The organism is Saprospiraceae bacterium (assembly GCA_016713025.1).
In the GTDB taxonomy this organism is placed as follows: domain Bacteria; phylum Bacteroidota; class Bacteroidia; order Chitinophagales; family Saprospiraceae; genus OLB9.
Genome location: JADJPZ010000004.1, coordinates 2,076,172 through 2,133,842 on the forward strand (window position 1 = coordinate 2,076,172; position 57,671 = coordinate 2,133,842).

General features: G+C 36.9%; 52 protein-coding genes and 1 pseudogene (2 of these 53 only partly in view). 37 read left to right on the forward strand and 16 right to left on the reverse strand.

The genetic code is table 11. The features are described from left to right. The 5 genes from IPK35_15150 to IPK35_15170 all read right to left on the reverse strand — a co-directional run. Positions 1-1,384, reverse strand: partial view of a DEAD/DEAH box helicase gene (locus IPK35_15150; protein MBK8054555.1) — the 5' portion only. It extends 548 nt beyond the left edge of the window; only the first 1,384 of its 1,932 coding nucleotides appear in the window; it begins with the start codon at positions 1,382-1,384; its stop codon lies beyond the left edge, outside the window. A 65-nt stretch (positions 1,385-1,449) separates the two neighbouring features. Next, entirely contained in the window at positions 1,450-2,322 is an 873-nt protein-coding gene (locus tag IPK35_15155) for a hypothetical protein (protein ID MBK8054556.1), read from the reverse strand. Positions 2,323-2,423: 101 nt separating this feature from the next. Continuing rightward, positions 2,424-2,561: a hypothetical protein gene (locus IPK35_15160; protein MBK8054557.1), complete on the reverse strand. Its 138-nt coding sequence runs from the start codon at positions 2,559-2,561 to the stop codon at positions 2,424-2,426. Between the two features lie 142 nt (positions 2,562-2,703). Beyond that, positions 2,704-3,858 (reverse strand): O-succinylhomoserine sulfhydrylase, encoded by a 1,155-nt coding sequence (locus IPK35_15165; protein MBK8054558.1) that lies wholly within the window; start codon positions 3,856-3,858, stop codon positions 2,704-2,706. Between the two features lie 9 nt (positions 3,859-3,867). Beyond that, the gene (locus IPK35_15170; GenBank protein MBK8054559.1) at positions 3,868-4,284 is read right to left on the reverse strand and encodes an OsmC family protein; all 417 of its coding nucleotides are present in this window, start codon (positions 4,282-4,284) and stop codon (positions 3,868-3,870) included. A 145-nt stretch (positions 4,285-4,429) separates the two neighbouring features. Between IPK35_15170 and IPK35_15175 the strand changes: the two genes are divergently transcribed. The 7 genes from IPK35_15175 to IPK35_15205 all read left to right on the forward strand — a co-directional run bounded on the left by IPK35_15175 (position 4,430) and on the right by IPK35_15205 (position 11,008). Continuing rightward, a complete protein-coding gene (locus IPK35_15175; GenBank protein MBK8054560.1) occupies positions 4,430-5,041 on the forward strand; it encodes a hypothetical protein in 612 nt (203 codons plus the stop codon). 190 nt (positions 5,042-5,231) lie between these two features. Further along, positions 5,232-6,458: a pyridoxal phosphate-dependent aminotransferase family protein gene (locus tag IPK35_15180; protein MBK8054561.1), complete on the forward strand. Its 1,227-nt coding sequence runs from the start codon at positions 5,232-5,234 to the stop codon at positions 6,456-6,458. Between the two features lie 624 nt (positions 6,459-7,082). After that, positions 7,083-8,213 (forward strand): hypothetical protein, encoded by a 1,131-nt coding sequence (locus IPK35_15185; GenBank protein MBK8054562.1) that lies wholly within the window; start codon positions 7,083-7,085, stop codon positions 8,211-8,213. A gap of 29 nt (positions 8,214-8,242) precedes the next feature. Beyond that, entirely contained in the window at positions 8,243-8,476 is a 234-nt protein-coding gene (locus IPK35_15190) for an NAD(P)H-binding protein (protein MBK8054563.1), read from the forward strand. Beyond that, entirely contained in the window at positions 8,473-9,234 is a 762-nt protein-coding gene (locus tag IPK35_15195) for an NAD(P)-dependent oxidoreductase (GenBank protein ID MBK8054564.1), read from the forward strand. The genes IPK35_15190 and IPK35_15195 overlap by 4 nt, the downstream gene beginning before the upstream one ends. A 9-nt stretch (positions 9,235-9,243) precedes the next feature. After that, on the forward strand, positions 9,244-10,128 hold the full coding sequence (locus IPK35_15200) for a diacylglycerol kinase family lipid kinase (protein MBK8054565.1): 885 nt from the start codon (positions 9,244-9,246) through the stop codon (positions 10,126-10,128). 7 nt (positions 10,129-10,135) lie between these two features. After that, positions 10,136-11,008, forward strand: a complete 873-nt coding sequence (locus IPK35_15205; GenBank protein ID MBK8054566.1) for a DMT family transporter — start codon at positions 10,136-10,138, stop codon at positions 11,006-11,008. Positions 11,009-11,152: 144 nt separating this feature from the next. On the opposite strand, the gene IPK35_15210 is transcribed toward IPK35_15205, so the two are convergent. Both IPK35_15210 and fabG read right to left on the reverse strand, forming a co-directional pair. Next, positions 11,153-12,562, reverse strand: coding sequence for a hypothetical protein (locus IPK35_15210; protein ID MBK8054567.1), 1,410 nt, complete (start codon positions 12,560-12,562; stop codon positions 11,153-11,155). A gap of 13 nt (positions 12,563-12,575) precedes the next feature. Then, positions 12,576-13,319 (reverse strand): 3-oxoacyl-[acyl-carrier-protein] reductase, encoded by a 744-nt coding sequence (gene fabG, locus IPK35_15215; GenBank protein MBK8054568.1) that lies wholly within the window; start codon positions 13,317-13,319, stop codon positions 12,576-12,578. Between the two features lie 260 nt (positions 13,320-13,579). Between fabG and IPK35_15220 the strand changes: the two genes are divergently transcribed. The 7 genes from IPK35_15220 (at position 13,580) to IPK35_15250 (ending at position 23,283) form a co-directional block, all read left to right on the forward strand. Continuing rightward, the gene (locus IPK35_15220) at positions 13,580-15,070 is read left to right on the forward strand and encodes a sodium:solute symporter (protein MBK8054569.1); all 1,491 of its coding nucleotides are present in this window, start codon (positions 13,580-13,582) and stop codon (positions 15,068-15,070) included. Beyond that, positions 15,067-16,086 (forward strand): ketoacyl-ACP synthase III, encoded by a 1,020-nt coding sequence (locus IPK35_15225; GenBank protein MBK8054570.1) that lies wholly within the window; start codon positions 15,067-15,069, stop codon positions 16,084-16,086. Before IPK35_15220 ends, IPK35_15225 begins: the two co-directional genes overlap by 4 nt. Positions 16,087-16,104: 18 nt before the next feature. Then, positions 16,105-17,574 (forward strand): AMP-binding protein, encoded by a 1,470-nt coding sequence (locus IPK35_15230; protein MBK8054571.1) that lies wholly within the window; start codon positions 16,105-16,107, stop codon positions 17,572-17,574. A 30-nt stretch (positions 17,575-17,604) separates the two neighbouring features. Further along, on the forward strand, positions 17,605-18,156 hold the full coding sequence (locus tag IPK35_15235) for a hypothetical protein (protein MBK8054572.1): 552 nt from the start codon (positions 17,605-17,607) through the stop codon (positions 18,154-18,156). A 253-nt stretch (positions 18,157-18,409) separates the two neighbouring features. Beyond that, positions 18,410-19,984: a hypothetical protein gene (locus tag IPK35_15240; protein MBK8054573.1), complete on the forward strand. Its 1,575-nt coding sequence runs from the start codon at positions 18,410-18,412 to the stop codon at positions 19,982-19,984. Between the two features lie 14 nt (positions 19,985-19,998). Then, positions 19,999-20,928: an alpha/beta hydrolase gene (locus IPK35_15245; GenBank protein ID MBK8054574.1), complete on the forward strand. Its 930-nt coding sequence runs from the start codon at positions 19,999-20,001 to the stop codon at positions 20,926-20,928. A gap of 504 nt (positions 20,929-21,432) precedes the next feature. Continuing rightward, complete coding sequence (locus tag IPK35_15250; GenBank protein ID MBK8054575.1) at positions 21,433-23,283, forward strand: phosphoenolpyruvate carboxykinase (GTP); 1,851 nt, start codon at positions 21,433-21,435, stop codon at positions 23,281-23,283. A gap of 122 nt (positions 23,284-23,405) precedes the next feature. On the opposite strand, the gene IPK35_15255 is transcribed toward IPK35_15250, so the two are convergent. Continuing rightward, positions 23,406-24,365, reverse strand: coding sequence for a hypothetical protein (locus tag IPK35_15255; GenBank protein MBK8054576.1), 960 nt, complete (start codon positions 24,363-24,365; stop codon positions 23,406-23,408). A 126-nt stretch (positions 24,366-24,491) separates the two neighbouring features. Here IPK35_15255 and IPK35_15260 point away from each other — a divergent pair, with 126 nt between their 5' ends. The 7 genes from IPK35_15260 (at position 24,492) to IPK35_15290 (ending at position 31,426) form a co-directional block, all read left to right on the forward strand. Further along, a complete protein-coding gene (locus IPK35_15260; GenBank protein MBK8054577.1) occupies positions 24,492-25,253 on the forward strand; it encodes a ribonuclease H-like domain-containing protein in 762 nt (253 codons plus the stop codon). A gap of 183 nt (positions 25,254-25,436) precedes the next feature. Then, positions 25,437-27,230, forward strand: a complete 1,794-nt coding sequence (gene lepA, locus IPK35_15265; GenBank protein ID MBK8054578.1) for an elongation factor 4 — start codon at positions 25,437-25,439, stop codon at positions 27,228-27,230. 30 nt (positions 27,231-27,260) lie between these two features. Next, positions 27,261-27,878 (forward strand): hypothetical protein, encoded by a 618-nt coding sequence (locus IPK35_15270; protein ID MBK8054579.1) that lies wholly within the window; start codon positions 27,261-27,263, stop codon positions 27,876-27,878. 85 nt (positions 27,879-27,963) lie between these two features. Further along, entirely contained in the window at positions 27,964-29,322 is a 1,359-nt protein-coding gene (gene nhaD / locus IPK35_15275; GenBank protein MBK8054580.1) for a sodium:proton antiporter NhaD, read from the forward strand. A gap of 273 nt (positions 29,323-29,595) precedes the next feature. Next, the gene (locus IPK35_15280; protein ID MBK8054581.1) at positions 29,596-29,994 is read left to right on the forward strand and encodes a DUF983 domain-containing protein; all 399 of its coding nucleotides are present in this window, start codon (positions 29,596-29,598) and stop codon (positions 29,992-29,994) included. A gap of 11 nt (positions 29,995-30,005) precedes the next feature. Continuing rightward, the gene (locus tag IPK35_15285) at positions 30,006-30,965 is read left to right on the forward strand and encodes a site-specific DNA-methyltransferase (protein MBK8054582.1); all 960 of its coding nucleotides are present in this window, start codon (positions 30,006-30,008) and stop codon (positions 30,963-30,965) included. After that, positions 30,914-31,426, forward strand: a complete 513-nt coding sequence (locus tag IPK35_15290) for a hypothetical protein (protein MBK8054583.1) — start codon at positions 30,914-30,916, stop codon at positions 31,424-31,426. Before IPK35_15285 ends, IPK35_15290 begins: the two co-directional genes overlap by 52 nt. Positions 31,427-32,707: 1,281 nt before the next feature. On the opposite strand, the gene IPK35_15295 is transcribed toward IPK35_15290, so the two are convergent. Continuing rightward, positions 32,708-33,646: an alpha/beta hydrolase gene (locus tag IPK35_15295; protein ID MBK8054584.1), complete on the reverse strand. Its 939-nt coding sequence runs from the start codon at positions 33,644-33,646 to the stop codon at positions 32,708-32,710. A gap of 98 nt (positions 33,647-33,744) precedes the next feature. On the opposite strand from IPK35_15295, the gene purU reads away from it, so the two are divergent. The 6 genes from purU (at position 33,745) to IPK35_15325 (ending at position 39,752) form a co-directional block, all read left to right on the forward strand. Continuing rightward, positions 33,745-34,587, forward strand: a complete 843-nt coding sequence (purU, locus tag IPK35_15300; GenBank protein ID MBK8054585.1) for a formyltetrahydrofolate deformylase — start codon at positions 33,745-33,747, stop codon at positions 34,585-34,587. Between the two features lie 142 nt (positions 34,588-34,729). After that, positions 34,730-35,257 (forward strand): hypothetical protein, encoded by a 528-nt coding sequence (locus IPK35_15305; GenBank protein ID MBK8054586.1) that lies wholly within the window; start codon positions 34,730-34,732, stop codon positions 35,255-35,257. A 207-nt stretch (positions 35,258-35,464) separates the two neighbouring features. Next, positions 35,465-36,760 carry a TlpA family protein disulfide reductase gene (locus IPK35_15310; protein MBK8054587.1) on the forward strand — a complete coding sequence of 432 codons (1,296 nt, stop codon included), beginning with the start codon at positions 35,465-35,467 and terminating at the stop codon, positions 36,758-36,760. 6 nt (positions 36,761-36,766) lie between these two features. Then, positions 36,767-37,549: an SDR family NAD(P)-dependent oxidoreductase gene (locus IPK35_15315; GenBank protein MBK8054588.1), complete on the forward strand. Its 783-nt coding sequence runs from the start codon at positions 36,767-36,769 to the stop codon at positions 37,547-37,549. Positions 37,550-37,611: 62 nt separating this feature from the next. Further along, positions 37,612-38,940, forward strand: coding sequence for a DASH family cryptochrome (locus IPK35_15320; GenBank protein MBK8054589.1), 1,329 nt, complete (start codon positions 37,612-37,614; stop codon positions 38,938-38,940). 110 nt (positions 38,941-39,050) lie between these two features. Further along, positions 39,051-39,752 carry a hypothetical protein gene (locus IPK35_15325; protein MBK8054590.1) on the forward strand — a complete coding sequence of 234 codons (702 nt, stop codon included), beginning with the start codon at positions 39,051-39,053 and terminating at the stop codon, positions 39,750-39,752. Between the two features lie 224 nt (positions 39,753-39,976). On the opposite strand, the gene IPK35_15330 is transcribed toward IPK35_15325, so the two are convergent. Beyond that, a complete protein-coding gene (locus IPK35_15330) occupies positions 39,977-41,047 on the reverse strand; it encodes an OmpA family protein (GenBank protein MBK8054591.1) in 1,071 nt (356 codons plus the stop codon). Positions 41,048-41,311: 264 nt separating this feature from the next. Here IPK35_15330 and IPK35_15335 point away from each other — a divergent pair, with 264 nt between their 5' ends. Together IPK35_15335 and IPK35_15340 are read left to right on the forward strand one after the other, a co-directional pair. Next, on the forward strand, positions 41,312-42,325 hold the full coding sequence (locus IPK35_15335) for an aminotransferase class I/II-fold pyridoxal phosphate-dependent enzyme (protein MBK8054592.1): 1,014 nt from the start codon (positions 41,312-41,314) through the stop codon (positions 42,323-42,325). Between the two features lie 12 nt (positions 42,326-42,337). Next, positions 42,338-43,516 (forward strand): aminotransferase class V-fold PLP-dependent enzyme, encoded by a 1,179-nt coding sequence (locus IPK35_15340; GenBank protein ID MBK8054593.1) that lies wholly within the window; start codon positions 42,338-42,340, stop codon positions 43,514-43,516. 137 nt (positions 43,517-43,653) lie between these two features. Here IPK35_15340 and IPK35_15345 read toward each other — a convergent pair whose 3' ends face one another. The 4 genes from IPK35_15345 to IPK35_15360 all read right to left on the reverse strand — a co-directional run bounded on the left by IPK35_15345 (position 43,654) and on the right by IPK35_15360 (position 46,631). Then, positions 43,654-43,935 carry a hypothetical protein gene (locus IPK35_15345; protein MBK8054594.1) on the reverse strand — a complete coding sequence of 94 codons (282 nt, stop codon included), beginning with the start codon at positions 43,933-43,935 and terminating at the stop codon, positions 43,654-43,656. A gap of 182 nt (positions 43,936-44,117) precedes the next feature. Then, the gene (locus tag IPK35_15350; GenBank protein ID MBK8054595.1) at positions 44,118-44,927 is read right to left on the reverse strand and encodes an Rpn family recombination-promoting nuclease/putative transposase; all 810 of its coding nucleotides are present in this window, start codon (positions 44,925-44,927) and stop codon (positions 44,118-44,120) included. Positions 44,928-45,495: 568 nt separating this feature from the next. Beyond that, on the reverse strand, positions 45,496-45,726 hold the full coding sequence (locus IPK35_15355) for a DUF2905 domain-containing protein (protein MBK8054596.1): 231 nt from the start codon (positions 45,724-45,726) through the stop codon (positions 45,496-45,498). Then, on the reverse strand, positions 45,723-46,631 hold the full coding sequence (locus IPK35_15360) for a nucleotidyltransferase (GenBank protein MBK8054597.1): 909 nt from the start codon (positions 46,629-46,631) through the stop codon (positions 45,723-45,725). Before IPK35_15360 ends, IPK35_15355 begins: the two co-directional genes overlap by 4 nt. 467 nt (positions 46,632-47,098) lie before the next feature. On the opposite strand from IPK35_15360, the gene IPK35_15365 reads away from it, so the two are divergent. Further along, positions 47,099-47,641, forward strand: a complete 543-nt coding sequence (locus tag IPK35_15365) for a hypothetical protein (protein ID MBK8054598.1) — start codon at positions 47,099-47,101, stop codon at positions 47,639-47,641. Between the two features lie 423 nt (positions 47,642-48,064). On the opposite strand, the gene IPK35_15370 is transcribed toward IPK35_15365, so the two are convergent. Together IPK35_15370 and IPK35_15375 are read right to left on the reverse strand one after the other, a co-directional pair. After that, positions 48,065-48,442 (reverse strand): methylglyoxal synthase, encoded by a 378-nt coding sequence (locus tag IPK35_15370; protein MBK8054599.1) that lies wholly within the window; start codon positions 48,440-48,442, stop codon positions 48,065-48,067. An 81-nt stretch (positions 48,443-48,523) separates the two neighbouring features. Then, positions 48,524-49,957: a trypsin-like peptidase domain-containing protein gene (locus IPK35_15375; GenBank protein MBK8054600.1), complete on the reverse strand. Its 1,434-nt coding sequence runs from the start codon at positions 49,955-49,957 to the stop codon at positions 48,524-48,526. A 139-nt stretch (positions 49,958-50,096) separates the two neighbouring features. Between IPK35_15375 and IPK35_15380 the strand changes: the two genes are divergently transcribed. The 7 genes and pseudogenes from IPK35_15380 to IPK35_15410 form a co-directional block, all read left to right on the forward strand. Further along, entirely contained in the window at positions 50,097-50,885 is a 789-nt protein-coding gene (locus IPK35_15380; protein ID MBK8054601.1) for a diaminopimelate epimerase, read from the forward strand. A gap of 665 nt (positions 50,886-51,550) precedes the next feature. Continuing rightward, positions 51,551-52,645, forward strand: coding sequence for a VWA domain-containing protein (locus tag IPK35_15385; GenBank protein ID MBK8054602.1), 1,095 nt, complete (start codon positions 51,551-51,553; stop codon positions 52,643-52,645). Between the two features lie 111 nt (positions 52,646-52,756). Then, positions 52,757-53,800, forward strand: a complete 1,044-nt coding sequence (locus IPK35_15390; protein MBK8054603.1) for an endonuclease/exonuclease/phosphatase family protein — start codon at positions 52,757-52,759, stop codon at positions 53,798-53,800. Positions 53,801-53,975: 175 nt separating this feature from the next. Next, the gene (locus IPK35_15395; protein MBK8054604.1) at positions 53,976-55,079 is read left to right on the forward strand and encodes a hypothetical protein; all 1,104 of its coding nucleotides are present in this window, start codon (positions 53,976-53,978) and stop codon (positions 55,077-55,079) included. Positions 55,080-55,086: 7 nt separating this feature from the next. Next, positions 55,087-55,752 (forward strand): OmpA family protein, encoded by a 666-nt coding sequence (locus IPK35_15400; protein MBK8054605.1) that lies wholly within the window; start codon positions 55,087-55,089, stop codon positions 55,750-55,752. 11 nt (positions 55,753-55,763) lie between these two features. Next, positions 55,764-56,968: pseudogene (locus IPK35_15405) on the forward strand (porin). Between the two features lie 101 nt (positions 56,969-57,069). Then, a protein-coding gene (locus IPK35_15410; protein ID MBK8054606.1) for a family 10 glycosylhydrolase crosses the window boundary here: on the forward strand, positions 57,070-57,671 show its start. The gene runs 1,198 nt beyond the window's last position; 602 of the gene's 1,800 nt are visible here — the first part of the coding sequence; it begins with the start codon at positions 57,070-57,072; its stop codon lies off the right edge, out of view.

Here is a 57,671-nt window from a genome sequence, read left to right on the forward strand (position 1 = left end):
GTTGGCGCAACTTCATAAGGCTCGTCAAAACATGAAATCTATATTGCCCGCTTTCTTTATCCAATCCTGATAAATAATTTCTTGCTGCTGACTTTTCTCTTTCATACAGTTTAGCCTGAATTTCAGACATTTCAGTGTAATGTACCACTTCGATAAGCTCGGGAAGATCTTTAGCCACCTGCTCTTTTGTCCTTCGCAAAATATATGGCTCAACAAGTTTTTTAAGCTCACTTAAGGCCGCTTTATCTTTCTTTTTTTCAATCGGAATCAAAAAGTGTTTGTTAAAAAATGAAAAACTTCCAAGCACCGAAGGATTTATAAATTCCATTTGCGACCATAAATCAGACAATGAATTTTCAATGGGTGTTCCACTAAGAGAAATTCTGTGATCGCCTGACAACTGATGAACAGCCTGAAATGTAAGTGAATTTTTGTTTCTGATTTGTTGTGCTTCATCGAGGACAATATAGTGAAATTGCATTGATTTGAATATCTCTATATCAGAAACCAATGTCTGGTAAGTAGTCAAAACTATATCAAAAGTCAGTAACGTCTTATTGATTTTTTTCCTATTTGCGCCGATATATTGGACTACTTGCAGAGAGGGTGCAAAAGTTCTGAGTTCTTTATACCAATTGAAGACCAGGGATGCAGGTAATACGATCAGTGCCCCAAGTGATTTCCTTCCTGTAGAATGCAGCTCACCAAACAAGTCTAATTGGATGACCTGACCTGAGTCTGCATCATCACTTATTTTATTGTCTTTGGCATCCAAAAGTGCCGCTATGGTTTGAAGTGTTTTTCCCAAGCCCATATCATCGGCGAGACATGCACCCAAACCGTTTTTCCTGTGGCGAACAAGCCATTTCACACCATCGACCTGATATGGTCTCAGAGTAGCTTTCATTTCCGGAGATACCACAAAGTCATCATCTTCAGTATGCATAACTTTGGAACTAAATGCTTTCATACCAGCATCATCAAGTAGCATATAGTGAGACTTCGACAGTTTCCATTTTCCGGTGACTTCTACAGCAAATTTTGCTATTTGGCTATATTTGGTCATTATTTCTTCAGGTATAATAGCAAAATGACCATTTTTGAGCCTAAAAAACCTGTCGTCGTTCCTGATATTCTTAAATAAAACGAAAAACGGAAATTCATCGTCTCCAAAACGAATCACTCCTTTAAGATCAAACCAATCGTGTACCAATCTGACATCCGGAAGGACTTCCCATCTGTTGAATTGTATCAGTTTGCCATCTATTTCCGGCAGTTGAAGGTCAAAATGATGGCAAATAAATTCTTGATGCTCATTGATCTTTTCAAATATAGCGTACACATTTTCAGAACTAAAAAATCTCTTATTGTGAAATTGTGTCAATCCTATCGATTGTAATAAATCAAAAGCCTGATTTTCTTTCTGAAAGTCCCGGGTGCACTCATATACTACAATGTCACCTTCATCTCCGAAATGCAGTTTTGTTTTTCTCTTTCCTGGATCCGAAGCATTAAAAGTAAAAATTTCATATTGAAACTCAACATCACCAAACCATTTGTTTTCAAAAATATCAAATAGAAAAAAAGCTTTTGTTTTATGATTTTCGAATATTTGACAATTTCAAATCCATCGGCATTGATTTCAACCTTCCCTATCACGTCTGTAACAAACTGAGAAAAATAAGTTTTGACTAGTTTTTCAGGGACAAATACTGATTCTTGTTTGAGAAAAGGTTTAATTTTTGCAGAGTTGACTGAAGCCAAAGGCATGATAACATTTCCAATACAGATCGTAGCAGGCAAATTGGTAATAATAGAAATATTGGTTTTACAGGGTATTATTGTCTCCTCTCCTACTGAGATTTTCAATTCATATCTCACCCCAGTCTGTGTTTTTGTAAATTGAAGCTGAGGTATCGCAGTACCATCATAGAAAGTATGCAAAAGGTCATTTGCTTTGATATTGCGTTGTAGATGATAGCAGATATAACAATAATGCTCTTTGACACAATCGAGGAGCCTTAGTAGTTTTTTGTCTACTATAGATTGTAATAAATTACGGGTAGTAATATCAGAAAACAAGACAGACAACCTTTCCGGTTTCTTTTTATTTTTATTGATTCTCTTTTCAAGCTGAACGGGGTTCAAGTCATGACAAATTTCCAATAATTCCTTATGTATTGTATTTTCAACATTAATACCGTAAGAAGAGACAGTATCCATCGATGCATTGGCCTGAATATAACCCGGTCTCCCGTGATCATCCACATCACAGATAAAAGCTGCAGGAATGATAATTTCAAGCCCTTCTAATTTTTGCAAGCTATATACAATGATGTTTTTCTCAGACACTTTTCTATAAAAATAAATTGAACCTAAAAATCTAAAATGATAATCTATTACGACCTCCAAATACTTCAAAATCAGTCTCCGCCGCGGCGGATCACTTTTAGCTTCGCACCATAGTGGTGACTACAGCATAGCTGTACACAGTATGATTTGTCGCTAAAAGCGCTTCCGCCGGGGCGGATTGTATTTGAAGCTCTCACTACTAATCTCATTTTAGATATTTAGGTTGAAGTAAATGACTGTCAAAAAAATGGAGTTTGATATATTTTATTTGATGTCAGGGCTACGCCCCTTTATAATTTTGCAAAATTTACATTCGAATTTTAAAGATTTATTTTTTCCCGGTAATAGATTCTAATCGTTCAAAACAATATCCCGAATGATATCATCCACATGTTCCAAACCAACGGAGAGTCTTACCAATCCATCAGAAATACCAGCTGATGCCCGATCTTCAGGAGTCAATTTAGAGTGTGTTGACGAAGCAGGATGAGTGATTATGGTCCTGACATCACCGAGGTTGGCACTCAAAGACATCATTTTTCTGGAATCAATCATTTTTTTGCCAGCATCCATGCCACCTCTTAGTTCGAAGCTGATCAAGCCGCCTCCTGCTTTCATCTGACTTCGTGCCACATCGAATCCAGAATTGGACAGAAGAAAAGGATATTTCACTTTAAGCACTTCAGGTCTGGATTCCAGCCATTGAGCGATATGCATGGCATTAGAACTATGTCGATCCATTCTGATAGCAAGAGTTTCCAGACTTTTTGACAACACCCAAGCGTTGAAGGGAGAAAGGGACGGACCTGCATTTTTCATAAACGGATATATCTGTTCTATTATCTTTTTTCTTGAAACTATCACACCGCCGAGTACCCTACCCTGACCATCAATGTATTTTGTTGCTGAATGAATAACGACATCGGCACCCAATGTCAGCGGTTGTTGCAGATATGGTGTGGCAAAACAATTGTCAACAACAAATAAAATATTATGAACTTTACAAAAATCGGATGCCCTACGGATATCTATAATGTCCAAGCCAGGGTTGGAAGGTGTCTCGATGTATAGTATTTTGGTATTTTTGAGTACTTCTGAATCCCACGAATCCATGTTCAGATGGTCGATGTATGTATGCTGAATGCCCCATTTATTGAGATAGTCTTCTGCCACTCGGTAAGTAGATCCAAAAACAGCTTTAGAAATTAAGATGTGGTCGCCATAGGACAACAGAGACGCAAATGTAGCAAATATCGCTGCCATACCAGTTGCTGTAGCTATGGCGTCTTCGCCTTCTTCAAGTATGGCCATCTTGGCTTCAAACTCTCTGACAGTGGGATTTGTAAATCTGGAATAGATATTTCCTTCGGCTTCATTGGCAAACAACGCCCTCATATGATCAGCATCATCAAATACAAAACTGGATGTAGCATAAATCGGTGTACTATGCTCATGATGCTGGCTTCGTTCTGTCTGAATTCTTATGGCTTTTGTTTCGAAATGCATATAAGTTGATTAAGATTGTTCATGAAGACCGGGAACGATTACTTCCACTGAGTGACTTATCTCGACAGATTTTGCCAACATCAGAGAAACAGAACAATATTGCTCCATGGACATTTCCACAGCTTTTGATGCTTTGTCTTCTTTGATCTTGCCGGTGATAATATAGTGCAGATGCATCTTTGTAAAAACCGCAGGCACAGCATCAGCTCTGGTCCCATCCACGGTTACTACAATGGATTCTACTTCATGACGCATTTTCTTAAGAATCATCTCTACATCAATCGAGCTGCATGCTGCAGCAGCCATCAATACTGATTCCATTGGACTTACTGCTTCCTTATTGCCGGAAAGCTGAATGCTTTGCCCCCTTTCATTTGTACCTTTAAAGTTCAGGTCACCATGTGTAGACTCAAGAACTATCTTCATCTTTTTAGATTTTGAAATTTCAGGCAGCAAAAGTAATCAATGAGTAAGTTTTCAGACTAAATTTTTGAATTTAATGTGAATATTAACATAACTTAATGTAAAAGACTGTAATTTTGCGTGCTTTTTCAAAATCATTTCAACTCATATGTTCACAATAAATATTTACTTAAAATTTGCAATAATTGCTATCTGCTTAGCTGGAGGAATTATTCTTTCATTTATATTGGGAATCGGTTACACCTGGATATTCATTATTATAGGACTTATATTTCTTGCAAGTTATTTACTTTTGGGTACTGTACAGTCTGCATCTGAATTATTGCAGAAAATGGATTTTGATGGTGCAGAAAAAAGAATAAATCTGACACTTTTTCCAAAACTTCTTTACGTCACCAACAGAGCATTTTATTTTATACTCAAAGGTAGTCTTGCAGCTCAAAAAAAAGACAATACTGCTGCTGAAGATTTTTTTACTCAGGCACTTGCCCTTAATCTTCCATCCGATAATGAAAAAGGTATGGTGCTCCTGCAAATGGCTGGTATCCAAGCTCAAAAGAACAACTGGAACGGGGCTAAAAATTACTTTTATCAAGCCAAAAATCTTAAAATCACAGAATCAGCACTTAAAGAACAGTTTAAACAGTTTGAAACAGCTATCAACAACAGAGGGCAGATGAAACTGGCACAAAGCATGGGAATGAAATCCGGTCAAATGGGCATGATGGGAGGAAAAAGGCGAAGACCAAAAATGAGATAATTGAATTTTTGAATTATACCTAAAAATAAATAGGCTTTGTAAAATATGATAACAAACAATGAATAGTTCGTTACTAAAAGTTAAAATTTTGGCTAATCAATTCTTTCAAGTTTAAAATTCAGAATTAATTAATAAATTTGCGTTAAGTATTTACTAAATAGCTTTAATCAACAACAATATATTGCATATGATGTCCCCGTTAAAATCCAAAATGAAATCTTATACCCTTCCGCAACAAATCCAGGAAATGGGGCTATATCCATTTTTCAGGACTATAGAATCCGAACAGGACACTGTTGTAAAGATCGGCGGTAAAGATGTCCTGATGTTTGGATCAAACAGTTATCTTGGACTGACCAATCATCCAAAACTGAAAGAAGCTTCCATCAAAGCTATACAAAAGTATGGTTCAGGGTGTGCCGGTTCCAGGTTTCTGAATGGTACACTGGACATCCATCTCGAACTTGAAGATAAACTTGCCAAATATGTGGGGAAAGAAGGTGCTTTGGTGTTCAGTACAGGATATCAGGTCAATTTAGGTGTGATATCCTCTATACCCGGCAGACATGATTATCTGATACTTGATGAACTGGATCATGCTTGTATTCTTGATGGTTCCAGGCTTTCATTTGCAAAGGTGATGAAATATAGTCACAATGATATGGAGTCATTAGAGAAAGTACTCAGCCGATGTGAATCAGACAAAATCAAACTAATCGTAATAGATGGAGTATTCAGCATGGAAGGAGATATCGCCAAGCTTCCGGAGATAGTACAGCTTGCTGAAAAATACAATGCCAGTATCATGGTAGATGACGCCCACGGTCTCGGTGTACTCGGAAAGAATGGTGCCGGTACTGCTGACCATTTTGGCTTGACGGACAAGGTAGACCTTATTATGGGCACTTTCAGTAAGTCACTTGCGAGCATTGGAGGATTTATTGCAGCAGACTTAGATACAATTAATTACCTGAAACACAATGCCAGATCACTCATATTCAGCGCTAGTATAGCTCCGGCAAACGCAGCTTCTGTGATAGCGGCAGTAGATCTGATACAGCAAGAGCCTGAGAGATTACAACAGTTGTGGGACAATACTCATTATGCTAAAAAGGCTTTGAATGATGTTGGTTTTGACACTGGGCACTCGGTCACTCCTATCATACCAATTTTGATCAGAGATGATTTCAAAACGTTCCAGCTTACAAAAATGGCTCTTGACAATGGTGTATTTGTAAACCCTGTGGTTTCACCTGCGGTTCCGAGTACTTCTTCACTTATCAGGTATTCATTGATGGCAACACACACCAAAGACCAAATAGACAGATCTATTGATGTTCTTTACAGTTTATCCAAGCAAATAGGAGTTTTTGATCAAAAAGGTGAAGCTGTGAGTTTATATGATATTCAAAGTTAATTAAGGTTATACTCGCATTATAAGCTAAAATCTTATTGTTAGAATGAGTTGTAACTACCAGAAGTTGAATGGTTTTACTGCAGATTCTTCTGGACCTTTAGTTCGGGTTTTAGAGTATGTTTAAATTTTTATGTTTGAGCGAAAGTGAGAAAATTTAATTTTGGACAAGATGACTGAATGGTCTCGTCTATTGATGAGAATTGAGTAAAATATTTTACTCAATACAGCATCGCCCTGAGCGAAGTCGAAGTGTGAAGGCACTGCGATAGCTGCCCATCCAATCAAATGTGAATAGCGTGGGTCGTCTCAAGCAAAGCTTGACAGGCTCTTTAGGGAATGAGGGTAGCGGGTTTGATTGGTTCCTTTCATTAAATCATGATTTCTATCACGATTTTGCTTTGCATCATTCAGTCAGGCACGCAGCGAATAATAAATATAGCCGGTCAAGACGATTTTTTAAAAAATGTCTTGATCGGGACAGAAACGTCCCGAAAGTTCAAGCGTAGCTTGACACGGTACGGCGAAAAATATAACACTGGTCAAAATTAAATTTGCCGCTTGGAGCCAAATGATGAAATTTTAAACACACTCTTAGTCAGTTTATTTATTTAAATACAAAACATTATGCCAGTCATCATCAAGGAGGTAACTTTTGAAAAAGGAATATCCGACTTTATAAACTTTCCTCACGACCTTTATGAAGGTGATCCTTGCTATGTACCTGAGATATATATGGGTCAGAAAGATATGATGAATCCTAAAAAATATCCCTTTTACAAATATGGAAAAGCAAAATTTTATCTGGCTCTAAAAGAAGGTAAAGTTGTAGGTAGAATTGCAGCAATAGATAATACCAATTACAACAGACACCACAAAAGCAGCGTTGGATTTTTTGGTTTTATGGATTTCATTGAAGATCAGGAAGTCGTCGATGCCTTACTTGATCAGGCCAAATCATTTGCCAAATCAAATGGGTATGATTATCTGATGGGACCAACCAATTATACTACCAATGAAACAGCAGGAACGCTTGTGGAAGGTTTTCATGAGCCACCAAAAATAATGATGACCTATAACAAACCTTATTATGGTCAACTTTTGGAAAATTATGGTCTCACTAAAGAGATGGACCTGTACGCATATATGATTCCTACTAAAAATGCTTCTGAAAAGTCATTAAGGATAGCCGAAGCAGTAGAGGCCAGACTCAAAACTAAAGGTATCACTATCCGAAATGTCAATCTTAAGGACATCAACAATGAAGCAAAAAAAATCCAAAAGGTATATAATGACGCTTGGGAAGAAAACTGGGGATTTGTGCCATTCACAAATGATGAATTTGACTACCTGAAAAACGACCTTAAGATGCTGCTAGATCCGAAATTTGCATATATTGCTGAAAAAGATGGCATTCCCATTGGTTTTGGTATTACCTTACCTAACATCAATGAAATTCTAATCAAAAACAAGAGGGGAAGTCTGTTTCCATTTGGAATTTTCAGATTACTTTTTGGTAAAAACAAAACTAAGGCTGTTCGTGTATTGGCGTTGGGAGTAGTGTCAGAATATAGAAAAATGGGTATTGAAGCTTTATTTTTTGCCAAAAACATTGCTGAAGCCAAAAGACGGGGTTTGATAGGTGGCGAAGCTTCATGGGTACTCGAAAACAATGAACCGATGAGGGCTGCCGCAGAACACCTCAATGGCGAAAAGTACAAAACCTATCGTCTGTACAAGATGCCGGTGAATGGATGAATATGTGGAAATAGCCATAACAAAATCAAATGAAAAAAAAGGTATTGATTACAGGGGCCAATGGTTTTATTGGTTCATTTTTGGTCCTGGAAGCTATAGATAAGGGTCTTGATGTATACGCAGCGGTAAGAAAAAAAAGCAATGCTACCGCTCTTAAAGAACTAAATGTTCATATCGTTCCAATAGATTATAATGATCAAAGAGAATTAGTAGATTTATTTAAAAATATCAATTTGATTATATCATACACAATGCCGGTTTGACAAAATCACCTTCTGATGAAGAGTTTTTAAAAATAAATAAAGGGCTTCTCGTCCAACTCGTCACAGCAATCCATGAAGCAGGTGTTAACATCACAAAATTAGTGCTTATAAGTAGCCTCGCTGCGTATGGTCCGGCAGATTTTCAGCAAGAAAATATCGTAAAAGACACATCGACTCCTCATCCCGTCACCAAATATGGAAAAAGTAAGCTGGAAGCTGAAAAATACATCAAATCACAATCAAAGATACCATATATTATTATCAGGCCTACGGCAGTATATGGTCCCGGAGAAAAAGATCTGTACAATGTCTTCAAAATGATCAATAACAGGATCGCAATGGAACCCGCACTTTTGGGTCAGAAGTTGACATTTATATATGTCAAAGATCTGGTCAATCTGATTGTGAAGGCAACAATCAGTCCAGCTACCAATAAGTCATATTTTGCCACAGACGGCCATGTATACACCGGATCAGCATTAAGTGGTTTCATAAGAGAAATCATAGGGAAAAAAGGCATCACGATCAAAATACCGATATTCCTTATGAAAGGATTGGCCTTTGTTACAGAAAAAGCAGCTGGTATCTGGGACTCCTACCCTATTTTTAATGTGGATAAAGTCAACGAAATCAAAGCCTTAAGCTGGCACTGCGATGTTAGCAATTTGAAGTCTGATTTAGATTTTGAGCCAAAATATGACCTTCCTTCAGGTCTAAGGGAGACTGTACAATGGTACAAAGAAAATAAATGGCTTTGATTTGTAACTATGGAACAGAAGCATAAAATCAGATTTATCCTTAACCCTTTTTCAGGCGTCAGAAAAAATATCGACATTGAAGCGCTGATAAATGAATACATTGATGTATCAAGTATTGAGCCGGAAATAGTTTTTACTGAAAGTGCAGGGCATGCCAGAATTTTGAGTAAAGAAGCCGCTGACAATGACTATTATGCAGTCGTTGCTGCCGGTGGTGATGGAACGATCAATGAAGTAGCGTCCTCACTTGTACATACCAAAACCGCATTGGGCATCATTCCATTAGGCTCAGGAAATGGGTTTGCCTATCATACAGGGATCAGAAGGGACATCATCAAAGCTATAAAATTACTTAATGATGCTTACAAAATATGTATCGACACAGGAAGCCTAAACGATCAGTTTTTTATCAATGTGGCTGGTCTCGGTTTGGATGCGAAAGTGGCATTTTTGACAAAAAAAAATAAAAAACGCGGCTTTTTCCCCTATTTTGTGGCTACAATGAAGGAAAGTATTCATTTTCAATATATGAATCTAACCATCACCACTTCAGAAAAAGAGGAGACAGGTGATTATGCGATAATCGCGGTCGCAAACGGATCTATGTATGGATATGATTTTAGTATAGCACCTGACGCCAAAATGAATGATGGTCTATTTGATGTTGTTTTAATAAGAAAAGCGCCGATATTCAGATATTTTGGTACTGCTGTCCTTATGTTCTTAAAATTACTGCACAAAAGTGGTGTAGTTCAAATCATCCGCTGTAATGAGATTGTAATTAAAACAGATGATGCAGGCTATTACCATCTCGATGGAGAGGGATTTGTTGCAGCATGTGATACTTTTGTATTCAAAGTACATCCATCTTCCCTTTATTTATTAACCAAATAGCTTTTCTATGTTAACCCTCATCTTGTGCGTCATACTGAACTCATTGATAGGTGTGATATTTAAGCTTTTCGAAAAATATAAAATTGACAATTTCCAAGCTATTGTGGTCAATTACTATGTTTGTGTTGCTACTGCTGCAGTCACATTTATGAAAAATCCTATACCCGATACACTTACAGAAAAATCATGGTTTACATACGCCATTTTACTTGGTATGCTTTTTATTTTGGTATTTAACATCATGGCCACCACTGTTCAAAAATCCGGTGTGATGATCTCCACCATTTTTCAGAAAATATCGCTGATAGCACCTGCTCTGATTGCCATTATTTGGTTCAATGAAAAATCAGGTTTAATGAAGTGGGCTGGTATTGCTTCTGCATTGATTGCCATCTTGTTATTGAGTTACAATAAAAAAACATCAGATTCCGGGCTTACAAAGCCGACTTCCGGTCTCCTTTTTCCTTTACTCACTTTTTTGGGTTCGTGCATGATAGACATAGCCATCTTCCTCATAGAAAAAAATGGCTATGTCCGGAATGGGGACCATGAGTTTGTAGCCAGTTTATTTCTTTTTGCGGCTCTCACGGGAAGCGTATTTTTAGCCTACCAGATGATAATGGGAAAGACAAAATTTGCCATTAAAAATGTGATAGCAGGCATAGGATTGGGTATCCCTAATTTTTTCAGTATCTATCTTCTTTTTCTCGCTTTACAGCAGGGACTTGAAGGTTCAGTGGTATTTCCTGTAAACAATGCAGGAGTCTTATTACTGGCATCTTTATATGGCATCTTTATATTCAGAGAGAGCATCAATGTGTATAAAATAGCCGGTTTTATCGTGGCAGTCCTAGCCATATTTTTAATCACATTTTCTTGAAAATTACTTATAACATTGTATATAATATCCATGTGGTATGAAAATAATCATCCATATTGAGTTACACAATGGTGACTTTTACCCCTTGAATTAGATTAAATAATGTGGGTTTAATATGAGTTAAATTCAGATGTGATATGGCTATCACAATCCCAATTTCACAAAATCATCCTTTAGTACAACTTTAGTCAAAGCCAAAAGATCATCTTGTGTGATATTTGTGTTGTAATATTTGATATTGATTGTCTTAAGTTCAGATAAAACTGCAAGTAAAGATACTAGTGTTGCGTCTCCGTTCTTATACATTGCGAGTTGGCACATCCATGGAATGGATGCTGAATAATTTGCGCTTTCCCGATATTTTAAATCCCGATCCTTCAACCTAAAATGGTTATTGACCTTAAGTACACCAGCATAATTGCCATTTAGAAGCATAGCCTTAATATAAGCTGTAAAAAACAAGTGCCAGCGATTTTCCAAAATTTCTTTCTTGAAGGCAGTCAGAAATACGAATGCTTGATTTTCGGCTTGTTTGGATTTTCCACTATCAATCAGTCCAAAAATATGATATGCAACATGACCAATCCGATTGTGAAAATTGAGAGATTCTTTAGCTACCGTATTGGACTCTTTGAGAACATCAAGGGCCTCACCTGGTCTTTGGGCACGTAATAAAACCGCTGCAAGATTATTGATATAATATAAGTAGTCATTGTTTTTTTCTTTGATGGACAAATAGCCATAATTAGCAGCTTTTACAAAGTCTCGTTTTGCTGCATAATATAAAAGATATTGGCTGTAAAAATTTGTAATGATCCTTCTGGAATATAGTTTTCCGGAACCAATCAAAGTCTCAAAATGAATAAACATTTCCGCAAGTGAGTCATATTGCCTCTTGTTGTGTGCTATAAATATTATTCTGACCCATGCAAGCAATCTGTTGTAGCCATCCAGATTTTCATTGTAGAAAAGTGTGGCAAGCCATGTCAAAGAGTCATGACTTGTCACACTGCTTTTTTGACTATAATCCGTTATGATTTCGTTTGTTGTTTCATGCAGTTTGTCATTGACAAGTCTGGAGAATTCATAATCCGTTCTATATTTTTGTAAAAACTGATGGATTAGTTGATAATCTTTATATCGCAGTCTTATCTGAAGATAGTGTCTGTAATATCTTCCAATTTCATATATTTTGAGAAAATTAAAATCAGAAGAATTTGTTTTACTGAATAATTTCAGTAACTCTTTATCATCTTTGATAGATAAGCTATCTGTCATTATTTGCTTTTCCCAATTAAGTAATCTTTCAAGATTATAATCCACGTCCAGATTTTGAAGCAACTGCTCGCACCAGGTTTTGACGTAACTGTATTTTCGTTTATCAACAGTGGTCTCAAAATCTACATTTGATCCATTTTTTGCTTGCCGGATTATATTATTTAATATGGACTGTTTCTCCAGATCTTCAAATTTTTGAAAATATTCCAAAAAATCAGCCTCTAAAGGCAGGACTTTAGATGCAAACCCGGTAAACTTAATTAGCTTCTTTTTCAACTTTCATTCCTGATTACAAAGTGATACCGCCATCAACAGAAATAGTAGCTCCATTGATATAATCTGCTTCATCTGATGCCAAAAAAGCATTGATATTGGCGATATCTTCCGGTTTTCCAAGTCTTTGAAGAGGTACTTTGGCTTTCATTTTTTCAATAACTTCATCTGGCATTGCATTGAGTATTTCAGTATGAATAAAACCCGGTGCCACAGCATTTACGTTTATACCTTTTCGACCCAATTCTTTAGCCCAGGTTTGTGTCATAGCTATCACACCGGCTTTGGCTGCCGCATAGTTAGTCTGCCCAAAATTGCCGTAAAGTCCTACCACTGATGAAATACTGATGATACGACCGAAGCCTTTTTGCACCATATGTGGCACCACAGCTTTAGTACAGTTGAATACACCTGTGAGATTGATGTCAATTACTTGCTGCCATTGGTCTGAGGTCATCTTTTGCATGGTAGCATCACGGGTTATTCCAGCGTTATTGACCAAAATATCTATGACTCCATATTTAGAAATGATATCATCCACCGCCTCAGATATTGAATGGATGTCAGTTGTATTTACTTTATAAAATGCAGCTTTGTGGCTTTCCTTTATCAATTCATCCCTTAAAGCTGCACCCCTTTCGGCATTTATGTCCCAATTGATAACAGTAGCGCCTAATTCAGCAAACTTCAATATAGTTGCCTTACCTAATCCTGACGAACCTCCTGTGACAATAGCCACTTTTCCTTCTAATGATCTCATGATAAATATATTAATTAAGAAAAAGAAATAAAATCAAGGACAAAAGTATGGAAGTGACATATAACAATACTACAAAATTCAAAATAAAATACGGCACATATCACATAATCACACCAAATTAAATGATTCTATTATCTTTATATTCAATTTATTATAAATATCATTAAACCATTGTCACATTACAATTATTATAATTAGACCAAATATATTATTTAATAAAGCATGATATTGCCATCCAAATTCATAAAAAGACAAAAGACATGAGCTTTGCGCAAGCGACATTGATGCTATTGCTAATATATGCTGCCATCACAGTATATATAGTATATCGTGGTGCCACTAAAACCAAGGACATCAAGGATTTTGCCTTAGGTATCGGTTTTTCGCCTGTGATCGTAGGGCTATCTTTGGCAGCCAGCATCACCAGTGCAGCTACATTTATCATCAATCCGGGATTTGTCGCCCTTTATGGCTGGAGTGCCTTTTTAGCAATGTCGGTGGTTTTGCCTATAGGTTTGTTCATATCATTGATCATCCTGAGCAAGAGTTTCAGAAAGTATGGGGCAAGTATCAAAGCATTGACGATGGCTCAGTGGGTGGGCACAAGGTATGACAGTAAGTTTTTTTCCTATTTTATGGCGTCAGTCTCTCTGTTACTGATCACATTTATCGTTTTGATATGCGTCGGATTGACCAAAGTAATTTCAAGTGCGCTCAACGCTGATGAGCTTGTAGTCCTGATCATATTGGTTGTTTTTGTTTTTGGATATACGATGTTCGGTGGTGCCAATTCAATGGTTTATACCAATACTATACAGGCTATTCTTATGATAATAGTGGCTGTCATCTTACTTACATCAGGCTACGAACATTTCAGTAATGGTGTAGATGCATTTTGGACTAAACTCAATGTTATTGACCCAAAGTTATCACTTGCCTTTAATGAAAACAGTCCTTTGTTCAGAGATTGGTTTGAAGTCATAGTTTGCAATTTTATTGTAGGCATTGCTATAGTTTGTCAGCCACACATCATCACAAAATCCCTGATGTTGAAAACGGATCAGGATGTCAACAAATACCTCACAGTAGCGATCGTCGTAGAAACCTTGTTTTTTGCAGTACTATTTGCAGGATTTTATGCAAGAATGATGTTTCCGGATTTGATCAATAATGGAGTCGCTATTAAAATGGACGGTATTCTTTCTGCCTACGTAGTTAAAAAGTTCTCTGTTGGTATTGGCATCTTGGTTGTATTAGGACTAATATCTGCAGGCCTATCCACACTGGAAGGTATCGTACAATCACTTTCTACAACAATCTCTAATGACATCATTGCACCGGCTATGTCCTGGCAAAAGCAGCCTCGAAAAATTTCTAAAGTCAATAAATATGTCATTGTTGGACTAGCTTTAATAGCTATTGCAGTCAGCTATCAACAACTACTGTACCCAAATCTAAGCGTTGGAATTCTTGCTCAAAACGGAGTTTATGCATACTTTTCTGCTGCTTTTGTTCCTGTACTATTTGGCATCTTTTTAAAGGATACACCAAAACAAGCGGCCATTGGAGCAGCTATTACGGCATTTGTTGTACATTTCACAGTGTACTACGGATCTTTAACTCCTTATACAACAGGTCAAGTAAAAAACCCTGCTGTAGCTGCAGCTTTAGCCATTATTTCAGCATTATTGGTTGGAAGCCTGCTGTATTATTCTTATAAAAAACCTATAAAAAAGGAAACGCCTGTATGAGTACTCCTAAACCAAACCATAATGTCAATACACGAAATGCTGTCATCATCAGCACTGGTTCGTATGTTCCGACCAATATTGTACCCAACAGCTATTTCAACGACATACTTGGTGAAGATGTGGATACCTGGCTCCAACAACATGTGCAGATTTATGAAAGAAGGTGGTGCAATGAAGGTGAAAGCACTGCAGATCTCGCTGAAAAGGCTTGTATTATCGCATTAGACAATGCAGGATTACAGGCTGATGATATCGACCTGCTCATCATTGCTACGGATACACCCGAATACATATCTCCATCCACAGCATCTGTCATTCAGGACAGACTTAAACTCGTCAATGCAGGAACATTTGATGTCAATACAGCTTGTGCTGGTTTTGTAACTGCTCTGGACATAGCTACTAAGTACATCCAATCAGACGAACAGTACAATCATGCACTTGTAGTTGGGGCATATACCATGAGCAAATATCTCAACAAAGCAGATAAAAAGACTGTCACATTATTTGCAGATGGAGCAGGAGCAGTGGTAGTAGGCCACACTCATGAAGATAAAGGATGCCTTGCCAGCAAATTGGCAACCAGAGGAGAATACAATAGCTGGATGGGAATATATGGTGGAGCGAGTCATCTTCCTGTGACTGAAAATGTTATCAAAAATCATGATCATCAGCTCAAATTTGTACAAAAGATACCTACACAAATCAATCCGGAAGTATGGTCCAAAATGATCCTCGACCTATGCAAAAAAACAAATATATCCGTTGATGACATAGATCATTTCTTTTTTACCCAAATTAATATAAATTCGATATTTCAAACAGTAGATATTCTCGGAGTAGATCGAAAAAAGGCCGCCACCATCATGCACTACTATGGATATACCGGATCGGCATGTATTCCTATGGCTCTGGATGAGTGGATGAAAAAAGGTCTTTTAAAATCGGGGCAAATTATTTGTTTTATGGGATCAGGTGGAGGATTGGCATTCGGAGCTTCATTATTCAAAATGTAAAAGAAACCGTTGATGCAAATGTGGCAACAAGATTGGATATCCAGATGGGCGCTATACAGCCCTGATAAGATTGCGGTCAAAGAACATGACAGCGGTAAAGATATCAGTTTCGCATTTCTAAATCGTAAAGCTAATGGAATTGCACAAAGACTTCATGATGCCTACCTTATCCGGAAAGGAGATAGAATTGCGGTACTGGCAGAATACTCCATTGACTACATTGCACTATTTTCTGCAGCTCAAAAACTGGGATTTGCTATTGTTCCTATGAACTATAGACTTTCAACACCTGAAATCAGTGAAATAATTCATGATGCTGAGCCAAAGATGGTCTTAGCCACCGAAAAATATATAGACTCAGTAAGTAAAGAGTTTGAGCATCTTAAATACAACTTTTCGATTCTTGAAGAAATGCAATCATCTGACGAAATGCTTTTAATGGATGTAGATGAGAATGATTCATTGTTTATAATATACACTTCAGGTACTACAGGAAAGCCAAAAGGGGTAAGATATACGCATAAAATGGCTTTTTGGAATAGTATCAATACATCCATTTCTCTAAAACTGACCACAGAAAGCAGGACACTCAATGTTATGCCTCCTTTTCACACCGGAGGTTGGAATGTATTGCTACTACCTTTTTTACATCATGGCGCGTATACTTGTTTGTTTAGAAAATTTGAATCCGAAACTGTCTTGAGAGAGCTCGCTTTTCAAAAATGCAATATTTTTATGGGAGTTCCAACTATGCTCTCCATGATGACTCAGGAAAGTACATTTATTGAGACCGACCTTAGTATGCTGGATTACATTATAGTAGGTGGTGAGTCAATGCCTATACCTCTGATCGAAACATTCGGCCGCAAAGGTGTAGCCATCAGACAAGGGTATGGTATGACTGAAGTAGGTCCAAATCTGACATCTCTTCACCAGGATGATGCCATCAGAAAAAAAGGAAGTATCGGAAGACCTAACTTTTATGTACAACACCGTATCATCAATGAACATGGAGATGATTGTGCTCCAAATGAAGCCGGTGAGCTATGGCTTCGTGGCCCTATGGTGACACCTGGTTACTGGCGTAACGAAGCTGCCACCAGTTCTGCATTTTCGGATGATGGTGTATGGTTCAAAACCGGAGACATTGTTATAGAAGATGAGGACAAATATTTGTTTATAGTAGATCGACTGAAAAATATGTACATCAGCGGTGCAGAAAATGTATATCCGGCCGAGATAGAACGAGTATTGAGAAAGATGCCCAACATCTCAGAATGTGCCGTCATTGGTGTAAAGGATGAGAAATGGGGAGAAGTAGGAAAAGCTTTTATTGCAGGATCACCGGATTTGACAGAAGAAATGGTAAAATCAACCTGCATTAGTAATTTAGCTAAATTCAAGGTACCCAAGTACTTTGTTTTTTTAGACCAATTGCCAAAAACAGACAGTGGCAAGATAGACAGGAAATCTCTAAAAGGTTTATAAAATTTATTAATTAATTAAAATCAAGTAAAAATGAAATCATTAAAAATTTTTGGATTGATGATGCTGTTTGCATCCATTATTATGATGAGCTGCGGTAAGGAAGAAGAAAAAGGCACGTGTTCAGATGGTATCAAAAATCAGGACGAGACTGATATAGACTGTGGTGGTATATGTACTTCTTGTCTTGAAGGCGTTCAAGGCAAATGGAAATCCTTTCCTGTAGCACCGATTCTGGCAAATTTTGCCGACTCTATCATTGCTGATTTTAAAGCAAATAACACTTACACCGTAGATAGCTGGAAAAACGGTGCTAAGGTAGTCTTGACAGGTACTTATGCACAAACAAAATCCAGTGTGGGTAATATTTACACCATAAAACTCAATCAAACAATGCCTACGGCACTCACTTCCGAAGGTATACTCGAAGTCTCTGCTGATAAAACCAAAATGCAATACGAAGTTGCTCAAACACAGCCAACCATAGCAGGAGTAACAGCGCCAACCCCGGCAGGAGGTTTTGGAAGCACATCCGGCGGAGCTTTTGCAAAAAACAATGTTCAAAATTATGTTAGAGTAAAATAATTGTGGCTTATGAAGAATGACAAGAGAGAAGACTTACTTCTCTCTTCAGTCATTTTATAGTGACAGAAAATATTCTACAAAAAATTTAAAATTTAAATTATAATAAACTGAAAACTAAATAATTATGATTTTGAATTTGCGCATTCAATTTTCTGTTTGGTTTAAGTTAATATCGTTTTGTAAAACCGCAGCGTGAAATTCTATCAAAAAGGGTACCACCTGACCATTATGAAACACACATAAAAATTTACAGATGAATAAATTTTTTATAATTATGATATTTTTTGCGATTCCTCACTTCCTTTTAAGTCAGGAATCAGGGCAAGATGGTTTTAAAGGATTTGACAAATCATTGCCAACCAAAGCAAATAAGCAATTGCAGGCTTACGTATTTTTCTACCAACAGAATGTAGCCATGAATATCGCTCCTGAAAATGACTTCCTTAAAGGTCAGATCGTTGGTAGACTATTTGGTTCCAATACGACCACCACATCCAATGACTTCACTGCACTCTATGCAGAACAAAGAGCCTTACCTTTTTTCATCTATACACCAAGTATTTTTGATGGAAAGGCAACTTTAAGGGCATCATTTGAGATAGACTGGACATGGGGTGATGTAGCTTATGGAACCGGAGGTAATTTTGGCTCAGCCATTTCAGCAGATCAGGTCAACCTGCAAACTCAAAATCTGGAAGTTGAGTTTGTTCCTGCAAAAAACTGGACTGTCAATGTGGGATTACAGCGATTATTTGATACACCGCATGATTTGTATCGGACTTTTTTTGACAAATTCACAACTACAGGATATAGACTGGCTTACTTTGGTACCGATGGTGTAGGTATCAGTGTAAGAAGGCAAACTGACTATCATAAAACAAAAGCAGGCTTCTATAAGCTTTATGAAAATAATGTAGAACTCAATGATGATGTCACCCTCTTTGAAATCAATCACCAGATGAGCATCTCACCAAAATGGAACGTAGGAGCCTCTGCTTACTGGATCAAAGACAATTCGTCAGGCGCAGGTGGTGTGAGCATACTCGGACAAGGTTATGCAAGTCCCCTAACTACATATAACGGTACTTTTAGATTTCCCATCGGTGCAGACCCGTACAGGTCCAATGTGTTTTGGCTGGGTGCATACTTCTCCAGAAACGAAGAAATGATGCTGGACCGATGGTTTGGTTCAGGATTTATCAATTACAACCTTGGGTCTGTCTGTCAAAAAAATATTAATAGTACCACATACACCAAATCAGTATCGATAGGCGGATTAGCAGCTAATCTTCGAGCAGGATATCGGTATGGTCAGACTACAGGTGATGCGGTGACAGCAGACGTTCTCTTTACCAGTGGTGACGCCAATGGTATCGCTGATAAAAAATATAACGGTGTAATCACCTCCAATACCTGGGGAAGTCCCGGTGGTATTTTTATAGGTCACGGAGGTTACCTTTTGTTTCCGCATGGCAATGTTGTCAACCGCTTCGTTGCAGCTGTAACTGACATTTCCAATATGGGTTACGGCATTGCTGGTGGCACATTCAACATATCTAAGGATTTGATTCCCAATAAACTTCATTCCAAGATTGGTGGCGCCACAGGATTTTCGACCATTGCGCCGAATGGTGGTGGCAATTTTATGGGTTGGGAAGTGAATGGGAAGCTGGGCTATGATTTCGGAGCATTTCTGACCGTCGAAGCTCATGGCGCTTACATGGGATTGGGTGATTTTTACGATAGCAAACTGACCAATGGCAATGTTGCATCCCGTCCAGTAAATCCGTGGATGGGTTTTGTATGTCTTAAATGGTTGATTTTTTAAAAATGATGAATAAGATGAAATATACATTTTTGGCACTACTCATGATGATAGCTGGAGTCAACCAGGCTCAGAATCAAACGTTCAGCATGAAAGACATGGATTATGGCATGTCGGAAAAAATGCTTACACTTGATGGTGATATTGAACTGGCTTATACCGATCACGGCAAAGGCGAGGAGACTATTCTGTTCATTCACGGGCTGGCATCATATATTCCTGCTTGGAAGAAAAATATCGAAGAGTTAAAAACACATTACAGATGTATTGCTATCGATCTGCCTGGTTATGGAAAATCATCCAAAGGAAACTACAAAATTTCTATGGACTTTTATGCTGATGCCATATCTGAATTTTGTAAAAAAATGAATATCAATAGAGTGATCATAGCCGGACACTCTATGGGAGGGCAAATAGCCATCTCTACAGCCTTAAAATATCCCAAACTGGTATCAAAACTCATCCTTATTGCTCCTGCAGGTTTTGAAACCTTTAATAAAGGGCAAAGGCAGTGGTTTCGGGATGTGATGACAGTAGATGGCGTTAGATTAACCACAGTTGAGCAGATCAGAGTCAATTATGCTTATAATTTTTATGACATGCCGGATGATGCTCAGTTTATGATAGATGATCGCATAAAGATCAGAACTGCCTCCGATTTTAATGAATATTGTTATCACGTCACACAAGGAGTCCATGCCATGGTGGATAGTCCTGTTTTTGATTTTTTAGCCAAGGTACAAAAGCCTACTATATGCATTTTCGGAACTAATGACAACCTTATACCCAATAGATTTTTGAATGGTGGCCCAACGAAAAAATACGCGAAAGCGGGTTCAGAAAAAATGCCTGATTGCACATTTCACATGATCAATAAAGCAGGTCACTTTGTGATGTTTGAAAAGTCAAAAGAAGTCAATAATTTAATAAAGGAGTTTTTGAAATAATAGAGCTAATATTTTGATTTTTTTTGCTTTTAAATAGAAAATTCTATATCATCCTTAGAAAATAAATGATTTAGATCATCTTGTTAAATCAATAAAACCCTGCATTTTACATAGCACTATGAATAAAAATGGTTAATAATTTATAAAATACTTTTCTGATATTCCTGAAAAGAATAATCCTATTTTGATTCATAAAAAAACTTTTGATGAATTTTAATTTGAAATAAAAACTATTTCCACAAAGATGCATATCATTAATACACCAAATCAAAATTATATTCTGTAACACACATATATATTATCTTCTTTCAGAATAATTCATTAGTTATTTACTAAAATATTATCAATAATTCTTCAGAAAACATAATTGCTATACTAATTATTATTGTCGCATCAGTTGTGATAACTAATATTATAAAGGCCAAAAATGATAAAAGTCATTTCATCGACATTGGAAAAGAAATTTGCTTTACATTTGTTGTGTAATCAAAAATTAAAAAAATCATGAGCAAAACAGCGTCTTTAGGAGGTGGAATAGCCTCTTCAAAAACAGATCTTAATACCTGGGTAGAAAATATGTCTTCATATTTTGAGGCCGATAAGGTATATTGGTGCAATGGATCAGATGATGAATACAATCATTTCTGCCAAATGCTGGTTGATAAGGGTACTTTTATAAAATTGAACCCATCTAAAAGACCTAATAGTTATGCATGTTTTAGTGATCCGAGTGATGTAGCCAGAGTAGAAGACAAAACTTTTATCTGCAGCAGAAAAAAAGATGATGCCGGCCCTACTAACAACTGGATGGAACCAGACGATATGAAAGCTATACTCAACAGACTGATGAAAGGATGCATGAAAGGTAGAACCATGTACGTCATTCCTTTCTGTATGGGCCCATTAGGTTCTCCATATTCCCGTTATGGTGTCGAAATCACTGATTCCGAGTATGTAGTGGTCAATATGAAAATTATGACAAGGATGGGTAATCAGGCATTGCATTATATAGATAAAGGCGAATATGTAAAGTGTATACATACTTTAGGAGCACCTTTATATCCCGGACAAGAAGATGTAAAGTGGCCTTGTAACCAGGAAAAATACATCACACATTTCCCTGAAGAAAGACTCATCATCTCATATGGTAGCGGTTATGGAGGAAATGCGCTTCTTGGCAAAAAATGTTTTGCCCTGCGTATAGCATCCGTGATGGCGCAGGAAGAAGGCTGGCTTGCTGAACACATGCTTATCATGGGCGTAGAGTCACCTGAGAAGAAAAAAACTTATTTGGCAGCTTCATTCCCAAGCGCTTGTGGCAAGACCAATTTTGCCATGTTGATACCACCAAAAGAACTCGATGGTTGGAAAATCACCACAGTGGGCGATGACATAGCATGGATACACAGAGATAGAAGTGGGCAGCTCATAGCCATAAACCCTGAAAGTGGTTACTTTGGTGTAGCACCAGGGACCAATTATGAGACTAATCCCAATGCTATGGAATCTATAAAAGCCAATACTATTTTTACCAATGTGGGTGTCACTCCAGACGGAGATGTTTGGTGGGAAGGAATGACAAAAGAAGTACCGGATGGACTTATAGACTGGCATGGCGAACCATATGATAAGAATAGTGGCAAACCAGCTGCTCATGCCAATAGCCGGTTTACTGCGCCTGCACAAGCTAACCCTGCCGTAGATGAAAACTGGGATAATCCTAATGGTGTTCCAATCAAAGCATTCCTTTTTGGTGGTCGTCGCGCATCAGGTATTCCTTTGGTTTATCAATCATTCAATTGGAATTTTGGAGTCTACACAGCTGCAACTATGGGTAGTGAAACCACTGCAGCGGCATTTGGAGCACAAGGCGTTGTAAGAAGAGACCCATTTGCAATGTTACCTTTTATGGGATACAATATTGGTGATTATATCAATCACTGGCTACAGTTTGGGCGCAATCTACCCGATGCTCCAAGGATATTTAATGTAAACTGGTTCAGAAAAGATGAAAACGGAAAATTTGCATGGCCGGGATTCGGACAAAACATGAGAGTCCTTAAATGGATTGTGGGACGTATCAATGGTAAGGCATCCGGAGTGGAAAGTCCGATAGGCTGGGTACCAAGATACAAGGATATCGATTGGAATGGTCTTGATTTCAGTCACGAACAGTTCGACAAGATCATGACTATAGACAGGGAGCCATGGAAGAAAGAATTATTATCACATGAAGAACTTTTCTCTACATTTTACAATAAGCTTCCTAAAGAATTTTTCTTCATCAGGGAATTGCTGCTTTCATCATTATGGAGATCGCCGGAACAATGGGGTCAACAACCTGAAGAGTTTTAGACACAAAGTTAATACCAAACAAAAAAGCCACCTTAATTCTCAGGTGGCTTTTTTTTTCATCATTACAAGTATCAGACTAAGAAAACACAAATTTCATTATCGTGAGGTCAAAGCTCAACAATCTATTTCAACTTGAACTGACCTTTACCAACCAAGAATCCATTGTTGTACATTTCAATCTTGTGTTCACCTTTTACCAAAGCATTTGGAAGTGTCCAGTCAATACAAGCATTGGTATCTTCATTTTTGTAAGCGATTTCTCCCGATGTTGTATATCTGACCTGCGAATTGTCAAGCTTATTGGTCAATACGCCAGAACCTTGATCATCTACAGCCACTGTTTCACCTTGGGGATTGATGATTCTTATAAAAAATTTCTTTTGCCCGGCCGGGGTCACCATATTGGTTTCTGTGAGAAAACATACTCTTAACATCTGTATATCTTTAGCCTTACTTTTTTCCTTAAGCTTTCCTCCGTCCTTTATTTCATAACCTTTTACTTCCATAAAGTTGATTTTTATAGAATTTGCCATGTCAACTTTGGATCCCAGAGCTGCATTGGTTTTGGAAAGGTTTTCCTTTTCCTGAGTTAGGGTATTTCTTTCTTCAATCACACCCTCTTTGGCTTTTACTTCAGATTCAAGACTTTGAGTAAGTTTGGTATTATCTTCAGATAGAATTTTATTTTCTTCCTTGAGCTGCTGAATATCGGCCAAATACTTTGCTACATTAGCATTTAGGGTCTTAATTTCAGTCCTCGCCTTATCCAATTCCTTTTTTGTCCAGATCAATCCATTGATTTTTTCTTTTTGTGCTTTAAGCTCTTCTTTTTGACTATCTATCAGAGCATTAAGTTGCGTATTGCTGCCTCTCATCTCTTCGAGACTTTCCAATGCAGCCTGATAGTCCTGATCCAGTTCAGCCTGCACTTTCTGGAGTTCCATCATTTCTGTCTGTTGCACCTGACTCTTATCAGTAACCTTATTGAGGTTATACCATAAATAACCTACGGCTCCAAGCAGCAAAATAATGATGCCAATGAGTATCGCAGTGAGGTTTTGTTTTGATTGTGTGTTGTTCATAACTTTAAAATTTTATATTTTTATCAATAACGTAACAAAAGTATTAAGATATTATGTACTTTTATCTAAAAATTGTAAAAATAGGCATTTTCAACTACATAATTATCCGTGTAAACCCTTACTCCTATGTTTTTGGACAAACATTTTTTAAAAAGGTGTCTTTTTGTAGATATAGAAACCGTACCAGCATTTGAGTCATATCAATCTACTCCTGATCAGATCAGGGAGTTATGGACAATGAAAGCCAGTCAACTCAGAAGACATGGCGGAACCTTGGAAGCAGAAATGTCTGATTCGGAACTATATGACCTGAAAGCAGGTATATTTTCAGAATTTGCAAAAGTAGTATGCATTTCCATGGGTTTTTTACATTATGAAGACGGAGAGCCCGCATTTGTCCGCATCAAGTCACTTGCCGGAGATGACGAGCTAATGATTTTAAATGATTTTAGTCGTCTTCTGATCAATCACTATAACGATCCGGAAAACAGCAGAATTTGCGGACACAATATTAAAGAATTTGATATCCCATTTATTTGCAGGCGTATGGTCATCAATCAAGTGAGATTTCCGCCATTGCTTGATATCAGCGGTAAAAAACCCTGGCAGACAAGTCACATTCTTGACACTATGGATATGTGGCGCTTCGGAGATTACAAAAATTACACATCTCTCAATCTTCTGGCTGCAGTACTGGGTATCATTTCACCAAAAGATGATATTGATGGTAGCATGGTGGGTAAGACATATTGGCAAGACGAAGATATAGATCGTATAGTAAACTATTGTCAGAAAGATGTGGTGACAGTGATACAGATCATGATGAAATATGCCGGACTGCCTTTGTTTGCAGATGAAAACATTGAGATCATCAACCAAAAAGAATAGTCATTTGTTTTAATAAGAAACTTTAGTCATAGTCGAAAATTCTCCCGGGTGTCTGGATGAATTGCATTTCGTTGATTGAATGTACAACTTACAAAAGGTTTAGGTCAGAGCCAATCCACAATGATTTAAATTTACTTTAAGTATAATCTGACGTATAGGATAAAATTATATATCTTTGCGCCGATGAAAAATATAAGAAATTTTTGTGTGATTGCTCATATCGATCACGGTAAGAGTACCCTTTCGGACAGATTGCTGGAGTTTACCAAGACCATTTCAGAAAGAGATATGCAGGATCAGGCACTCGATGATATGGATCTGGAAAGAGAACGTGGCATAACCATAAAGAGTCATGCCATACAGATGTATTATACGCACACCGATGGCGAGCAGTACACTTTCAATATGATAGATACGCCGGGCCATGTTGATTTTTCTTATGAGGTGTCAAGGTCTATTGCGGCTTGTGAAGGAGCACTGCTATTGGTGGATGCATCCCAAGGCATACAGGCACAAACTATATCCAACCTTTATCTTGCCATAGAGCATGACCTTGAGATCATCCCTGTACTCAATAAAGTAGACATGGAATCAGCCATGATTGACGAAGTATCTGACCAGGTGATAGAATTGATTGGGTGTAAAAAAGAAGAAATTATCCTTGCAAGTGGAAAAGCCGGAATCGGGATACCAGATCTTATGAAGGCTGTAGTAGATAGAATCCCAGCCCCTAAAGGAGATCCTAAAGCACCATTGCAAGCATTGATATTTGATTCCATGTTCAATTCTTTCAGAGGAGTCATAGCCTACTACAGGATCATGAACGGAACAATCAAAAAAGGAGATAAAGTCAGATTCTTTAATACTGGAAAAAATTACAATGCTGATGAAATAGGTATCTTACAGATGAGCCAGGTACCCAAAGATGAGCTGTCAGCAGGTAATGTGGGCTACATCATCACAGGAATAAAAGAATCAAAAGAAATAAAGGTTGGGGACACTATCACTCACCATGATCAACCGTGTGAATCTGCCATTGTAGGTTTCGAGGAGGTCAAACCGATGGTTTTTGCCGGGATTTATCCTATTGAGAATGAAGACTTTGAAGATTTGAGGGATAGTCTTGAAAAGCTTCAGCTAAATGATGCCTCATTAGTATTTGAACCAGAATCTTCTATAGCACTGGGATTTGGTTTCAGATGTGGTTTTTTGGGCATGTTACATCTTGAGATTATTCAGGAGAGATTATCGCGTGAATTTGACCAGGAAGTGATTACCACAGTTCCAAACGTTTCTTATTATTCGTATGATCATAAAGGAAATAAAACTTTAATCAATACGCCCAATGATTTGCCTGATCCTACCCTATTCAGTAAGGTCGAAGAGCCTTACATCAGGGCACAGGTCATCACGAAACCAGATTATATCGGATCCATCATGACGCTGTGCATGGAGAAAAGAGGTATTCTGACCAGACAAACCTATCTCACACCTGAAAGAGTAGAAATCAGCTTTGAAATGCCATTGGCAGAGATTGTATTTGATTTTTATGACAGGCTGAAATCAATTTCCAGAGGATATGCATCATTTGATTACCATCCTATAGATTATCGTGCATCCGATCTGGTAAAGCTTGATATCAGATTGAATAGTGAACCTGTCGATGCGCTTTCTTCTCTTGTCCACAGATCCAAAGCGGAATACATAGGTCGAAAGATGTGTGGTAAATTGAGGGAGCTGTTACCAAAACAACAGTTTATGATCGCTATTCAGGCGTCAATTGGTGCTAAGATCATCGCGCGAGAGACCATCTCCGCTTTAAGGAAGGATGTAACAGCAAAATGTTATGGTGGAGATATATCAAGAAAGAGAAAACTTCTGGAAAAGCAGAAAAAAGGTAAGAAAAAGATGAGACAAATCGGAAACGTAGAAGTACCACAAAAAGCTTTCCTTCAGGTTTTGAAGCTTGAAGATTGATTCTTATCAAACCATTAATTGCATTTATAAATGAAGTTTTTGATTATATGTCTCGTTTGTATTTTGAATGGTGTAGTATTGGCACAGAAAGAAGATATTGAAATCGAAGAAGAAAGAACTGCTTCTCATATCAAGCTTTTTGGAGTAAACAATACAGTTGATGATCTGAATCTCACCTTTAATCTTGACTTAGTAGGTTTTACAACTGATCAAAACTTACCTGTTCAGGTCGTTCTTAAACCTAATATAAGGCAGTACTTAGTTACACTTACTGCTCCAAAGGGTGTGCAATGTCAGTATAACTCTTCGATCTCATACAAAAAAATTAAAAAGCAATCTCCGGAAAAAGCAATCTCCGGAAAAAATACAAAAACAACCGGGACACAGATCAATCCTTCAAAAATCAATGTTTTTACGATGAACGGTTGTGCCAGGTGCGAATATGTAATTAAATACCTGGAAGACAATAAAATACCTTTCCTTGAGTTGAATACAACCTTACACCAGCCAAATAATGATCTTATGTTTGAAAAGGTAAAGGAGACGGGTTTTAAGGGAGAAAATGTGCAGATGCCCGTCATAGTCAACAAAGGCAAAGTAGACTTCAATATAAAAAATATTCAGGATTTTGTGAAAAGCATGAAATAAACTTTAGCAATAATTGTTCCCTTTTTTTTGATCTTTTTATAAAATCTCTATCTTTACCCCTGTAACATTATAATATACATTCATTATGATAGCAGCGGTGATACTCATTTTTATAGTTGGATACCTCATGATAGTATTTGAGCATCCGCTGAAACTCGACAAAACAGTACCTGCCCTACTCATGGGCTCTCTGATGTGGGCTGTGGTAGCTATTGCATTTTATAGCGGCAGCATGAGTATAATTGACGGCCATGATCATGTTTTCAGCATGGCTGGTTTGACTGATCCTATAGCTTTAGAAGCTAATGAAGAAGGGTTTGTTGCAACACTCATTCACCATATTGGAAAAATTGCTGAAATTCTCGTTTTTCTGATAGGAGCGATGACAATAGTTGAATTAATCGATCTCCACAGAGGATTTGATGTGATCAAAGATTGGATTAATACTAAAAACAAGAAAAAACTACTTTGGATTACCGGGGTATTGGCTTTTTTTCTGTCAGCTATTATTGACAACTTAACGACAACTATTGTATTGATAAGTCTACTACGAAAACTCATTCCTGACAGAACTGAAAGGTTATGGTTTGTGTGTTTGATAATTACAGCTGCAAATGCAGGTGGAGCATGGTCGCCGATAGGTGATGTTACGACTACTATGTTATGGATAGGAAAAAAAGTGACTTCCATTCAGCTTATGGAATATATTGTAATACCTGCTATCGTTTGTTTTATAGTGCCCTATTTTTTAGTATCTTTTAAGAGTATCTTCAAAGGTGATCTTGAAGAAGGTGAAAATAAAAATGTATTTAATAAAAAACTTCTGAGTTCCAATACCATGTTGTTTTTAGGGTTAGCTATGATCATTTTTGTTCCGGTATTTAAAACATTGACTCATTTACCACCTTATATAGGTATGATGCTTAGTCTAGGAGTCGTCTGGGCTGTGTCAGAATACATACATCCGGAGGAAAATTTTGAGGAATCTGATCGTCATAAATATTCCCCCCACAAGGCATTGTCCAGAATAGAACTGTCCAGCATCTTATTTTTCTTAGGCATATTATTAGCTATTGCTGCTTTTGAAACGGCAGTGATTGGTGATTTTAGTATCTTAAGAAGTGGAGCCAACGCACTTTCCAACTCTATCCCAAATACCAATGTCATCATCATATTGTTGGGGTTTTTATCAGCCGTTATTGATAATGTTCCACTAGTAGCCGCTGCAATGGGCATGTACAACAATCCTATTGATGACCATTTATGGCATTTTATTGCTTATACTGCAGGTACTGGAGGCAGTATGCTCATTATAGGGTCAGCTGCAGGTGTCGCAGCCATGGGAATGGAAAAAATTGATTTTATCTGGTATTTTAAAAATATCACATGGCTTACATTAGCAGGATATCTGGCAGGATGCGTAGTATTTTTACTTTTGGCTTAAAACGATTTGTTATAGTTTTCAAGATTGATCGGATAAGCACTATCATATACCAAACAGAAAATTGATTGCATAAATTTATTATCATAATTATTTAATTTACAATACATTATGATTTAAATTTTTCTCAGAATATTTTCTGTTCACTATAATTACTTCAAAAGAGAATATTAATTTATAATCTTTATTTTTGTTTGAATCCACAGAAATTGAATAATTGTAAGTAGTGGAAGTTTTTTTTTGATATTTTAAGTTAATCTAATTTACAGATATTCAATGAACAAGCGCAATTTTCTGTCAAATGCATTATTGAAAAAATGCCCGCGATGCCAGGAAGGAGATCTATTTATCAAACCTTTTGAATTTACAAAACCACTCAATATGCCTGAAAAATGCCCTGTCTGCCATCAAAAATTTGAACCGGAGCCGGGATTTTATTATGGAGCTATGTTTTTGTCTTATATCTTTTCAGCATTTTTTTTCTTAGGTATAGTGGGAGTTTGTCTCATAGTTTTTAAGTTATCACTCAACTTGTCCATGGTCGTAGTGCTATTGATTGCATCACTTACTTACTTTTTTTTTCTGCGTATGTCGAGGTCTTTGTGGATCAATATTCTGGTAAAATATGATGCTGATGCAAAACTTACCAAATCAGAAAAATCTTTCGGGTATTAATAACGTCCATTTTGAAAAACCGCTTTAACAGACTCACATCCAAAGAATGGTTGCCATTCCAAAAATCATGGTTCAGGTACACAGATGATCACAAATTGTTGTCAGAACATATTCTGTTTTTTTCAAAAGCCGAAATCACTGACCAGAGTGTACTTTATGCAGGCGATACTAAGGAAATAGTAAAGGACATTTGTACTCAAGGTACGATTCCGATGCTATCGGAAGATGAATATACCAATCAGACTTTACAATACGCCTTATTAGATTTTAGGCAAAAATCAATGTCACTGCAATCGTTAGCAGATTATTATGATCTGAGGAAGCACATTATAGCACTTGCAGTTCATATTTTCCGCAATCTTGAGGAAAGGAGGTTTATAACCATCTTTATTCCTAATGTTTTCATCGATAGAGTTTATTGTCCTATTGCATGGGATCTTGCATACCAGCTTTCGGGCTTATTCAGTCTTAAAGATGAAAAAATCGCATGTGGCAATCATCCACCATCAGGAAGTTCAATGCCGTATAGCTCTGAAAATACAAATACATTCTATTGTCTGAACTTCAGAAAAGATGAAAATTCAGGTGGTGTATACACTGAAAAACAGCACCATTTTTTTGAACTCCCTTCACCATCTATAAAGCAAAAACAAGATTTAAATATCCCTGCATGGTTCATCTTAAAACCTGCTCCGCGGAAAAAAAATGAAGTGCTCCATCCGGCAAAATATCCTGAAGAGCTGGTAACGATGTTTTTAAATAATTTTACGGTGAAAGGACAAAATGTATTTGATCCAATGAGTGGCACAGGCAGTACTCAGGTAGCCGCCCTAAAATCGTGTCGCAATGCTTATGGAACAGAATTGAGCACGTTTTTTATGGATATTGCGACAAAAGATGTCAAGATGTCATCAGCCCGATGCAGAAAGAACTATTTGCCCCTGAAGATATATCGGGTGAATACAAAATAATCAATAAAGATGCAAGGCTCATCACACCCGATGATTTCCCTGAAATAGATTTTATGATCACATCGCCTCCTTACTGGGATATGCTCAATATGAAGGGAGCAGAAAATCAAGCCAAAAGAATTGAAAAAGGGCTTCAGACCAACTATTCTGACAATGAAGAAGATTTGGGGAATGTAGCAGATTATGAAAAATTTTTGGATGACCTGAAAGACATTTACTTCAATATTGCCACATTGATGAAAAGTGGCAGCTATATGACTATAGTGGTGAAAAATATAAAAAAGAAAGGTCGAAACTATCCTTTTGCCTGGGATCTTTCCAGTTTGCTGATGCAAAAAATGGTCTTGCTCCCCGAAGTTTTCTGGTGTCAGGATGATATCAATTTAGCTCCCTATGGGTATGGCAATACATTTGTAAGCAATACGTTCCATCAGTACTGTCTGACATTTTTTAAGCCTTAATTTTTTATAAAACTCAGTAAAGCATTGAGCGACTCTTCAGGACATTCTTCCATAGGTACATGTCCGCAATCGTTGATAACAACCAAAGTATCTTTCGGAAGTAATTAGGGTCTGCTGAATATGTCAAAATTGACTAATTTTAGAAATGTGGTGAGCAATGGATCCGTTCAAAAAACAAGCGATAGTGAATGCAGAGTCAAAAGTGCGTCTATCGCCAAAGTAGAACATTAAAGTTAAACGATTGAGAATTAAGGCGATAGAATAATGCATGACTGAACGATCCTGTAAGGTCGAGCATGACAATGCGAGAAGTGAAGGAACCCGAAAGGGGTGGGCAGGTCGGAAATGAACATTATGACACCTAGCTGATTTAAGTTTAAATCAGTGCCTTCATTTTTGAGTGATTTCGTATCACTCAAATGCAGCAAAGCTGCACCATTCAGTTACCTTTTTTTGAACTAGCGTTTTTTGGTTACTTTTTTTGGCAATGCAAAAAAGTAACTGCTGCCCGCATAGGGCAAGCCAAGATCAAGTGCAAATGGTTTTATAAAAATGCACAAAAAACCGCGCACTGGTAATCCTAAATAAATTTATATTAAATTGATAATCAATAATTTAATAAGCATTCAGCAGACCCTAATTATCACAACTGTTGGGTTAACCCAACAGTTTCCAATCAATCGGAAAGTCCGTATAATTTGTCAAAGTAGAATTAATTTTTATAAAACTCAGTAAAGCATTGAGCGACTCTTCAGGACATTCTTCCATAGGTACATGTCCGCAATCATTGATAACCACCGAAGTATCTTTCGGAAGTAATTAGGGTCTGCTGAATATGTCAAAATTGACTAATTTTAGAAATGTGGTGAGCAATGGATCCGTTCAAAAAACAAGCGATAGTGAATGCAGAGTCAAAAGTGCGTCTATCGCCAAAGTAGAACATTAAAGTTAAACGATTGAGAATTAAGGCGATAGAATAAGCATTTTGGCTCGGAATGAGCGGTGCTTTGCAATCGCCTTTTTTTGAACTAGCGTTTTTTGGTTACTTTTTTGGCAATGCAAAAAAGTAACTGCTGCCCGCATAGGGCAAGCCAAGATCAAGTGCAAATGGTTTTATAAAAATGCACAAAAAACCGCGCACTGGTAATCCTAAATAAATTTATATTAAATTGATAATCAATAATTTAATAAGCATTCAGCAGACCCTAATTATCACAACTGTTGGGTTAACCCAACAGTTTCCAATCAATCGGAAAGTCCGTATAATTTGTCAAAGTAGAATTAATTTTTTATAAAACTCAGTAAAGCATTGAGCGACTCTTCAGGGCATTCTTCCATAGGTACATGTCCGCAATCATTGATAACCACCAAAGTATCTTTCGGAAGTAATTGACTGAATTCTACTGCAGAAGACACTGGAATCAAAAGATCATCGCTTCCCCACAAAATCAAAACCGGACACTCTACACCCTTCAATTTTGGTATATTGCTATAGTCCGGATTGACCTTAAACCTGTCAACCATAGCTTGCCTGTTACCTTCACGAAGGGTCAATTCATAATACCTGTCTACGAGACTGTCGGATACTTTGGATTTGATGGAATACACATCTTCTACACTTTTACGTGCCATAGATTTGGGTGTGATGATCGTCAGAAGTTGATTGAGTAAAGGCATTCTTGCAACTCTGAATGCTAAAGGTGGTTTACTTTCTTTGTATTTTAAGCCGGCGGCATCGATCAAAACTAATTTTTTTATTTTTTCAGGATGTTTAAGTGCAAAATTCCAAGCAATGTTTCCTCCTAAAGAATTACCTGCAAGAATACATTTTTGCACATCATTTTTTTTCAAAAATTCATTAAGAAATTCAACATAATGAGAAATTGTATAGTCTCCGTCAGTGAAAGGGCCCGTCAAGCCGAAACCAGGTAAATCCATTCTGAAAACCTTTTTTGAATCCTTCAGTACATCTGTCCAATAATCAAACGTGTGCAGGCTAGCTCCGGTACCATGCAACAGCACAACAGGCAGAGAATCGTCGGAAATACCTTCAGCTCTGTAGTGTACATCCATATTCATGATATCCACAAACTTTGAAGGCTCCGAAGCATACTTGGGTTTCAGATCATCTACTGGTATATCCTTCTTAATAGAAAATAAGGCTACAATTAGTGTAAGGGATAAAATGAAGATCAATACATATTTGAGCTTTCTGGTCATAATCTTAGGAAATTGATATTTTAAATACAATAATACGGATATTCCTGTGATTTATGTTCAGGTGTGCCACTTTTCTGATATTTTGCACCCATATTTGAATGAAAAATGGAAAACAGCATAGTAAGGATATCATGTGCAGACGAAAAGGTCTTGTTCATAAAGTCACGGGAGTATTTTATTTCAACAATCTCAATGTTTTGTCCAATCAGGAGTTTGTAGATACTGAAACTTCCCGTTTTTTTATGCGATCAGAAATTGCGGGTGAAATCGTACCGGATAAAATCATGAATGGACTGTCAGGTATCTTACCTACTGATGCAGAAATTTCATTTGACGGCAAACGTAAAAAGAAAATCGTCATCTTAGTCACCAAAGAGCATCACTGTCTGTCAGAGCTGCTGGTGCTCAACCATTACGGTGAACTGAATGCTGAAATATTGGCAGTCATAGGTAATCATGAAAGCCTGAGTGATGTATGTGCCAGGTTTGATATACCTTTCTATCATATCTCTACGGAGGGCATCAGCCGGGAAGCGCACGAGACCTTGATGATAGAATTGATTTCTGACTTTTCTCCCGATTATATCGTCCTTGCAAAATATATGCGCATACTGACCCCTAATTTTGTAAAGCACTTTACCAACCGGATTGTTAATATACACCATTCGTTTTTACCTGCTTTCATAGGTGCAAATCCATATAAACAGGCCTATCTGCGAGGTGTAAAGATCATAGGAGCTACTGCACACTTTGTCAATGACAATCTTGACGAAGGCCCAATCATCAAGCAGGACATCATGCATGTAGACCATAGCCATAGTTGGCAGGAAATGGCTCAGGCCGGTCGGGATGTGGAGAAATTGGTCCTGGCAAAAGCACTTCGGCTTGTCTTTAACGACAATGTATTTGTGGCCGGCAACAAAACAGTCATATTGGAATAGATTTCTGACAATTTTAATAACTGTCCTTGATCTGTAATTGTCCAAAATTTCATTGCAAAAATCCATAAATTTAGATATACAATAATTTTGTCAGATGTAATATAAACTATACCTTTACGCTGTATATTTAAATTATAATAATATGGCAATTGTTCTTGGTATAGGTTCTCGTGTCAAACATCCGGCATTTGGAGATGGTGTTGTCATAGGAGCAGAAGTAGTAGCTTACAGAGTATGTTTTATTACCTATGGGATCAAAATGGTAGGTAAAGAATACAGCTCATGGGAGATCATCGAAAAAATCGAAGCAGACGAAAAAGTATCATTCTCTGAAGCTGAAAAGTCTTTGATAAAAATTCTCAAAGCATGGTCAGACATCAGTGAAGTAGTTCCTTTGGGCGACAAATGGAAAAACGGACTAATGATATTAAAACCTGATGATACAGCCCTGAAACCTAAAGAAATTCCGATCGATACTTTTTTTCATAAGATAGTGATGGTACGAGACAGACTCAGAGTGATGGAACAAAGAATCAATGCATCACATCTTTCTGATGAAGATAAGGTAAATCTGCAACAGTACATTACAAGGATTTACGGAAGCCTTACCACTTTCAATGTTTTATTTAAAAACAAAGAAGATCAGTTTGTAGGGGATAAAGGTGAATGATTGTCATGATAAACAGAAAATACTGAGCATTAAATTTAGCATCGTAAGTTATTAAAATTCAAATAATTGTGATGCTATTTTTTTTAAATACAGTTTTCTATAAGGTTTAAGGTTTTCTCAGGCTTTAAAAAATCAATATTTCAGTTTGAACTATGACATAGACATGATGTTACATTGAGGCTATTTATCATCGGTAAATTATACATAATGCGGTTGGTCTACATTTTTTTTATTTTTATTGTCATCACATCTCTTTCATGTGTAGCACCAAACAGTACTTTTCAAAAAATTCCTCCTGGTATCTGGAGAGGGGTATTATTACTGGACAGGACGCCGGTCCAGAAGTATGGTGATGACCGGGACATTGTGAAAAAATTTGAAGTTGATTCTGAATTACCTTTCAATTTTGATGTAGTTTATGACAATGACAGTACTTTTCACATCGTCATACACAATGCTGATGAGCGAATCAAAATACAAGATATCACTTTTGGAACAGATAAGGCCACTGCCAAAGACACTATCATCGTAGAATTTCCGGTATACGATACAAAAATACAGGCTATATATGAAGACGGAGTGATAGAAGGCGATTGGATTGTCAATTACAAAGAGAATTACAGAATACCTTTCAAGGCAATACATGGTGTTTCAGATCGGTACTCTATGGTCTCAGACCAAAACATCAATGTGGAAGGTAAATGGAAATGTACATTTGAAATAGGCACTGAGGATGAGTATAAGGCAGTTGGTATTTTTAAACAGAAAGGAGATATTGTCACCGGCACTTTTCTCACAGAAACAGGTGACTATCGTTTTCTGGAAGGTAAAGTAGCAGGTTCAAAACTGTATTTATCCGCTTTTGATGGAGCTCATGCTTTTCTTTTTAATGGTAAAGTGATGGAAGACGGGTCATTGTCAGGGACCTTCAGGTCCGGAAGCCAATATACTACCAATTGGGAAGGGGTGAGAGATGATACATTTTCACTGACTGATTCATATGATCTCACAAAATCGGTATCAGACAGACCTGTTGCCTTTTCATTTTTAAATACTGAAGGCAATATGGTAAGCCTCAAAGATCAAAAATATAAAAATAAAATAAAAATCATCCAAATCATGGGAACATGGTGCCCTAACTGTATCGATGAAACTGTTTTTCTAAAGGAATATTTTATAAAAAACCCTTCAGAAGACGTTGCTTTAATCAGGATAGGTTTTGAAAGATATAAAGAACTAAGTAAATCCATAGCAGCATTAAAAAAATTCAAGGATAAAATGAAGATAAGTCATGAAGTTTTGTACGGAGGTTATTACGATAAAAAACAAGCATCTCAAATGATGCCCATGCTTGATAAAATCATGTCCTATCCTACATTGATCATTACTGATAAAAACGATCTGATTGTCAAAATTCATACAGGATTTTCCGGACCTGCGACGCCAGGATATCAAAATTTTACCCAAGAATTTAGTCAAATTTTATCTGCCATAAAAAAATAACAAGTTATGAAGGTACCTTTTACAAAGTTAGTGATGATTACCGGTGCGACTTCAGGCATCGGAAGTGCATCAGCTAAGATATTTGCAAAAAACGGATTCAATCTTGTGCTCACAGGTAGAAGAAAAGAGCGGCTGGAAGATCTCAAGAAGAAGTTGCAAACAAAATATGGAGTGGAAATTGTGACTCTTTGCTTTGATATCAGAGACAACGAAGCAGTAAAAAAAGCCTGGAAGTCATTAAAAATGGACTGGCGACAGATTGATGTTTTGGTCAATAATGCCGGGCTGGCAAAAGGATTCCATCCGATACATGAAGGGCATCTTGACGATTGGGAAACTATGATCGATACCAATATAAAGGGTTTGCTATATATTACCCGTCTGGTAAGTCCCGTAATGGTTAAAAACCAAAAAGGACATATCATCAACGTTTGTTCTACTGCAGGCCATGAAGTATACCCCAATGGCAATGTTTACTCAGCAACTAAATTTGGGGTAGATGCATTAACCCGCAGCATGCGACTGGACCTGTACAAGCATGGTATAAGAGTGAGTCAGGTATCTCCGGGTCATGTGGAAGAAACTGAATTCGCACTGGTAAGATTTGACGGGGACGAAAAAAGATCAAAAATTTATGAAGATTTTACGCCATTGAAATCAAAAGATGTGGCTGAAATCATATATTTCATGGCGTCGAGAAGTAAGCACATCAATATCCAGGATGTCCTTGTCATGGGTACCCAACAGGCAGGAAGCAATTTTATCGATAGGAGCGGAAGAAAGGACTGATAAATTTTGAACAAAACCAAGGGATCTATGTTTGCCTGCTAAGAGATTGAAATAATAAAGAAATGCAGCATACTTCTATCATATGGTTTAGGAATGATTTGAGACTACATGATAACGAAGCACTCACTGAAGCTATAGCGAAGTCTGAATTTATCATACCCGTTTATGTATTTGATGAAAGAGTTTTCCGCGGCAAAACTAAATTCGGTTTTGAAAAGTGTGGAAAATTCAGGACAAAGTTTATTATAGAATCCGTTGAGGACCTTCGCCAAAACCTGAGAAAATTAGGCAGTGAATTAATTATCAGAGTTGGCCTGCCGGAAATTGAAATTTTTAAGCTCGCAAAAGAAAATAAAACATCATGGGTTTTTTGTAACCGCGAAAGAACTTCAGAAGAAGTAAAAGTTCAGGATGCTTTAGAAAATAAATTATGGACCATAGGACAGGAATTGAGGTATGTTAGAGGTAAGATGTTGTACCATACTGCGGATCTTCCGTTTCCTGTTTGCCAGGTGCCGGATACATTTACCAACTATAGAAAAGAAATAGAAAATATAATTTCGGTACGATCACCTTTTCCTGTTCCGAAGTATTTGCCTGGTCTACCCCAACCTATTGATTCTGGAGTGCTTCCTGATTTAGAATCCTATGATAAAGATACAGATGAAATAGTACACCCTGATGCAGCGAAGTTTAAAGGTGGTGAGACTGCTGCATTAGCTCAACTAGACTATTATCTTTGGGAAAGCAATCAAATCACTCATTACAAAAATACGAGAAATCAATTGTTAGGTTGGGATTTTAGCAGTAAACTCTCTCCATGGCTCGCTGCAGGCTGTATCTCGCCAAAATATGTATATCAGCAACTTAAATTGTATGAAGACAAAATCGAAAAAAATGAGTCAACCTATTGGTTATATTTTGAGCTTTTGTGGCGGGACTTTTTCAGATTGATGGGCAAAAAATATGGTAACAAAATCTTCAAGCCATCAGGAATAAAAGGTATAAAACCTTTGGAAAATAATAATGAACAAACTTTCTATAAATGGTCGTCTGCAAATACAGGTGTACCATTTGTGGATGCCAATATGATACAGCTCAACAATACAGGCTATATGTCAAATAGAGGCAGGCAAATTGTGGCTAGTTTTTTGGTCCATGATCTCAAAGTCAATTGGCTGATGGGTGCTGAATATTTTGAATCCCAGCTCATAGATTATGATCCATGTTCGAACTATGGCAATTGGCTCTACATTGCGGGAGTGGGTAATGACCCGAGAGAAGACAGGCACTTCAATGTACAATCTCAGGAAAAAAAATACGACCCGGACCGCAAATTTCAGGAATATTGGCTACAGCAACATGCAGCTGAAATTATGATTTTGTCTTAATTTGAGATCAATCCGGTAAAATTTAACTTTTCTTTTGAAACTATTTTGTTTTGTTTTTGATTATATACTCGAAATTTATTAAAAAATATCTTAAACTTAAATTCAATTCAATGAAAAACTTTTTTTCTTACTTTATTGTATTTTTAATGGTGATTTCAAGCCAGTATCTTATAGCTCAAAAAGTAATTGCTAAAGGCACTGTAAAGATGGAAATCACAAAAGTGACATCTGATGATCCCCAAATGGCAATGGGACTCGAAATGATGAAGGGTTCACAAACAGAGGTTGCATTCAAAGAAGATCAATATTTAACTTCACTAGACATGATGGGAGGTATGGTGAAAATGAAAATTTTGGTGGAAAACAGCAAAAACATGATGAATATGCTCATGGATGCTATGGGTAACAAATCCTGGATAGAGTCAAAGCTGGATGAGTCTCAGGATGCCAAGCAAAAAGAAATTGCCAAATTGACAAAAATTGAGTATGACAAAAATGATACTAAAGAAATCTTGGGTTACAAATGCTACAAGATGACAATAACTAATCCTGAAATGGAAGGTATTACTGTAACAGGTTATCTGACAGAAGATATAAAAACCAAAGCCAATATAATTCAGGGTTTCCAATCTGTAGAATTACCGGGTTATGCTATGGAATTTACTGCCGGCAATCCTAAATTTACTATGACCATGACAGCAGTAGATCTGAAAGATACAGTAGACGACAGCAAATTTACTTTAGATACTAAAGGATATAAAAAAATCACCATGGAAGAATTTAAAAAATCGATGGGTGGTTTCGGCTTCTAATCAAAGATTTTAAATAAAAAATGATAGCCTTTGTTTCAAAAACAGGGGCTATTTTTTTTTGTGCAATACCTTCAAAAAACAGATTGATACAGAATAAAAAAATTCTGCTGATTTACATCGCAAGGTAGCTTTTCCAACACTATAGAGGTCTTAAATACAACTTATCCCATTTTAGATTTTGAGGTCATAATGGGTTATAGTCTGAGAAATCTGAGACCATTTATTCATTTCATTTTATTACAATCTCTGATGATGATTTCAACCCGCCGGTTTGCTTTCATTTCTTCTTCACTTGTGGGTTTGGGAAACTTCATATACAGGTTTTCATATCCGACTGTTAACATTCTTATTGAATCAATACCCCTATTTACTAGAAAAGTGTAAATTGATTTTGCCCTTTTTTCAGAAAGTTTTTCTAATTTCAATTGGGACCCATCAGGTCCGATAAACTTAGGCATTGGACGGCCTGGGTAGTTGATGTGACCTCCTACTTCAAAACATAAACTTTTATTGGATTGCATAAATTGAAGTAAATACTCCAGACTGGGTACACTTTCAGGCAAAACATTAGCCTGACCGCCCACAAAATTGATTTCTTTAAGTGTTAAAACACTATTAAGTTTTACAGCATAAACATTGACTTTCAGAGGCTGGAAGAATACTTCTTCTCTGGTCACTATGGTCTGGGGCTCTGAAAAAACCTCATCAGAAATCACAGAGAGCAGTAGTTTTCTATTTACAGGAACAAATATTGAAAAATTGCCATTCCTATCAGCATATACAGAATCTGAAAAATAGAGTTCGTTTAACCGGACTAAAGCAGGCTTTATTAAAATATCATTAGTTTCCAGTTTCCCATTTAACTGTTTGAACACAATTTTTTTGTTTACGCTCAACTTGACCCGCCGATTCATAGCTTTTCCCCAATCATTTTTATTTGATGCTTCCGGATTTAGTTTGCCGTAAGAATTTAATTTAATCCATGAACTATCTACTTTCAAATCCAACATATGATTCAATACTGACTGCGCTCGCTGATCTGATAATTTTTTATTATATACTGCGCTTCCATCACTATCTGTATGTGATTCTATAATGTAAAATCTGTCTTTTAATCCGCTTAATGAGTCATTGAGCTGTCTTATTTTATATTTTGCGACGGAATCAAGCTTATGATCATTTGTACTAAAATAAATCATGGTATGCAAAAATTCAAGTGAAGTATCTTTTTGTATTTGAGCTAAAGATAAATTTCCAAAGGGAATGACCAATAAAAATATTATAATATATCTCATAATAAACTATTTTTGTTGAACAGTGATAAAATTAAATAAATATTTATAATACAAGGGTTAATGGACAACCATGGGTAAAACTAGCCTGAATTTTGTTCATTACACTTAATACCATTATTTGAGCCTGATAAAATAAAGTCATTTTTGACATAAATTTAAGTTAGTAACGAAAAAGATGCCATTTGAGTGTTTATATTACAAATAAATAAAAACATATTTCATAACATTGATTTATGTTTGCAGCGTCAAGTAAAAATTAAAAATATGATCAACCTAATCAGCGACACAGTCACCAAACCCACACCGGAAATGCTGTCGTATATGATGAAAGCGGAAGTAGGTGATGATGTGTTCAGAGAAGACCCGAGTGTAAATCGCCTTGAAGAGAAGGTGGCCAACATGTTTGGGAAGGAAGCTGCTATCTTCTGCCCGTCAGGCACAATGACCAATCAGATAGCCATCAAGGTGAATACCCAACCCATAGATGATGTCATCTGTGATGTAGATTCTCATATATATCAGTCTGAGACCGGAGGATATGCTTACAACAGTGGTGTAGGTATCAGCCTCATACAAGGACAAAACGGTAAGATTACTGCATCACAGGTCAGAGATGCCATAAAACCAGGTCATGACTGGCAACCCACATCACGTCTTGTCGTAATTGAGAATACATGCAATAAAGGCGGAGGCTCTATATACCATCTGGATGAAATCAAACCGATATATGATTTGTGCCAGGAAAAAGGACTCCGATTGCATCTGGATGGAGCAAGAATTTTTAACGCTCTGGTAGAAACAGGAGAGACTACCCACGATTGGGGAAAATACTTTGATACCATATCAGTGTGTATGTCAAAAGGTCTAGGGGCACCTGTTGGTTCATTGCTTATTGGCGATCATGAAACTATCAGACTTGCAAGGAGATTCAGAAAAGTGATGGGAGGCGGTATGCGACAGGCGGGCTATCTCGCAGCGGCATGTGATTACGCCCTTGATCATCATATACACAGGCTGAAAGATGACCATAAAAAAGCAAAAAAGATAGGAGAAATACTCCAAACAAAGTCATTTGTACAGACACTTAAACCTGTGAGCACCAATATTGTTATTTTTCAATTGACAGATGACATCAGGGATGCAGATTTTCTTACAGATCTAAAATCCAAGGGAATACTTGCCGCTCCTTTCGGAGGTAATACAATTCGATTTGTCACTCACCTTGATGTTACTCAGGATATGTGTGATGAAGTATGTGACATTCTGGAAAAAATGTAAAATGTTTTTATGATAGATATTCAGCGAGTAAGAAAAGAAACACCTTCATGTGAAGATCTTGTTTTTTTGAATAGTGCAGGTTCATCTCTTATGCCAAAACCTGTACTGGAGACAATGACTGCCTTCCAGCTACTGGAAGCACAGATAGGGGGCTATGCTGCCGCTGCACAAAAAGCTGATGACATCTGGGAATTTTATGATGCCTGTGCTATTTTGTTAGGTGCGAAAAGGCAAAATATTGCATTTGTCTTCAATGCTACAGATGGTTTTTCCAAAGCAGTGTCTTCCATTCCCTTGACAAAAGGGGATACTATTTTGACTACAGATGACGATTATATATCCAATCACATACTTTTTTTATCGCTACAAAAACGATTCGGAATACAAATCATCAGGTGTGGATGTCTTCCTTCTGGAGATTTGGACCTCAATGATATGGAAGAGAAGATAAAAAAATACAAACCTGCGATGGTCACCGTGACACATATCCCTACCAATACCGGCAAAATACAGCCGATAGAGTTGGTGGGTGAACTCTGTGCCCGTTACGATATATGGTACATTGTTGATGGCTGCCAATCAGCAGGGCAAATACCCGTCGATGTAGCTAAGATAAAATGTGATTTTTATAGCGCCACAGGAAGAAAATTTTTAAGAGGACCACGTGGTACCGGAATACTATATGTGTCGGACAAAGCACTTGAAAAAGGATTAGAACCATTGCTGATAGATATGGAAGGTGCGGTATGGAGCGAAGAGCATCTGTACACTCAGATTGCCGGAGCCAAGAGATTTGAGCTTTGGGAAGCAAACTATGTCAATGTATGTGGATTGACAGAGGCGGTAAAATATGCCTGCAATATAGGCCTCGAAAATATTGCATCGTATAACCAAAGCCTGATCCTACATCTTAAGCACGGACTGAAAAAGATACCTGATATTCTTATTACTGAAAACGGAACAAAGTCCGGTAGCATCTTAACATTTACTTCTTACGTGAAATCACTTGATCATATGAAACAAATTCTGGATGCAGGTAAGGTGAGTTATACTGTCGGCTTCAGACACTTTGCGCTGATAGACTTTAATAAAAAAAATGTGGACTGGGTGATTCGACTATCTCCGCATTATTTCAACACCATAGAAGAAGTAGATCAGGTAATTGATATTTTAGAATCTAAAGCAAGGTAGTGATTTTGAGTAACAGCGAAGCGAAGCGTGTCAATTAGGTGGTTTATTATCGGGACATTTGAACCTTTACCGACGCAAGTTTGCATCCTAAGCCAATCTATTAGATAAATTTTAATTTGAAGATGATAAAAATTTCCTTATCCCAATTTACCGTTTTCTTTCAGGATTTTGATCACCTCTTCTTCTGAAAGATTTACGTATTTACTTATTTGAGCCGCAGATATTTTATCGTTATAAAGTGCTAAAATAACTTCGATCTTCCCTTCAATTTTCCCTTCAATCTTCCCTTCGATCTTCCCTTCGATTTTCCCTCTATTTAAAATTTTGTCATAAGTACTCATGATATCCTCATTTAAAGGTTTTGGTATTTGTTCAATAATTTCTAAAACTTCTTGCTCATCCAGTGATGCATTGTACATTCTGCAAACAAATATAAAGATTAGGTTTTAGATATTAGGTATTAGCTTATTTCATAGGTACTTTTAGAAGATATTTCCTTATCCCAATTTACCGTTTTCTTTCAGGATTTTGATCACCTCTTCTTCTGAAAGATTTACGTATTTACTTATTTGAGCCGCAGATATTTTATCGTTATAAAGTGCTAAAATAACTTCGATCTTCCCTTCGATTTTCCCTTCGATTTTCCTCTATTTAAAATTTTGTCATAAGTACTCATGATATCATCATTTAAAGGTTTTGGTATTTGTTCAATAATTTCTAAAACTTCTTGCTCATCCAGTGATGAAAAAGACAATTTATAAACAAAGATAACTGAAATTAAGTTCCCATCAATATCATCCATTCGTTTTAGTGCTAGTATTTTTTTCAATCGCGCTACGAATGTCTTGATATCAACTCTGGGGTCGTGCCCAGAAAGTGCTACAAGGAGCATTGCATCCGTAATGGCATCCAATGCCTGTCCACTCACAGTATTCAGAGCCATAAAAACAAAATCAAAAGTAGGTATGTATTTTTTGATCTCATCCGGATATTCGCTGAATAAGTCATGTATTTTTAGTACTTTCCATTTTTTCTTACCCTGATAATAGATGAAAGGGATTATAGGCACCAATTCCACTCTTTCCTTGATCTCACGAATCATCTGACTAAAGATATAATGCCCAAGTTGTATGTGTACATGTTTATCAGGATGCGATTTGTGCTCAAACAATAGTGAAATGGACAGTTCTTTTTCACTATCCTTCACCTTGAACTGAAAAACCAAATCAGAAAAGTATTCTTCAAGTCCTTCTTGAATGTAGGTAGCATCCAATTTTATTATCGTGTCAATATCAATCACATTTTTCAGGTCCTCAGGTAGAAATTGTTTGAAATATTCTTTAGCCAGCTCGGGTCGAGAGAAGGTTTCCTTGACAACTTTGTCGTGATGATTTTGGATTTTCCGTTTCATTGGTGCAAAGATAAGGATGATTTTTTTAAATCGAATGGTTTCCCCTTGGATGGTGTATACAACAAAATAGAAGTTATTTTCTCTAATAAAGAAATTCCTTGCTAACTTGTCCTTCGTAAGAAAGAAGCCTATATGAAAAAAAAAATTACATTAGCTTGGGTTCCCCATTTTTGCACTAAAATTGTTTAAACTGCCCGCTACCCTCATTCCCTAAAGGGACGACCCACCCTTTAACTCTTAACTAACTACTAAGATAATACACTAAATTAGAAACTTAAAAATTATATAATATAGTGCAATTTGGGGATACACCCCTATAGCGGGGGTTTTACATAATTGATAATTAAGGTGTTATGGTGAGTTAGCTGGAATTGCACAAATTCTAATTTTCTTCCCCGCTACCCTCATTCCCTTAAGAGCTTGTCATCCATGCTTGAGACGAGCCACCCAATCCAACCACATTTTTACCGTTTTAAAAGAAAAATACTGAAAACGTGCAATTCCATTTATGTTATGATTATGAAAGGAAGATGTTTACTTATTTATCCAAAAATTTCACTACGGAATACTACGGAATGTTGAAATATTTTACAATTCGTATGATGATATTGATGAGAACACTTATCAATATCATGGTAGTAAGCGGAAAGTAAAATCTGAAATTTTCTTTTTCTACTTTAAAGTCACCGGGCAAATTGCCAAGAAATCCTAGTTTATCACCAAAAAAATACCATACGATACCTCCTATAGCGATCAGAAGTCCGGCCAGAATGATCCATTTTCCGGTATCCTGATTCATGTCCAAAGTTTTTCAGGGTATACACCTTTGGCTATCAGTTCCTGGATTTTTTCCATGACAAAAGGCTTATCTTCCTGATAGGTTACTCCAAACCAATCAGATTCCGTATCGATGACCTTGACATTCAATACGTTATTTTTTATTAATTCATCTATCAAAGTAGGAATGTAAAACTCAGATGTTAGTTTTTCGCCATTCTTCTGAAGAAAACGAGTGAAAGAATCTGAACAATAATCAAAATATGAAGGCATAAATCCCCACATATTCATAGAAACCAAAGTGTTTTCAGACAAAAATTTGAAATCATCATTTTCAGGATACTTAATGATACAGTCATCATGTCTTTTGATTTTTACGCACTCCTGAATATCTACCAGATTGTTATCCGGATCTACTGTGCAAACTCCCCTATTGACCGTACCGTGTTCCGATAAAGTATTTCTGAGGTAATACCCTATTACAGTATAATCTTTATTAGAACTCTGAACACTGTCTTTCAAAAATCCTGCCAGCTGATGAAAAGAATCTACTCCATAGTAATCATCGGCATTGATCACCCCAAAAGGTTCGTGGATGACATCTTTTGCGACCCATACCGCATGAGCAGTTCCCCAGGGCTTTTCTCTTTCTTGATTGTAAGCAGACCCTTCCGGCACCTTGTACAATTCTTGTGTCACAAATTCTACCTCTATCCTGCCATCCAGTTTATGCTGGAAATAATTTACAAATTCTTCTTTAAAAAACTCCCTTATGATGAAGACAACCTTTCCAAACCCAGCATTGATAGCATCATACAAAGAGTAATCGATGATTGTCTCTCCATTTGGTCCGAATGCATCCATTTGTTTTAGTTTTCCATACCGACTGCCCATCCCAGCTGCCAGTACCAATAAAGTAGGTTTCATTTTTATATTTTTTTAATTGAATACGCAAAGGTAATGGTTGGTAATTTAAAAGCATAAAATAATTGATATTTGGTATAAAACAATAGGGTGTCCCATTTTTGTACTGAAATTGTTTAAACTGCCCGCAACCCTCATTCCCTACAGGGACGACCCACCCTTAAATTCGTACTTTTTAAGATAATCCACTAAATTCAGAACTTAAAAAATATATAATATAGTACAATTTTGGGATTCACCTAATCAATACAATCTGTAATAAGTATGATATTTGAGAGAAAAGATACATTGTTAAAGTATGTTAACACCATTTAAATTATATTTATTAAAATGTTTATTATGTTGATTATCTTTATTTTAACACGTCTTTAACAATTATTTGATGCTAAAAAAAGAAGTAGTAAAATGCATCTTGAATAAATATTTGAAATACCTTTGCACCATTATTTAAAAATTAAAAAAATCGTAAAATGAAGAAGGTATTATTATTTGCATTACCATTGTTATTGATCGCTTGTAAAGGTGGAGTTGAGGCACATAGAGCTGCTATCGAAGGTTTAGGAACATCTTGGGATGCTGCTACAACAGCAGTAACTGGTTTTTCTGAAGGTTTAACAAAAGATATGACATCTATGACTGAAGCTGCTAATCAGATGATGCTTGATTCAGCTGCTGTTGCTGGTCTTAAAGGAGATGCTGCTACAAAATGGACTGAAGCTACCACAGCTTTCAAATCTGCAAGTGATGCTTATACTCCGGTTCAAACTGAATTGAATGACTTCGTTACTATGTGGACTGAAAAGGCTGCTGGTGTTACTGCACTTAAAGATGGTCTTGCTGCCGGTAAAATCGAAGGTGATGTAGCTGCACAGATTGCTGAATTATCAGGTCTTGCTACACAAGCTACTGAGAAAGTTGCTTCCTGGACTGCTAAGCAAACTGAACTTAAAGCTTCATCTGATTCAGCTCTTGGATTGTTGAAAGCTGCTTATGAAATGGTTGCAAAGAAATAATTAAGAGTCTGACTCTGGATTCATTTCCAAAAAAAATAAATGCCACGGGTGAACTTCATCCGTGGCATTTTTTTTGATGTACCCCATTTTTGCAATGAAATTGTTTAAACTACCCGCAACCCTCATTCCTAAAAAGCCTGTCAAGTTACGCTTGAAACGTCCCACCCTTAAACTCCTAACAATTAAGATAATCCATAAAATTCAGAACTTAAGAATTATATAATATAGTGCAATTTGGGGAAATACCCTTTTCTTTTGATGAATGTAATCAACACCTGTTGAGTTTATTCCGAAAACAAATTATGCTATGACAATCAAACAGTTTCACCATTAACCTAAAGGAAAACATTTGATTATCAATGCAGTAGAAATCAATAATTTTTTATTACTGTTCATCAAAGCCTTTTCGGATTGGATTCAATGTTATTTTGTTAGCTCAGCTTCGTAACCTCTCAGGATGTAATATGCAGCAGCAGGATTGGTGGCCAAAGGAATGTTGTGCACGTCACACAATCTCATCAGCATCTGTACATCGGGCTCATGTGGATGTTTGTCCAAGGGGTCTCTAAAAAAAATGACAACATCTATTCCTCCTGTAGCCAACAATGCAGCAATCTGAGCATCACCACCTTTCGGACCTGAAAGCAAACATTCAACATCAAATCCTTCCTTGGCTATATGACCTCCGGTGGTGCCTGTCGCATAAATTTTTGCATTCTGGAGAAAGTGTTTATGAGCTACAACGAAGGAAACCATCTCAGGTTTTTTCCCATCATGAGCTATCAATCCTATCCTAAGCATAGAGTAAATATTTTAATTGGTATGATAATCGTATTTATAAACAGCATTGGGTTTCAATAAGGGGAAATTATCTCCAACTTTCTAAGGTACTACAAAAGTATAAGGGTACTCTCCTGGAAATTTGGGATAAAAACCCTCTAAAATGACGGATTTACCTTTGAAATCTTCTAATATTTTTCTAAATTGTGACATACCGGAAATCTTTACATTATTTATTTTGGTGATGATGTAGTCCGGTTCCATTTTTGTGTTTGCCACGATACTTCCGTTCCTGATACTTATTACTTTTACACCGCCAGGCGTGAATATCGCTTTTTCATAACTGTCCAATTCTCTGACTTCAATCCCAAGTTCCTTAAAAGCTCCATCAGCAGCAATTCCAATAAGATCGGTAGTATTTAGTTGATTTCTCAAAATAGGAAAAGCAGTTTTTTTATCTTTACTCCTGATATAGATGATTTGAAGTTTTTCTCCCGGCCTGTATTGACCCAAAATTTCCATAAATTCAGAAGTATTGTTTATTTTAACATTATTGACACTGATGATGACATCATTGGGACGAATACCTGCCTCATAAGCACCACCATCCTTGGTCACATGTGATATCAAAACCCCGGAAACTTCACTCAAGCTCATTTCTTCGGCCATTTTATTATCAATATTTTCGATATCCACACCCAACCAACCTCTTTGTACAGTGCCAAATTCTTTGAGGTCAGCCACTACTTTCCTGGCAAGGTTGGCTGGAATTGCAAAAGAAAAACCTTCATATCTTCCGGATTCACTCATAATAGCAGTAGAAACCCCAACCAGCAGGCCAGCCGTACTCACAAGAGCACCACCGCTGCTACCCGGATTAAAAGCTGCATCAGTTTGTATGAAAGATTCTATACCTTGATTTTCAAGCAGATTGATACTTCTGGCTTTTGCGCTTACAATACCGGCGGTAACTGATGATTGAAGTCTGAAAGGATTACCTACTGCCAGCACCCACTCTCCTATCCGTAACGAATCAGAATTACCAAAAGATAAAAAGTCTGCATTTTCCACTTCTATTTTTAATAAGGCAAGGTCAGTATTTTTATCTGCACCAATAAGTTTTGCCATGTATGTCCTGTTATCATTAAGGGTCACTTCGATCTTTGAAGCTGAATGGATAACATGCTGGTTTGTGACAATGTAACCATCGGAGCTTATAAGGACTCCCGATCCCGTACTGGAATAGTTTTGCAACACAATTTCATCCGGACGAATGATGGACTTAATAAAAACCACCGCTTTCCTGCTTGCCTCCGCAGCAGAGATAAAATCTGAAGGGTGAGATGATCTGAAAATCCGGTCCATTTTGTCAGAAAATACCCATTCATGCTCCGCCACCATTTTCGCTTGCTTTCTTACTTCATCCTCAGATGAGATATTTTTTACCACTCCAAAATGATATAAAGCAATAAGACAAAAAGTAACCGTCAGCGTCAAACTAAGTTGATAAAAAAAATATCTTCTGTCTATCTTCAATTTATATATTATATTTAATCAAAATATGATGCAAATATACATGTTTTGATATTTAAGTGTATAAAATATTATTACTTTTGAGTTTTAAAACATTGATTTAACGCACAATTGGAATTTTTGATATAAAATATTACAATCAATGAAATTGCATTTTCATAAATATCAGGGTACCGGTAATGATTTTATCATGGTGGATCAGAGAAATCAACAATATCTTCGTCATGATGATCATAAAAAAATCAGGCAGCTTTGTGACAGAAGGTTTGGAATAGGTGCAGATGGACTTATTCTACTTGAAAATGCTGCGGATACTGACTTCAGGATGATTTATTATAATGCAGATGGCAGACAAGGCTCCATGTGTGGTAATGGAGGCAGGTGTATATTAGCTTTTGCACATGCTTTGGGAGTTTTCAGAAAAGAATCTACATTTTCTGCTATAGATGGTGATCACCAAGGTAAAATAGATGAACGTGCTATAGTGAGCCTCCATATGCAAGATGTAAACCATATACAAAGATTTGACAATGATACTTATGAACTCAATACCGGTTCACCCCATTATGTGACTTTTTGTAATGAAATACCAACAAACATTGCGCTGGAAGGTGCCAAAATCAGGTACAATGAGACATATAAAAAAGAAGGCATCAACGTAAATTTTTCAAAAATCATCGATACTGCCATCACAGTTGCTACCTATGAAAGAGGTGTGGAAGATGAAACCTACTCCTGTGGTACCGGGGTTACGGCAGTGGCCCTCAGCTTCTCGTTAAAACAAAATTTACATGGAAAAAATATCATACAAATAACAACAAAAGGCGGTCATTTGAAAGTTGAATTTGAAAGAATTCTTGATAATCAATTTACAAATATCTGGCTGTCAGGACCTGCTGAAAAAGTGTATGAAGGGGAGATTTTGCTGTAACAGGCTCCAATTTTAAAATTGTAACTGGTTTACAAATGTGATGGTAATTCCTTTTGATGATAGATTCTAATTGACAATTCAAAATTTTAGCTTTTTTGCTAATTGAGCAAATTTTTTGATGTTTTTATATTGGTTTTCAAGATTTATATTAGTCATTTTCAAATCTCAACTTTAAGGTAGGATGAAAAAAAAGCGTGGCCGTTCCGGTACGCGGAGCGATTTAGCGGAACTAGACTTTTTTGTTTACTTTTTTTCTGAGTAAGCATTCCAAAGGAATATGGGAGAGCAAAAGATGAAAAAAAGTATAACTGAACGAACCTTACAGGTGATGCATGACAATGCATCAAGTGAAGGCACCCGACAGGGATAGGAAGCGCGGACTGCCTGAAAGGCAGTTAAACTTGAGCGACAAAGCCAAGTAAATGAAGATTGTCCAATTATTACGCTCGAATCAAATTTAAGCTTGTCTTTTTCATTGACATCAATATAGAAATAACTGTGCAAAATGTTGCACATACAGACTTCATTATAAACAATATACATGTTTAACTAGGAGTATTTTGAGTTTAATTATTAAGTTAACAAAGTAGAAGTAGAATCATTTTACCTCTATTATTTAAACTTAATGTTATTACGACTGTTTTCAGGTCTAATCGTATAGCTTTATGATAGGATGGCAATTCAGTGATTTTCAAGCAGATGATAATGATGATCCTTTTGAAAGATTATTTAAAATCTTCAAAGATCTTTTGGTACATACTTCAGGAGATGTATCAGAAGCATTGGCATGGTTGACTGAACTTGACAAGCACTACAAGCTTACAGATAAAAACTATGGTATTGCAGATTTTATAAAGGATCTGGAAGAAAAAGGTTATATATCTCAAGGAGGAAAAGCTAATTTTGCTGACCATCATCCTACTGCTAAAATGGAATTGGCACTACGCAGACAAGCCTTGGATGATATATTTGATCAGCTTAAAAAATCAAAACAAGGAAATCATACTACTAAGCTCACAGGACAAGGAGATGAGATTACTTCAGAGCTCAGACCATTTGTATTTGGTGATACTCCTGAAAATATTGCACTATCTGAAACAATAAAAAATGCCCAAATCAATCATGGGATCGAAGATTTCAAATTGACAGAAGACGATTTACAAATCCATGAGACATACTACAAAAGCCAGACAAGTACTGTACTCATGATTGATATATCCCACTCTATGATACTATATGGGGAGGATAGAATCACACCAGCCAAAAAAGTGGCGATGGCACTCTCAGAGTTGATCATCTCCAGGTATCCGAAAGACACACTCGACATCATTGTATTCGGAGATGATGCCTGGGCTATTGAAATCAAAGATCTACCTTATCTTCAGGTGGGACCATATCATACCAACACAGTGGCCGGTCTGGAACTGGCTATGGAAATCCTCAGAAAACGAAAAAATCCAAATAAGCAGATCATGATGATCACGGATGGAAAACCGACATGCATCAAAAAAGGAAAACAATACTATAAAAACAGCTTTGGTCTTGATCGAAAAATACTCACACGCACATTGGGCCTGGCTGCGAGCTGCAGGAAAATAAATATTCCCATAACCACATTTATGATTGCACGAGATCCATATCTGGTCAATTTTGTGGATCAGTTTACCAAAGCCAATAACGGAAAAGCTTTCTATTCTTCCCTCGAAGGACTTGGTGAGTTTATTTTTATGGACTACAAACAAAAGCGAAGGAAAAACTGATTCTTTCCCTTTTTTAAATGAAAAGAAATTCTAAATTTGTTTTGATCAATTGGTAATTTCTGGGTCAATTCAGGTGTTAATTTATACCTTTGTGTATAATATAATTTTTGAATGAAAATCCTTATTTTAATAGCAGGCTGCACATTGGTTCTTTTTAATCCTTTTTATGCCCAGGATGCCGGCAAATATAAAATAGTGAGTATTGGCTTTTACAATCTTGAAAACCTCTTTGATACAGTGGATGATACCTTGATCAATGATGAAGAGTTTTTGCCCGAAGGTGCAAGGTCATGGACTACAGAAAGATATCAGGAAAAACTTACAAACATGGCTTATGTGATATCACAGATAGGGTTGCCGGATGTTGCCGCAGGTTTGTCTGTATTAGGAGTATCAGAAATAGAAAATCGTAAAGTGCTTGAGGATTTAGTCATGCAGCCAGCCATCAAAAACAGAAATTATCAAATTGTCCATTATGATTCTCCCGATGGACGCGGAGTGGATGTAGGTTTGCTTTATAATCCGTCACATTTCACGCCGGTTTATAGCCGCCCTATACCTCTCATTAATTACAGTGAAGGTCAGGTTCAAAAAACAAGAGATGTGCTATATGTGAAAGGTGTTTTAGATTCTGATACATTGCATATTTTGGTCAATCATTGGCCCTCAAGAAGTGGCGGTGAAGCAAGGACTGCCCCATACAGAAATAATGGTGCAAAACTTTGCAGAAAAATTGTGGATTCTCTATTTGTTCATGATTCCGAATCCAGAGTTTTGATTATGGGGGACCTCAATGATGATCCCACCAATGAGAGTATCAAATCACACCTCAGAGCCGTCTCAAATATCAAAGACATCAGAAAATCGGGCTTATTTAATCCATATGAAGACTATTTTCGCAGAGGTCAGGGATCCAATGCTTACAGAGATGCCTGGAGTTTGTTTGATCAAATCATTCTCAGCCGTGGATTTACAGGCAAAAAGTCTTTCGGTTATCAATACTTCAAAGCTAATATATTTAATAAAAAATTTCTGGTGCAGCCTTCAGGACAATATAAAGGCTACCCATTACGGACTTTCGCAGGTGATACTTATCAGGGCGGATATAGTGACCACTTTCCTGCTTATATATACCTGACAAAAGAATTCAAATGAAATGAGCATAAGTAGTAACACATGCCCGACAAACGTGTTCAGACGGATACAAACAGTGATGATTATTTTAATGCGAAACGAGAGTTCGATAACACCATAGATGGAGATAAATTATCAATTCTATCAGGCATCTTTAAACAGACATTCAGAGAATGCCAATTAAAAAAATAAACAGATGAATTCAAATTATTTCAATACCATTTTAGTTCTTTGTGCCTTCCTGCTCCACTCGCTGGTAGCCATACCTCAAAATTCAGCTGAAAAGATCAAAATCAAAGCTCTGTTTTTGACCGAATCTGACAGTAGAATTCGGAATATTAAAATCCTTGATGATGAGTTCATCTGGATAGCTTCGTCCGGCGGATTAATACAAGCTGACAAAAATGGTCATTTCATAAAATTGCATTTCGAAAATTCTGAAATTGTAGATATCATTTCGGACAATAAAGGAACTATTTGGGTTGCATCTTTAAACTCTCTTTTCAGTTTAAATGACGGTCAGGAATATGCTCTGGATCATCCGACAGCAACTATTAAAGGCATCACCTACATCAAAGGCAGCATATGGATAGGTAGCAATGCCGGTTTGTTTCAATTCAATACCGTATCAACAAAGTACAAGCTACATGATACCAAAAATTCAAAACTTGCCAGCAATCAAATCAATTTTGTCCATGCAGACCGACATCATATTTTATGGGTAGGTACATCAAAAGGATATATTCGAATAGAAAATGACAAATGGGAACTACAGGATAAAAATTACCAAATGCTGGCAACATGTGAAAATGATGAAGGGCAATGGATTGCCACACAGGAAGATATGTTTCTTGTCAATAAGTTCAATAGATTATTTCCTGTAAAGCTTGAAAAAGATCAATATAAAGGTCGGATAAATAGTTTTGTGATAGACTCTAAGGGAAAGATTTATATTGCATCAGACATCTTGTCATGTTATGATCCTTATAAAGAAAAAGTGGAAAATTTTTCAGATGACGCTTCCATTTTAAGTAAAGCGGCGCTTAGCTTGGGTTGTGACAAAAAAGACAATATTTGGGTTGGAACAGATGGTGCCGGGCTTTATAATCTAATATTTGAAGAAACTGAAGACCAGCAATTGTATAGTACTTGCATCATCCTGGCACCCATCAAATGTTTTGGAGATAAAAATGGGTCAATGAAAGTAAGCGTAAATGGTGGAAAACCACCCTACCGGTACTTATGGGAAAATGGCGAGACGACGGACGTAATCAAAAAATCTGTCATCCGGAACATTTAGTGTCACAGTGGATGATCATGAAGGCAAGACAACTACTGCGACAGGAAGACTTTCAGAACCAAAGTTAATTGTTATTACAAATACAGAAAGTTCACAAGTCAATAATCCTTCGAAACCGGATGGAAAAATTGCCATTAGTGTAAATGGTGGAACGAGCCCCTATCAATTCTATTGGTCCAACAATCAGAAAACAAAAAATATAAATGGACTATCTGCCGGACTATACACTATTACTGTAACAGATAAAAATGGTTGCTCCAACAAGGGTGATTTCTTGGTGAAAAGAGAAAAATACATTCCTGATCTGGAAATCTCTAAGGTAACAGTGGGTCAAAAACTAAGGATCAATGAACTAAACTTTAAGGCCGATTCTTCCAACATCACAAGTGAAAACTATGATATTCTTGACGAAGTATATATGTTTCTCAATGCAAATAAATCCGTAATTGTAGAAATAGGCGGGCACACCAACACAATACCACCTCATGAATATTGCGATCAGCTGTCTTCGGCAAGAGCCAAAGGAATAGCTGATTACCTCATAAAAAGAGGGATTGATATAAAAAGGGTCAGCTCCAAAGGATATGGCAAAAGGGAACCGCTGACCGATAGCGAGTCACTTCAGGGAAGGCAAAGAAATCAAAGGGTTGAAATCAAAATTCTTCAAATATAATTCATATGATTATGAATCTAAAAACAGGAGTTCTTTTCTTATTTTTTTATATTTTAGTAAGCTATCCATTAACGTACTCTCAGAAACAAAGAGACGTTGATATCAGTAATCTCCCCTATTACAATTTTGGAAAAGGTGTAGGACTCACTTCACCTGACAGCCTTTTTCAGTTCAACATCAGGTTCAGGATGCAAAACAGATTTAGTTTTATCCAAAATGATGGTAGGGAAGCTGCCATTGACGGTCAGATAAGAAGGTTGAGATTGAGGTTTGATGGATTTGTCGGTAGTCCTGCATTTCTGTATGTCTTACAGTTATCATTTGCTCCGGGAGATGTAGGCGAAATTGAAGCAGGAGAAAATCTTAATATCATAAGGGATGCCGTAGTTTATTACAGAGCATCCCCAAAGTGGAATTTTGGTTTTGGGCAAACCAAGTTGCCGGGCAACAGACAGCGAGTCAATAGCAGTGGGGCGTTGCAACTATCAGACAGAACCATCAGCAATTCCAGATTCAATATCGACAGGGATTTCGGATTTTTATCAATATGATCAATGAATATCAGGATCAATTTTCCTGGAATATAAAATCTGCATTAACCACAGGTGACGGAAGGAATTTTACAAAGTCACCGGACAATGGTCTCGCCTATACCGGTAAAGTAGAATTACTCCCATTTGGCAGATTTACCAAAGATGGAGTCTTTTTTGAAGGTGATATCATCAGAGAGAAAAAACCAAAACTTATGCTATCAGCTGCTTACCATTTTAATCATAAAGCAAAGAGACAGGCAGGAGTATTGGGGGATGACCTATTTCAGCCAAGGGATTTGAAATCTTTATTAGTTGACGCTATTTTTAAATACAAAGGCTTTGCATTCATGTCCAGTTATATGAGTCGTGATGTAACAGATCCAATATTACGGGACATAACAGGTACAACCTATATTTATAAAGGGCATGGCATAGATTTTCAATCCAGCTATTTTATAACTAAAAATTGGGAAATCATAGGGCGTATGTCAAAAGTAACACCTTCCACTGAAATTAAATCAGCATTTCCTGTCCATCAACAATATACATTGGGATTCACAAAGTACATATGGGAGCATGCTTTCAAAATCCAGCTGGAAGCCAACCTGGATCGATTATCACATCATAATGGTGAAACAAAAAACAATATTTATACTAGGCTTCAAATTGAAATGGGGATATAGGGAGGGAAAGCTAACTCATTTGTGTAAAACAGGCATATTGTATTCCAAAACACTTTGAATTAGAATCTTTTTTGTATTTTTATGTGTCGAAACAAAAAAAAATGAAATTTATTCTTCTATCTCTTGTTTTTATAATTTCATTGCAAGATTCAATTGCTCAACCAAAAAGAGAAATGCGGGCCGTTTGGATAGCCCATGTCAACAACATTGATTTTCCGTCGTCAGCAAATTTGACAGAAAGCCAACAAAAATCTCAGTTCATATCGATTCTGGATGACTTTGCCAAAAACAACATCAATGCGGCCATCGTTCAGATCAGAACAAACTGTGATGCCTCATACCCAAGCGAACTTGAACCATGGTCTGCTTTCTGGGCAGGCAAACAGGGAACTGGCCCAGGATACGATCCATTAAAATTTATGATAGAGGAATGCCACAAAAGGAATATTGAATTTCATGCATGGTTCAACCCATACAGAGCAGCTCCATCACTTTCTACCTTTGCAGCAGATAATCATATACGCAAAAGACAACCACAATGGATTATGTCTTACAATGGTCTTCAATTGCTTGACCCGGCCATACCAGAAGTAAGAGAATTTGTAACTCAGGTCATTCTGGATGTGGTTCAGAAGTACGATATTGATGCTGTACATTTTGATGACTACTTTTATCCATATCCTGTTACACGTGTTACTTTGAA

Excerpts from the sequence above, each read along its gene's own strand:
- IPK35_15325 (MBK8054590.1), top strand. The coding sequence starts at position 39,051 with ATGAAAAACTTTTTTTCTTACTTTATTGTATTTTTAATGGTGATTTCA.
- purU (MBK8054585.1), top strand. The coding sequence starts at position 33,745 with ATGAAAAATGGAAAACAGCATAGTAAGGATATCATGTGCAGACGAAAA.
- IPK35_15165 (MBK8054558.1), bottom strand. The coding sequence starts at position 3,858 with ATGCATTTCGAAACAAAAGCCATAAGAATTCAGACAGAACGAAGCCAG.
- IPK35_15280 (MBK8054581.1), top strand. The coding sequence starts at position 29,596 with ATGAACAAGCGCAATTTTCTGTCAAATGCATTATTGAAAAAATGCCCG.
- IPK35_15370 (MBK8054599.1), bottom strand. The coding sequence starts at position 48,442 with ATGCTTAGGATAGGATTGATAGCTCATGATGGGAAAAAACCTGAGATG.
- IPK35_15250 (MBK8054575.1), top strand. The coding sequence starts at position 21,433 with ATGAGCAAAACAGCGTCTTTAGGAGGTGGAATAGCCTCTTCAAAAACA.
- IPK35_15290 (MBK8054583.1), top strand. The coding sequence starts at position 30,914 with ATGCAGAAAGAACTATTTGCCCCTGAAGATATATCGGGTGAATACAAA.
- IPK35_15350 (MBK8054595.1), bottom strand. The coding sequence starts at position 44,927 with ATGAAACGGAAAATCCAAAATCATCACGACAAAGTTGTCAAGGAAACC.
- IPK35_15390 (MBK8054603.1), top strand. The coding sequence starts at position 52,757 with ATGAAAATCCTTATTTTAATAGCAGGCTGCACATTGGTTCTTTTTAAT.
- IPK35_15235 (MBK8054572.1), top strand. The coding sequence starts at position 17,605 with ATGAAATCATTAAAAATTTTTGGATTGATGATGCTGTTTGCATCCATT.
- IPK35_15205 (MBK8054566.1), top strand. The coding sequence starts at position 10,136 with ATGTTAACCCTCATCTTGTGCGTCATACTGAACTCATTGATAGGTGTG.
- IPK35_15245 (MBK8054574.1), top strand. The coding sequence starts at position 19,999 with ATGAAATATACATTTTTGGCACTACTCATGATGATAGCTGGAGTCAAC.
- IPK35_15230 (MBK8054571.1), top strand. The coding sequence starts at position 16,105 with ATGTGGCAACAAGATTGGATATCCAGATGGGCGCTATACAGCCCTGAT.
- IPK35_15190 (MBK8054563.1), top strand. The coding sequence starts at position 8,243 with ATGAAAAAAAAGGTATTGATTACAGGGGCCAATGGTTTTATTGGTTCA.
- IPK35_15185 (MBK8054562.1), top strand. The coding sequence starts at position 7,083 with ATGCCAGTCATCATCAAGGAGGTAACTTTTGAAAAAGGAATATCCGAC.
- IPK35_15330 (MBK8054591.1), bottom strand. The coding sequence starts at position 41,047 with ATGAGATATATTATAATATTTTTATTGGTCATTCCCTTTGGAAATTTA.
- IPK35_15270 (MBK8054579.1), top strand. The coding sequence starts at position 27,261 with ATGAAGTTTTTGATTATATGTCTCGTTTGTATTTTGAATGGTGTAGTA.
- IPK35_15200 (MBK8054565.1), top strand. The coding sequence starts at position 9,244 with ATGGAACAGAAGCATAAAATCAGATTTATCCTTAACCCTTTTTCAGGC.
- IPK35_15355 (MBK8054596.1), bottom strand. The coding sequence starts at position 45,726 with ATGAATCAGGATACCGGAAAATGGATCATTCTGGCCGGACTTCTGATC.
- IPK35_15380 (MBK8054601.1), top strand. The coding sequence starts at position 50,097 with ATGAAATTGCATTTTCATAAATATCAGGGTACCGGTAATGATTTTATC.
- IPK35_15395 (MBK8054604.1), top strand. The coding sequence starts at position 53,976 with ATGAATTCAAATTATTTCAATACCATTTTAGTTCTTTGTGCCTTCCTG.
- lepA (MBK8054578.1), top strand. The coding sequence starts at position 25,437 with ATGAAAAATATAAGAAATTTTTGTGTGATTGCTCATATCGATCACGGT.
- IPK35_15320 (MBK8054589.1), top strand. The coding sequence starts at position 37,612 with ATGCAGCATACTTCTATCATATGGTTTAGGAATGATTTGAGACTACAT.
- IPK35_15255 (MBK8054576.1), bottom strand. The coding sequence starts at position 24,365 with ATGAACAACACACAATCAAAACAAAACCTCACTGCGATACTCATTGGC.
- IPK35_15315 (MBK8054588.1), top strand. The coding sequence starts at position 36,767 with ATGAAGGTACCTTTTACAAAGTTAGTGATGATTACCGGTGCGACTTCA.
- fabG (MBK8054568.1), bottom strand. The coding sequence starts at position 13,319 with ATGAGATCATTAGAAGGAAAAGTGGCTATTGTCACAGGAGGTTCGTCA.
- IPK35_15160 (MBK8054557.1), bottom strand. The coding sequence starts at position 2,561 with ATGAGATTAGTAGTGAGAGCTTCAAATACAATCCGCCCCGGCGGAAGC.
- nhaD (MBK8054580.1), top strand. The coding sequence starts at position 27,964 with ATGATAGCAGCGGTGATACTCATTTTTATAGTTGGATACCTCATGATA.
- IPK35_15175 (MBK8054560.1), top strand. The coding sequence starts at position 4,430 with ATGTTCACAATAAATATTTACTTAAAATTTGCAATAATTGCTATCTGC.
- IPK35_15180 (MBK8054561.1), top strand. The coding sequence starts at position 5,232 with ATGTCCCCGTTAAAATCCAAAATGAAATCTTATACCCTTCCGCAACAA.
- IPK35_15260 (MBK8054577.1), top strand. The coding sequence starts at position 24,492 with ATGTTTTTGGACAAACATTTTTTAAAAAGGTGTCTTTTTGTAGATATA.
- IPK35_15170 (MBK8054559.1), bottom strand. The coding sequence starts at position 4,284 with ATGAAGATAGTTCTTGAGTCTACACATGGTGACCTGAACTTTAAAGGT.
- IPK35_15295 (MBK8054584.1), bottom strand. The coding sequence starts at position 33,646 with ATGACCAGAAAGCTCAAATATGTATTGATCTTCATTTTATCCCTTACA.
- IPK35_15335 (MBK8054592.1), top strand. The coding sequence starts at position 41,312 with ATGATCAACCTAATCAGCGACACAGTCACCAAACCCACACCGGAAATG.
- IPK35_15225 (MBK8054570.1), top strand. The coding sequence starts at position 15,067 with ATGAGTACTCCTAAACCAAACCATAATGTCAATACACGAAATGCTGTC.
- IPK35_15305 (MBK8054586.1), top strand. The coding sequence starts at position 34,730 with ATGGCAATTGTTCTTGGTATAGGTTCTCGTGTCAAACATCCGGCATTT.
- IPK35_15310 (MBK8054587.1), top strand. The coding sequence starts at position 35,465 with ATGCGGTTGGTCTACATTTTTTTTATTTTTATTGTCATCACATCTCTT.
- IPK35_15365 (MBK8054598.1), top strand. The coding sequence starts at position 47,099 with ATGAAGAAGGTATTATTATTTGCATTACCATTGTTATTGATCGCTTGT.
- IPK35_15385 (MBK8054602.1), top strand. The coding sequence starts at position 51,551 with ATGATAGGATGGCAATTCAGTGATTTTCAAGCAGATGATAATGATGAT.
- IPK35_15345 (MBK8054594.1), bottom strand. The coding sequence starts at position 43,935 with ATGTACAATGCATCACTGGATGAGCAAGAAGTTTTAGAAATTATTGAA.
- IPK35_15220 (MBK8054569.1), top strand. The coding sequence starts at position 13,580 with ATGAGCTTTGCGCAAGCGACATTGATGCTATTGCTAATATATGCTGCC.
- IPK35_15240 (MBK8054573.1), top strand. The coding sequence starts at position 18,410 with ATGAATAAATTTTTTATAATTATGATATTTTTTGCGATTCCTCACTTC.
- IPK35_15360 (MBK8054597.1), bottom strand. The coding sequence starts at position 46,631 with ATGAAACCTACTTTATTGGTACTGGCAGCTGGGATGGGCAGTCGGTAT.